The 57,671-nt window shown below is 74.1% G+C and carries 47 protein-coding genes (1 of these 47 only partly in view); 33 read left to right on the plus strand and 14 right to left on the minus strand.

What is annotated here, in order from left to right; genetic code table 11:
- Nucleotides 1–221: 221 nt before the first annotated feature.
- Together ACIA8O_RS06235 and ACIA8O_RS06240 are read left to right on the plus strand one after the other, a co-directional pair.
- The gene (locus ACIA8O_RS06235) at nt 222–815 is read left to right on the plus strand and encodes a DUF3043 domain-containing protein (protein WP_396292375.1); all 594 of its coding nucleotides are present in this window, start codon (nt 222–224) and stop codon (nt 813–815) included.
- 170 nt (nt 816–985) lie between these two features.
- Complete coding sequence (locus ACIA8O_RS06240) at nt 986–1,699, plus strand: class I SAM-dependent methyltransferase (protein ID WP_396292937.1); 714 nt, start codon at nt 986–988, stop codon at nt 1,697–1,699.
- Nucleotides 1,700–1,732: 33 nt separating this feature from the next.
- Here ACIA8O_RS06240 and ACIA8O_RS06245 read toward each other — a convergent pair whose 3' ends face one another.
- Nucleotides 1,733–1,933 (minus strand): hypothetical protein, encoded by a 201-nt coding sequence (locus ACIA8O_RS06245; RefSeq protein ID WP_396292376.1) that lies wholly within the window; start codon nt 1,931–1,933, stop codon nt 1,733–1,735.
- 88 nt (nt 1,934–2,021) lie between these two features.
- Between ACIA8O_RS06245 and cobU the strand changes: the two genes are divergently transcribed.
- Genes cobU through ACIA8O_RS06265 form a run of 4 tightly spaced genes read left to right on the plus strand, consistent with a single transcriptional unit; the run spans nt 2,022 to nt 5,468 of the window.
- On the plus strand, nt 2,022–2,585 hold the full coding sequence (gene cobU / locus ACIA8O_RS06250) for a bifunctional adenosylcobinamide kinase/adenosylcobinamide-phosphate guanylyltransferase (RefSeq protein WP_396292377.1): 564 nt from the start codon (nt 2,022–2,024) through the stop codon (nt 2,583–2,585).
- A gap of 11 nt (nt 2,586–2,596) precedes the next feature.
- Nucleotides 2,597–3,715, plus strand: coding sequence for a nicotinate-nucleotide--dimethylbenzimidazole phosphoribosyltransferase (locus ACIA8O_RS06255; protein ID WP_396292378.1), 1,119 nt, complete (start codon nt 2,597–2,599; stop codon nt 3,713–3,715).
- An 8-nt stretch (nt 3,716–3,723) separates the two neighbouring features.
- The gene (locus ACIA8O_RS06260; RefSeq protein WP_396292939.1) at nt 3,724–4,461 is read left to right on the plus strand and encodes an adenosylcobinamide-GDP ribazoletransferase; all 738 of its coding nucleotides are present in this window, start codon (nt 3,724–3,726) and stop codon (nt 4,459–4,461) included.
- 14 nt (nt 4,462–4,475) lie between these two features.
- Nucleotides 4,476–5,468: an ADP-ribosylglycohydrolase family protein gene (locus ACIA8O_RS06265; RefSeq protein ID WP_396292379.1), complete on the plus strand. Its 993-nt coding sequence runs from the start codon at nt 4,476–4,478 to the stop codon at nt 5,466–5,468.
- Nucleotides 5,469–5,475: 7 nt separating this feature from the next.
- Here ACIA8O_RS06265 and ACIA8O_RS06270 read toward each other — a convergent pair whose 3' ends face one another.
- The 4 genes from ACIA8O_RS06270 to ACIA8O_RS06285 are packed head-to-tail and all read right to left on the minus strand — an operon-like array spanning nt 5,476 to nt 11,502.
- The gene (locus ACIA8O_RS06270) at nt 5,476–8,238 is read right to left on the minus strand and encodes a hypothetical protein (protein ID WP_396292380.1); all 2,763 of its coding nucleotides are present in this window, start codon (nt 8,236–8,238) and stop codon (nt 5,476–5,478) included.
- Between the two features lie 32 nt (nt 8,239–8,270).
- The gene (locus ACIA8O_RS06275) at nt 8,271–10,529 is read right to left on the minus strand and encodes a putative T7SS-secreted protein (protein ID WP_396292381.1); all 2,259 of its coding nucleotides are present in this window, start codon (nt 10,527–10,529) and stop codon (nt 8,271–8,273) included.
- The gene (locus ACIA8O_RS06280) at nt 10,526–11,155 is read right to left on the minus strand and encodes a hypothetical protein (protein WP_396292382.1); all 630 of its coding nucleotides are present in this window, start codon (nt 11,153–11,155) and stop codon (nt 10,526–10,528) included. Before ACIA8O_RS06280 ends, ACIA8O_RS06275 begins: the two co-directional genes overlap by 4 nt.
- Entirely contained in the window at nt 11,152–11,502 is a 351-nt protein-coding gene (locus ACIA8O_RS06285) for an SseB family protein (protein ID WP_396292383.1), read from the minus strand. The genes ACIA8O_RS06280 and ACIA8O_RS06285 overlap by 4 nt, the downstream gene beginning before the upstream one ends.
- 270 nt (nt 11,503–11,772) lie before the next feature.
- Between ACIA8O_RS06285 and ACIA8O_RS06290 the strand changes: the two genes are divergently transcribed.
- From ACIA8O_RS06290 to ACIA8O_RS06305, 4 genes are all read left to right on the plus strand, one after another.
- A complete protein-coding gene (locus ACIA8O_RS06290; RefSeq protein WP_396292384.1) occupies nt 11,773–13,263 on the plus strand; it encodes a leucyl aminopeptidase in 1,491 nt (496 codons plus the stop codon).
- A 391-nt stretch (nt 13,264–13,654) separates the two neighbouring features.
- Nucleotides 13,655–15,043: a dihydrolipoyl dehydrogenase gene (gene lpdA / locus ACIA8O_RS06295; protein WP_396292385.1), complete on the plus strand. Its 1,389-nt coding sequence runs from the start codon at nt 13,655–13,657 to the stop codon at nt 15,041–15,043.
- A 63-nt stretch (nt 15,044–15,106) separates the two neighbouring features.
- A complete protein-coding gene (gene sucB, locus ACIA8O_RS06300; RefSeq protein WP_396292386.1) occupies nt 15,107–16,903 on the plus strand; it encodes a 2-oxoglutarate dehydrogenase, E2 component, dihydrolipoamide succinyltransferase in 1,797 nt (598 codons plus the stop codon).
- Between the two features lie 144 nt (nt 16,904–17,047).
- On the plus strand, nt 17,048–17,563 hold the full coding sequence (locus tag ACIA8O_RS06305; RefSeq protein WP_396292940.1) for a DUF4240 domain-containing protein: 516 nt from the start codon (nt 17,048–17,050) through the stop codon (nt 17,561–17,563).
- Here the strand turns inward: ACIA8O_RS06305 and ACIA8O_RS06310 are convergent.
- Complete coding sequence (locus ACIA8O_RS06310; protein ID WP_396292387.1) at nt 17,530–18,483, minus strand: DMT family transporter; 954 nt, start codon at nt 18,481–18,483, stop codon at nt 17,530–17,532. The genes ACIA8O_RS06305 and ACIA8O_RS06310 overlap by 34 nt on opposite strands.
- A gap of 145 nt (nt 18,484–18,628) precedes the next feature.
- Here ACIA8O_RS06310 and ACIA8O_RS06315 point away from each other — a divergent pair, with 145 nt between their 5' ends.
- Nucleotides 18,629–19,228: a phosphoribosylanthranilate isomerase gene (locus ACIA8O_RS06315; protein ID WP_396292388.1), complete on the plus strand. Its 600-nt coding sequence runs from the start codon at nt 18,629–18,631 to the stop codon at nt 19,226–19,228.
- Between the two features lie 93 nt (nt 19,229–19,321).
- On the opposite strand, the gene ACIA8O_RS06320 is transcribed toward ACIA8O_RS06315, so the two are convergent.
- From ACIA8O_RS06320 to ACIA8O_RS06330, 3 genes are all read right to left on the minus strand, one after another.
- The gene (locus tag ACIA8O_RS06320; protein WP_396292389.1) at nt 19,322–20,788 is read right to left on the minus strand and encodes a PLP-dependent aminotransferase family protein; all 1,467 of its coding nucleotides are present in this window, start codon (nt 20,786–20,788) and stop codon (nt 19,322–19,324) included.
- 316 nt (nt 20,789–21,104) lie between these two features.
- Nucleotides 21,105–22,037: a hypothetical protein gene (locus tag ACIA8O_RS06325; RefSeq protein ID WP_396292390.1), complete on the minus strand. Its 933-nt coding sequence runs from the start codon at nt 22,035–22,037 to the stop codon at nt 21,105–21,107.
- Between the two features lie 72 nt (nt 22,038–22,109).
- Nucleotides 22,110–22,616 carry a GNAT family N-acetyltransferase gene (locus ACIA8O_RS06330; protein ID WP_396292391.1) on the minus strand — a complete coding sequence of 169 codons (507 nt, stop codon included), beginning with the start codon at nt 22,614–22,616 and terminating at the stop codon, nt 22,110–22,112.
- A gap of 123 nt (nt 22,617–22,739) precedes the next feature.
- On the opposite strand from ACIA8O_RS06330, the gene ACIA8O_RS06335 reads away from it, so the two are divergent.
- From ACIA8O_RS06335 to ACIA8O_RS06350, 4 genes are all read left to right on the plus strand, one after another.
- A complete protein-coding gene (locus ACIA8O_RS06335; protein ID WP_396292392.1) occupies nt 22,740–23,648 on the plus strand; it encodes a TIGR01777 family oxidoreductase in 909 nt (302 codons plus the stop codon).
- Between the two features lie 342 nt (nt 23,649–23,990).
- Entirely contained in the window at nt 23,991–25,313 is a 1,323-nt protein-coding gene (locus ACIA8O_RS06340; protein WP_396292393.1) for an NAD(P)/FAD-dependent oxidoreductase, read from the plus strand.
- 250 nt (nt 25,314–25,563) lie between these two features.
- A complete protein-coding gene (locus ACIA8O_RS06345) occupies nt 25,564–26,787 on the plus strand; it encodes a cation:proton antiporter (protein WP_396292394.1) in 1,224 nt (407 codons plus the stop codon).
- A 74-nt stretch (nt 26,788–26,861) separates the two neighbouring features.
- Nucleotides 26,862–27,032, plus strand: a complete 171-nt coding sequence (locus tag ACIA8O_RS06350) for a hypothetical protein (RefSeq protein ID WP_396292395.1) — start codon at nt 26,862–26,864, stop codon at nt 27,030–27,032.
- Between the two features lie 298 nt (nt 27,033–27,330).
- Here ACIA8O_RS06350 and ACIA8O_RS06355 read toward each other — a convergent pair whose 3' ends face one another.
- Nucleotides 27,331–29,028 carry a regulator gene (locus ACIA8O_RS06355; protein ID WP_396292396.1) on the minus strand — a complete coding sequence of 566 codons (1,698 nt, stop codon included), beginning with the start codon at nt 29,026–29,028 and terminating at the stop codon, nt 27,331–27,333.
- Nucleotides 29,029–29,325: 297 nt separating this feature from the next.
- Here ACIA8O_RS06355 and ACIA8O_RS06360 point away from each other — a divergent pair, with 297 nt between their 5' ends.
- The 7 genes from ACIA8O_RS06360 to ACIA8O_RS06390 all read left to right on the plus strand — a co-directional run bounded on the left by ACIA8O_RS06360 (nt 29,326) and on the right by ACIA8O_RS06390 (nt 36,708).
- The gene (locus tag ACIA8O_RS06360; RefSeq protein WP_396292397.1) at nt 29,326–30,087 is read left to right on the plus strand and encodes a 3-hydroxybutyrate dehydrogenase; all 762 of its coding nucleotides are present in this window, start codon (nt 29,326–29,328) and stop codon (nt 30,085–30,087) included.
- A 59-nt stretch (nt 30,088–30,146) separates the two neighbouring features.
- The gene (locus ACIA8O_RS06365; protein ID WP_396292398.1) at nt 30,147–31,502 is read left to right on the plus strand and encodes an MFS transporter; all 1,356 of its coding nucleotides are present in this window, start codon (nt 30,147–30,149) and stop codon (nt 31,500–31,502) included.
- 79 nt (nt 31,503–31,581) lie between these two features.
- Nucleotides 31,582–33,492 (plus strand): helix-turn-helix domain-containing protein, encoded by a 1,911-nt coding sequence (locus ACIA8O_RS06370; RefSeq protein WP_396292399.1) that lies wholly within the window; start codon nt 31,582–31,584, stop codon nt 33,490–33,492.
- Nucleotides 33,493–33,719: 227 nt separating this feature from the next.
- On the plus strand, nt 33,720–34,490 hold the full coding sequence (gene lipB, locus ACIA8O_RS06375; RefSeq protein ID WP_396292943.1) for a lipoyl(octanoyl) transferase LipB: 771 nt from the start codon (nt 33,720–33,722) through the stop codon (nt 34,488–34,490).
- A 144-nt stretch (nt 34,491–34,634) separates the two neighbouring features.
- Entirely contained in the window at nt 34,635–35,588 is a 954-nt protein-coding gene (gene lipA, locus ACIA8O_RS06380) for a lipoyl synthase (protein WP_396292400.1), read from the plus strand.
- Between the two features lie 108 nt (nt 35,589–35,696).
- Nucleotides 35,697–35,888, plus strand: coding sequence for a hypothetical protein (locus tag ACIA8O_RS06385; RefSeq protein WP_396292401.1), 192 nt, complete (start codon nt 35,697–35,699; stop codon nt 35,886–35,888).
- A 130-nt stretch (nt 35,889–36,018) separates the two neighbouring features.
- Nucleotides 36,019–36,708 (plus strand): DUF4191 domain-containing protein, encoded by a 690-nt coding sequence (locus ACIA8O_RS06390; protein ID WP_396292402.1) that lies wholly within the window; start codon nt 36,019–36,021, stop codon nt 36,706–36,708.
- 74 nt (nt 36,709–36,782) lie between these two features.
- On the opposite strand, the gene ACIA8O_RS06395 is transcribed toward ACIA8O_RS06390, so the two are convergent.
- Nucleotides 36,783–37,250, minus strand: coding sequence for an RDD family protein (locus ACIA8O_RS06395; protein ID WP_396292403.1), 468 nt, complete (start codon nt 37,248–37,250; stop codon nt 36,783–36,785).
- A gap of 259 nt (nt 37,251–37,509) precedes the next feature.
- On the opposite strand from ACIA8O_RS06395, the gene glnA reads away from it, so the two are divergent.
- Nucleotides 37,510–38,922, plus strand: a complete 1,413-nt coding sequence (gene glnA / locus ACIA8O_RS06400) for a type I glutamate--ammonia ligase (RefSeq protein WP_396292404.1) — start codon at nt 37,510–37,512, stop codon at nt 38,920–38,922.
- Nucleotides 38,923–38,998: 76 nt separating this feature from the next.
- On the opposite strand, the gene ACIA8O_RS06405 is transcribed toward glnA, so the two are convergent.
- Entirely contained in the window at nt 38,999–39,949 is a 951-nt protein-coding gene (locus ACIA8O_RS06405) for a DUF6615 family protein (protein ID WP_396292405.1), read from the minus strand.
- Between the two features lie 554 nt (nt 39,950–40,503).
- Between ACIA8O_RS06405 and ACIA8O_RS06410 the strand changes: the two genes are divergently transcribed.
- A complete protein-coding gene (locus ACIA8O_RS06410) occupies nt 40,504–41,775 on the plus strand; it encodes a hypothetical protein (RefSeq protein WP_396292406.1) in 1,272 nt (423 codons plus the stop codon).
- Nucleotides 41,776–41,899: 124 nt separating this feature from the next.
- Here the strand turns inward: ACIA8O_RS06410 and ACIA8O_RS06415 are convergent, their stop codons facing one another.
- The gene (locus tag ACIA8O_RS06415) at nt 41,900–42,661 is read right to left on the minus strand and encodes a VOC family protein (protein WP_396292407.1); all 762 of its coding nucleotides are present in this window, start codon (nt 42,659–42,661) and stop codon (nt 41,900–41,902) included.
- Between the two features lie 132 nt (nt 42,662–42,793).
- Here ACIA8O_RS06415 and ACIA8O_RS06420 point away from each other — a divergent pair, with 132 nt between their 5' ends.
- The 3 genes from ACIA8O_RS06420 (at nt 42,794) to ACIA8O_RS06430 (ending at nt 44,283) form a co-directional block, all read left to right on the plus strand.
- Entirely contained in the window at nt 42,794–43,465 is a 672-nt protein-coding gene (locus tag ACIA8O_RS06420) for a TetR/AcrR family transcriptional regulator (protein ID WP_396292408.1), read from the plus strand.
- A gap of 180 nt (nt 43,466–43,645) precedes the next feature.
- Nucleotides 43,646–43,936 carry a hypothetical protein gene (locus ACIA8O_RS06425; RefSeq protein WP_396292409.1) on the plus strand — a complete coding sequence of 97 codons (291 nt, stop codon included), beginning with the start codon at nt 43,646–43,648 and terminating at the stop codon, nt 43,934–43,936.
- A 35-nt stretch (nt 43,937–43,971) separates the two neighbouring features.
- The gene (locus ACIA8O_RS06430; RefSeq protein WP_396292410.1) at nt 43,972–44,283 is read left to right on the plus strand and encodes a hypothetical protein; all 312 of its coding nucleotides are present in this window, start codon (nt 43,972–43,974) and stop codon (nt 44,281–44,283) included.
- Nucleotides 44,284–44,305: 22 nt separating this feature from the next.
- Here the strand turns inward: ACIA8O_RS06430 and ACIA8O_RS06435 are convergent, their stop codons facing one another.
- Nucleotides 44,306–45,124: an isocitrate lyase/phosphoenolpyruvate mutase family protein gene (locus tag ACIA8O_RS06435; RefSeq protein ID WP_396292411.1), complete on the minus strand. Its 819-nt coding sequence runs from the start codon at nt 45,122–45,124 to the stop codon at nt 44,306–44,308.
- 273 nt (nt 45,125–45,397) lie between these two features.
- Here ACIA8O_RS06435 and ACIA8O_RS06440 point away from each other — a divergent pair, with 273 nt between their 5' ends.
- The 6 genes from ACIA8O_RS06440 to ACIA8O_RS06465 all read left to right on the plus strand — a co-directional run.
- Nucleotides 45,398–46,078: a GNAT family N-acetyltransferase gene (locus ACIA8O_RS06440; RefSeq protein ID WP_396292412.1), complete on the plus strand. Its 681-nt coding sequence runs from the start codon at nt 45,398–45,400 to the stop codon at nt 46,076–46,078.
- Nucleotides 46,079–46,310: 232 nt separating this feature from the next.
- Nucleotides 46,311–48,497 carry a hypothetical protein gene (locus ACIA8O_RS06445; RefSeq protein ID WP_396292413.1) on the plus strand — a complete coding sequence of 729 codons (2,187 nt, stop codon included), beginning with the start codon at nt 46,311–46,313 and terminating at the stop codon, nt 48,495–48,497.
- A 90-nt stretch (nt 48,498–48,587) separates the two neighbouring features.
- The gene (locus ACIA8O_RS06450; RefSeq protein ID WP_396292414.1) at nt 48,588–49,133 is read left to right on the plus strand and encodes a WXG100 family type VII secretion target; all 546 of its coding nucleotides are present in this window, start codon (nt 48,588–48,590) and stop codon (nt 49,131–49,133) included.
- A 41-nt stretch (nt 49,134–49,174) separates the two neighbouring features.
- A complete protein-coding gene (locus ACIA8O_RS06455; RefSeq protein WP_396292415.1) occupies nt 49,175–51,499 on the plus strand; it encodes a hypothetical protein in 2,325 nt (774 codons plus the stop codon).
- 8 nt (nt 51,500–51,507) lie between these two features.
- Nucleotides 51,508–52,362: a hypothetical protein gene (locus tag ACIA8O_RS06460; RefSeq protein ID WP_396292416.1), complete on the plus strand. Its 855-nt coding sequence runs from the start codon at nt 51,508–51,510 to the stop codon at nt 52,360–52,362.
- Nucleotides 52,363–52,452: 90 nt separating this feature from the next.
- Nucleotides 52,453–57,671 carry the 5' portion of a toxin glutamine deamidase domain-containing protein gene (locus tag ACIA8O_RS06465; RefSeq protein ID WP_396292417.1) on the plus strand. The gene runs 5,173 nt beyond the window's last position, so 5,219 of the gene's 10,392 nt are visible here — the first part of the coding sequence; its start codon is at nt 52,453–52,455; the stop codon falls past the right edge of the window.

Consider the following 57,671-nt stretch of genomic DNA (forward strand, 5'->3'; position numbering starts at 1 on the left):
GAACGAGTCTATGCGCGGCGGCCGTCCGGCCGCAGTGCTCCTGCCTGCAACAAGCGTGCTACAGCCTTCCGGCTCCGGCCTCATCCCCTGGGTGGAGACGACCCCTGACCATGATCGGAGACGGGGGCCCGGAGTCCTAGGGGACACTCCGGGGGCATTCGATATCTGTTTGGGTCCGAGGGCACCACGATTTGCCGATACCCAGCACGTACGCTTGTGGTGTGTTCCGACGCCGTTCAGAAGAAGCCTCCTCCGCCACCGCGCTGGCCGAGCAGGACGACACCCAGCCCCGTGACCCGCAGGCCCCCAAGGGCCGGCCGACCCCCAAGCGCAGCGAGGCCGAGGCCAACCGCCGCACCCGGGTGACGGTCCCCAAGGACCGCAAGGAGGCCGCGCGGCAGTCGCGCGACCGCATGCGGGCCGAGCGGGAGAAGCAGCGCACCGCGCTGCTCGAGGGCGACGAGCGCTACCTCCCCGCCCGTGACAAGGGCCCGGTGCGGAAGTACGTCCGCGACTACATCGACGCCCGGTGGTCGCTGGCCGAGTTCTTCCTGCCGTACGCGGTGGTCGTGCTGGTCCTCAGCGTGGTGCCGAACAACCTGCTGAAGTTCGCCTCGACGCTGCTCTTCATGGTCTTCTTCGTGCTGGTGATCGCGGACTTCCTGCGGCTCGGCTTCGGCCTGCGCAAGGCGCTGGCCACCGAGTTCCCCGGCACCAACACCCGCGGCTCCGTCCCCTACGGGCTGATGCGCACCCTGCAGATGCGCCGCCTCCGGCTGCCCAAGCCGAAGGTCAAGCGGGGCGAGAAGCCCTGACCGCGGACCACGTGCAACAGCCGTCCTGGGCCCAGCCCTGGACGGCTGACGCGTGGTCGGCCCCGGGCGGCCTGCCCGGGCAGGGCCTGGGGGCGCACGACCGGCTGCCCACCCGCGGCGCCCTGCCCACCGCCGCCACCTGGCTGGAGCGCCAGGGCGGCCTGCGGACCCTGGTCCGCCAAGAGCTGGTGGCCCGTCAGCTGGGCGCCCAGCTGGCCGGGCTGGACGGCCTGCGGGTGCTGGACGTCGGCTGCGGCCAGGGCACCCAGGCGCTCCGGCTGGCCCGCGCCGGCCACCTGGTCACCGGCCTCGACCCGGACCCGGTCACCCTCGGCGCGGCCCAGGCCGCGCTGGCGGCCGAGCCCGAGGAGGTGCGGGTGCGGGTCCAGCTGCTCGGCGGCGACTGCTACCAGGTCGGCCGCTGGTTCGGCCCGCGCAGCTTCGACGTGGTGCTCTGCCACGGGGTGCTGCCGTACCTCTCCGACCCGGACCCGATGCTGGCCTCGCTGGCCCGGCTGCTCGCCCCCGGCGGGGTGCTCTCGCTGGTGGTCCGCAACGCCGAGGCGCTGGCCATGCGGCCCGGGCTGACCGGGGACTGGCGCACCGCGCTGGAGTCCTTCGACTCCACCCGCTTCACCAACCGCCTCGGCCTGCCGGCCCGGGCCGACCGGCTCGCCGACCTCTCCACCACGCTGCGGGACATCGCCGTGCCGGTCCGGCACTGGTACGGGGTGCGGGTCTTCACCGACACCACGCCCGACCACCAGGCCCCGGTGGACGGGCGGCAGCTGGCCCAGCTGCTGGACGCCGAGGAGCGGGCCGGGCAGCAGGACCCGTACCGCCGGGTGGCGGCGCTGCTGCACGTGGTCGGCGCGAAGCCCTGACCCGCCCCGGGTCGCCCGGGGCCTGACGGGGGCTCAGCCCTCCTGCAGGCTCATGGTGTAGATCACCGCGGCGTCGTCCAGCAGCACGACCCGGTCCACCCCCTGGTCCAGCAGGTCCTTGTACGTCTCCCCCACCCAGGACTCCGCGTCGCCCTGACTGGTGAACTCCTCCTGCTCGCCCGGCAGGGTCACCACGGTGCCGTCGGCCTTCTCGTACCGCCACGTCCAGACCACGCCCGTCTCCTTCGCTCGGTTTGCGCTGCGCGCAGGTTAGCGTGCCCGCCCGGCGGGGCCCCATGCCTGGTGCGGGAGGATGGTGACCATGTCGATGCCCCGCACCCTGATCCTCGGCGGCGCCCGTTCGGGCAAGTCCACCCGGGCCGAGCAGTTGCTCGCCGGGTACGAGGACGTCCTGTACGTGGCCACCAGCGGCACCCGGGACGGGGACGCGGACTGGGCGGACCGGGTGCGGCTGCACCGGGAGCGGCGGCCGGGGAGCTGGCGGACGGCCGAGACCTGCGACCTGCCGGCCGTGCTGGCGGACGCCGCCGACCCGGCGCCGGTGCTGATCGACTGCCTGGCGCTCTGGCTCACCGCCGTGATGGACGAGTGCGGGGCCTGGGAGGACGGCGCCTGGCGGGAGGGCGGGGCCGAGGAGGCCGTGCTGGCCCGCTGCGCGCAGCTGGCCGGGGCGTGGAAGGTGACGGAACGTCAGGTGATCGCCGTCAGCAACGAGGTCGGCATGGGCGTCGTCCCGGCCACCGCCTCGGGGCGGCGCTTCCGCGACACCCTGGGCCGCCTCAACATGGCGGTGGCCGACGCCTCGGAGCGCGTCCTGCTGGTGGTCGCCGGGCAGGTGCTGACCGTCAAACCCGCTGGCGTGTAGCCTTCCCGACGATGGACACGACCGTGGATCTCGACGTTTTCTCCTCCCTGGTGGAGCGCCCCGACGAGAGCGCCCGCCGGGCCGGCGAGGAGCGCTGGCAGCAGCTCGACCGGCCGCGCGGCGGCCTCGGGCAGCTGGAGGAGCTGGGTGCCTGGCTGGCCGGGGTGCAGGGCCGCTCGCCCGTGCGCCCGCTGACCGCCGCCAAGGTGGTGCTGTTCGCCGCCGACCACGGCGTGGCCTCGGCCGGGGTCTCGAAGCTGACCGGCGGCACCGCCCGCCGGGTGCACGCGGTGCTGGACGGCTCCGCCCCCGTCGCCGTGCTGGCCCGCCGCTACGGTGCGGCCGTGCGCGTGGTCGACGTCGGCGTGGACGCCGGGCCGGGCGAGTTCCCGGAGGAGGTCAGCCGCTTCAAGGTCCGCCGGGGCTCCGGCCGGATCGACCTGGAGGACGCCCTGACGGCCGCCCAGGCCGCCGAGGCCTTCCGGGCCGGCATGGCCGTCGCCGACGAGGAGGCCGACGCCGGGACCGACCTGGTGGTGCTGGGCGACCTCGGGGTGGGCTCCACCACCGTGGCCGCCGTCCTGGTCGGCGCGCTCTGCGGCACCGACGCCGCCGCCGTCACCGGGCGCGGCTCGGGCATCGACGACCGCACCTGGATGGTCAAGTGCGCCGCCGTCCGCGACTCGCTGCGCCGGGCCCGCCCCGTGCTCGGCGACCAGTTGGCGCTGCTCTCCACCGTCGGTGGCGCGGACTTCGCCGCGATCACCGGCTTCCTGCTCCAGGCCGCCGCGCGCAAGCTCCCGGTGGTGCTGGACGGCGTGGTCTCCGCCGCCTGCGCGCTGGTCGCCCAGCGGATCGCCTTCCGCGCCCCCGAGTGGTGGCGCGCCGGGCAGTCCACCGGCGAGCCGGCCCAGGCCAAGGCGTACGACCGGCTGACGCTGACGCCCGTCCAGACCCTCGGGGTCTCCATGGGCGAGGGCGTCGGCGCGCTGCTGGCACTGCCGCTGCTCCAGGCCGCGACCGACACCCTGGCCGACCCCGGGGACGTCCCGGCCGGTACGTCCGTGAGCTTCGAGCCGCCCGCGCCGCGGCCGCTGCCCACCGCCGCCGAACTGCTCGGCCGGGGCTGAACCCTTTGCTGGACGGACTCCGGTTCGCCTTCGGGACGCTGACGGTCCTTCCGGTCCGGGTGGAGCGGTGGGACCGTGAGAGCGGCGGGCGCGCGATGGCGCTGGCGTCGGTCGTCGGGCTGGTGCTCGGCGGCCTGGCGGCCGGCGTCGGTGCGCTGGTGTGCTGGCGCGGCGGGCCGCTGCTCGGGGCCGTCGCAGCCGTGGGTGTGCTGGCCGCGCTGACCCGGGGGCTGCACCTGGACGGGCTGGCCGACGTGGCGGACGGGCTGGGGAGCGGCAAGCCCGCCGAGGACGCGCTGCGGATCATGAAGCAGTCGGACATCGGGCCGTTCGGGGTGCTGACGCTGCTGCTGGTGATGCTGGCTCAGATCGCCGCGCTGGCGGAGGAGTTCGGGCGCTCGACGGTGGGCGGGGCGGTCGCGGTGCTGACCGCGGCGCTGGCCGGGCGGTGCATGCTGGGGTGGGCCTGTCTGCGGTCGGTGCCGGCGGCACGGCCGGGCGGGCTGGGGGCGATGGTCGCGGCCTCCGTACCGCTGCCGGCGGCGCTCGGCGGGTCGGCTCTGGCCGCTGTGGGGGTGGGGCTGTACGCGCCTCGGTACGGAGTGGCGCTGGTGGTGGGGCTGGCGTGCGGGTGGCTGCTGGTGCGGCGCTGTGTGCGACGGCTGGGCGGCACCACCGGCGACGTGCTGGGGGCGACGGTCGAGACGGCCGCGACCGGGGCGCTGGTGGCGCTCGCGCTCCACTGAGTCCGGGGGATGTCTTGACGACGTATCAGGACCGGGTGCACGGCTGTCTGCTCGGCGGGGCGCTCGGGGACGCGCTCGGCTTCCCGGTCGAGGGCGCGTCGCTGTACACGATCCGGGACCGGCACGGCCCGGCCGGGGTCACCGGGCTCGTCCCGGACCGCGAGGGGGTGGTCGGGCGGATCAGCGACGACACCCAGATGACGCTGTTCACCGCCGAGGCCCTGCTGCGGGACCCGTCCGTCCCCGGGGTGCGGCAGGCGTACCTGCGCTGGCTGGACACCCAGGAGCACCCGGCACCGCCGCCCGCCGGCTCCGCCCCGCACCGGACCGGACGGCTGCGCGAGGAGCGCTGGCTGTACGCCCGGCGCGGCCCCGGCCGGGCCTGTCTGCACGGCCTGGGGCAGGGGTACCTCCCCGACCCGCGCCGCCCGTTGGACGGCACCCCGGGCCCGGTGAACCCGGACTCCAAGGGGTGCGGCACGGTGATGCGGTCGGCGCCGTTCGGGTTCGTCCCCGACTCCTTCGAACTCGCCGCGCGCTGCGCCCTGATCACCCACGGGCATCCGACGGCCGCGTACGCCGCCGGTGCGTTCGCCGCCGTCGTCGGCGAGCTGATGACCGGTCAGCCGCTGGAGCAGGCCGTCCGGCGCACGCTGGCCCTGCTCGCCCGGTACCCCGGGCACCAGGAGACCAGCGCCGCCCTGTCGCTGGCCCTCACCCTGGCCGAGGCCGGTCCGGACCGGCTGGAGGACCTCGGTCCCGGCTGGATCGCCGAGGAAGCCCTGGCCGTCGCCGTGTACGCGGCCCTGGCCGCGCCCGGGCCGGGCGACGTCGGCCCGGCCCTGCTGCTGGCCGTCAACCACTCCGGGGACAGCGACTCCACCGGCGCGATCTGCGGCAACCTGCTCGGCGCCCGGTACGGCGCGGGTGCCCTGCCGGCGGAGTGGCCGGCCCAGGTCGAGGGCCGGACCGTGATCGCCGCCCTGGCGGGCGGCTTCGGCGGCTGACCGGCCGTCAGTCCAGGGTCAGCGCGACGATGCCTTCCGGGAGGGCGAGGAACACCCGGCCGTCCGGGTCGATGACCGCGGAGCGGGCGGGCAGGCCGAGCCGGATGTCGAGCGCGACGGGGTCGGTGCCCCAGCGGTACAGGCGGACCAGGCCGTCGGACCAGGCGGCGGCGAGCATCATGCCGTGGGGGGTGTCCTGGACGGCCACGGCGGTGACCGGGTGCTCGCGGGCGTCGATCGGCTCCGGGGCCGGGCCCCGCCCGTCCATCCAGGTCCGTACCGTGCCGTCGGTGCCGCCGCTGACCAGCAGGACGCCGCCGTCCGCCTCGGTGAGGTCGACGTCGGTGACCCTGCCCCGGTGGAGCGGCCGGTCGGTCGCCGTCTTCTCCCAGGCGGCCGTCCGGATCAGGCCGAGCCCGCCACCGCCGTCGCCGACGGCGAGCAGCGGGCCGTCGGCACCGACCAGGGTGGCCAGCGCGGTGACCCCGGAGGTGAAGTTCCAGGTGGCCCACTTGACGGCCGGGGTCGGCCGGCCGCCCTTCTTCTCGGGGTACGGGTAGGTGACGACGGTGCCGTCCTGCTGGAGGAAGAACTGCGAGCCCTCGTCACCGCAGACCATGCCTGCTTCTCCGTTGCCGAACAGCCGGCTCGGGTCGACCTCCCTGACGTCCAGTCCGGTCGTGGGGTCGAGGAAGCGGAGGATCCCGTTGACGGCCGCCAGCAGATACTGCCGGAGCGGGCCGCGCCCCGGCGCGATCCGCAGCACGAGCGCTTCGCCCCGCGGGTCGTGGGCGGGGACCCAGCCCTTGAACGGGCCCGACCAGGCAGCCCGCCACCGTTGCCCTGAGACGGCCGCGCAGTGGTCGGCGGCCGGCTGGTCGCGGCCGGCCAGCCAGGCGTGCAGGGCGGCCGCCCGGTCGGCCGGGGTGGAGCCGGCGGGGCGGACCGGACCGGCGAGCTCCCAGGCTTCGGCGAGCGCGGTGTTCAGGTACTCGGCCCCCGGGGGCGGCGGGCTCGCGGGCGGGGCCGATTCGTCGAACAGCGGGTTGAAGTAGGGCGGGGCCGGCTGGAGGTGTTCGAAGGCGGCGGTGATCGTGGCGAGGTCGGCGTGGATCAGGACGTCGGGATCGGCGAGCAGCCGCCCGCCGACGCCCGCGTGCACCGCGTGCCGCAGCAGCAGGCCCAGCCACTGCGGGTCGATGCCCGACAGCAGCGGGCGGCCGTCGGCGCCCCGGGGAAGGCCCCCTTCGATGCCCGCCTGCAGGGCCGCGTGGTCCACCGGTGGGCAGCCGGACACCACCTGACGCTCCAGCAGGTCCGGCTGGAGCCGCCGGTACGGACCGTCGGCCGGGGGCAGGTACGCGGAGGCCAGGCGGACGGCCTCGGCCCCACCGGCTCCCGGCAGCGCGGCCCACACCGCGTCGGTGACCGGACGGCCGGCGGCGGCGAGCGCGCCCACGGCCCGGCGGGGCCCCTCGGGCAGCGCCGCCCACCAAGCCTCGGCCAGCGCGGCGGCCCGCTCGACGGGCGGGGCCGCCGGGTCGAGCGGGGTGCCGGGCGGGGTGCGGGAGGCGAGCAGGGCCAGCCCGGGGCTCGGGTGGACCTGGTCGGCGGCCACCGGGTGACCGGCCAACCCGGCGCACCAGGCGGCGAAGCGGTCGGGCTCCGTCCAGCGCGGGTCGTCCAGGTCGAGTACGGCACCGGCGGGGGCGGCGGCGCTCAGTGCGGCTGCGGCGGCCGCGCCGGAGGCCTCCACCAGTACGCGCAGCCAAGGGACTTGGAGCAGCGGTGTGAGCAGCTCGGTGGCGATCTGCTCGGGCATGTCCGGCAGCAGGTCGCCGCCGGCCCGGTCCAGGTCGGTGACGACCAGGGTGCGGGGGACGCCGTCCTGGACGGCCTCCATCAGGTCATCGGGGGTACGGGCGACCACGCCGAGCCGCTCGGCCAGCAGCCAGGTCGCGCTACGGACCGTCAGTCCCTCTGCGGAGAGCACCACATGGACCCGGCGGCCGGTCCGGGGGTTGTCCGGCGGGCAGGAGGCGGCGAGCCAGGCGAGCAGGTGGGTGCGCCCGCTGCCCGAGGAGCCGGTGATCCGGCAGAAGCGGGGCGCGCGCTCGTCCTCCAGCCAGTCGAGCAGCGCCCGCCCGGCCGGCCGCCGCCCGGCCCGCAGCGGCGGCACGGGGGACGCCTCGCCCGACGGGGCAACCGCTTCCGGGACGGTGCCGTACGCCGGGTTGTGCCAGAAGGCCCGGGTGCCGCCCCAGTAGGTGAGCTTCCAGGCACCGGCGACGGCGTGCGAGGGGACCCGGCCGGCCGGGTCGTGGCCCTCGTCCACCTTGTACCGGTACACCCAACTGCCGGGAGGCAGGGAGGGTTCTGTCCAGGGCTGGTCGAACTTGGGGTCGGGGCGCCGGCCGGGCGGCTCGTACGGCTCCTTCGGCGGCTGGTACCCCTCGGCCGCGCGGGCCTCCAACTCCGCGAGACCGGAGACCGCCCTGCTCCCGGGGACGAGTCGGCCGGACCGCCGGTTGCCCGGATCGGCGATCAGCTCCTGGAGTGCCTCCGACGGGGACAGCTCCCGGGCTCTGGCGTCGAGCAGCTTGGAGAACCAGTGCATGGCGCCGTCGAAGTTGTCGGCGATGAGGTACCGCGCGATGCCGGCCGCGCCGTCCTCGTCACAGATCCACAGGTAGCCCACCAGCTCGTCCCAGTCGGTGCGCACCTCGAGGTACTCGACCGGCTTCTCGGTGGTGCCTGCGTAATGGGGCACTCCCGTGGCGCTCACTGGTTCACTCTTTTCCGTCATGGCAGGATCTCCGCGAAGATGTGGACTCTGTTGCCGTCGTCGAGCACCTCGGTGGCGCGCCACTTGAGGTCGCGGCCGAGGAGCAGCTCCCGCTCGGTGCTGGCGACCGCCCCGGGCTTCTCCATCCACATCGCGGGTGTCCCCGCGGGGACCTTGATGTGCATGACCGCTTGTTTGCCCTGCCACATCGCCGGGAGGTCGCCGAAGCCCGTGGACAGGTAGCCCCGCTCGGTGAAGGTCAGGCCCTTCAGGCTGTGCGGGTCGCCGCCTGCACCGACGAGGTGTTCGATGTCGGTTCCACGGGTGACGATGATGTCCTGCGGTACCGGCTGTCGTCGGAGCGCCTGGTCCATCAGCTCGACACTCCGCCTGACGCCGGCATCGGTCACGCCGTCGATCCGTCCGTCCGCAGTGCGGAGCGCACCGTTGACCTCGTCGTACGTCGGTCCCGTGCCCCGGTTCCCCTGACCGCGCGAGTAGCTGTCGAACGCGACCTTCTCGGGCTCGCGGAGCCCGTCGGCGGTCCGGTTCCAGGTCTGCTGGGCGTAGGACTGGGCGGCGTCGTCGTCGTAGAGCTTGGCGGTCCGGGCCTGGGCTTGGACAGCGTCCCGGATCGCCGCCTGCTCCTGTTGGGTCCTGAGCGCGCGGTCGAACTCGTTCTCGACGGGCTTTGCACTCTCCGCGGCCTGCACCTCCGGCTCGTGCACAGGAGCCTCCGGCTCGGGCGCATGTGACGGAGCCTCGGGCTCGGGGACGTGCGCGGGTGCCTCGGGCTCGGGAACGTGCGCGGATGCCTCGGGCTCCGGGACGTGCGGGGGCTCCGGGGCGGACGGTTCCGGGACGTGCGCGGGAGCCGGTTCGGGCGCGTGCTGGTACGCCGCGTCGGGGAAGCCCTCCACCCGGGCCGGGGGTGACCGGTGGTGGGCGGCTTCCGGGAAGCCGTCCGGCCGGGCGGGCGGGGAGTGCTGGTACGCCGCCTCCGGGAAACCCTCCAACCGGGTGGGCGGGGCTGCTTGGGCGGGTACGGAGACGTCGGTGTGGCGGGCGGCGTTGGTGGCGGCGCGTTCGGCGAGGTCGTCGGCTCCGCGCAGGGCGGTGCGTTCTGCGGAGTTCTTCAGGGCGTTGGCGGCGGCGCGCTTGGCCGCGATGCCCGCCGTGCTGCCGCCTCCGGTGGCCGCGCCGGAGGCGACGTCGAAGATGACCCGGCCGGTGGCCTCGAAGGGGTCGGAGCGCCAGCCGGAGCCGGCCAGGGACTTGACCAGCTCGGTGGGGTGGTTGGCGGTGCGCAGCAGGCCGAGCGAGGTGCTGAGGACGTGCTCCTGGTACTGGGCGGGGTGGGTGAGGTTGTAGGGGTCCTGCGGGTTGAGGGAGCGGACGAACTTGACCGCGTCGGCGCCGCCCTTGGCGACGCCGCCCAGCAGGTGGAGGCTGCCCACCGCCGCGCCCTGCACCAGGTCGGTCTGGGCGGCGGCGACCTGCTGGAGGAAGCTGGGCTCGCGCGGGGCGGAGCCGGTGGCGGCCGACACCGCGTCGGCGGCGGCGAGGGCGGCGGCGTCGCGTTGGCGGCGGGCCTCGCGGAGCAGGTCCTGAGCCTGTTTCAGGCCGTCCTGGCCTGGGTCGTGGAAGGTGCCCGGGTCGGTCGGGCGGGTGAGGTCGGTGCCCCCGGCCGCGGCGGCGCTGTTGTACTGCTTGACGGCGTCGTTGTACCGGTCGACCTGGTCGTTGTAGGCGTCCCGGGCCCGCTCGGACGCCTTGCGGGCCGCTTCGTACGCGTCGATCGCCTGCCGGGCCCGGCCCTGGGCCCACTCGACGGTGCGGGCGTAGGTGTCGAGGGCCTCGGCCGCGGAACCGCACGCCTCGGCGGCGAGCACCCAGAGGGCGGGCTGGGGGCTGAACCTGGCCCGGAAGGCGTCGCCGGCCGCGCCCTTCCAGTGCTCGGCGTCCAGCCTGGTCAGCCCGGAGCCGGTCTCGTCGAAGGCGGCCTGGAACTTGTGCAGGTGCCGGGCGGCCGTGGTGACGGCCCCCACGTCGCCGTGCACCAGCTCCTTCGGGTCGTCGGTCTGACCGAGGTTCAGTTCGCCGACCAGCGCGCCGAGGCTGTCGGCGACGTTGTCGCCCCACCTGTCGACGGCGTGCGCGGCGCTGTCCAGGCCGACCAGGTCGAGGCCGTCGCCGACCAGGTGGGCGCCGGCGTTGACGGTCTCGCCGAGGGCGCGCTTGCCGCCGTCGAGGGCCCGCTCGAACAGGTTGGTCATCGGCGGTCGCCGAACTGCTCGGCCTGCCGGGTGAGTTGCTCGGCCCGTTGCTTCGACTCGGCGGTCTCCTCGGCGAGTTCACCGCCGAAGCCGGCGGCGGCCGCGTGACCGCGCAGGAACGGGTTCTCCAGCAGGTCGGCCTTGGTGGCCTGCACGGCCGCCTGGCTGCGCAGCGAGGACTGCGCGAGGGACTCGGCGGAGAAGTCCGCGTCGCGGACCTGGGTGAACGGGTTGTCGGCGAGCACCTCCCGGTAGGACATCTTCTCCAGGTCCTCGCCGGTCAGGTTCGGATTGCCGAGCGCCGCGTTGGTCAGCTCCTTCGCCACCCCGGTGACGTACTCCTCCTGCTCGGCGTACAGGCCGGCCGAGAGGTTGAGCCGGCGGGCGATCTCGTTGCCGTCCTGGATCAGCGCCCGCACGCCCCAGGACCAGCGGTCGCAGAACTCCTCGAAGACGGACTGCAGCTGGGGGTGGCCGATCTCCAGCCCGGTCAGGCTGATGTCGCCGAAGCCCCGGCCGACCAGGGCGGCCTCCTCGATGCCGAGCGAGCGCAGCTCCTCGATCGCGTGGTCGATCCCGTCCGCGGCGAGCTTGAGCGCCTGCGGGTCCACCTGGTAGGAGCTCACCGGGCGCCCGCCCCGTCCAGCGCGACCGTGTCCGGCACGATCCCGCGGACCGGCGGGAAGAGCATCGGCATGCTCCCCGCCGCGTTCAGCGCCACCCCGGCGGGCACCCCGACCGCCGCCACCCCGACGTCCAGCAGGCGCGACCCACGGACCGTCAGGTAGTCCACCGCACCGCTCTGCTGACCCCTGGCCCTGGCGAAGGCGACCAGCTCGGACTCGTCGGTGAACGCGTGGATCCAGCGGATCCCGCCCTGGTCCCCCGTCCAGACCGGCCCGCCCGGACCGGTCTGCGGCACCAGCACCAGGGCGGCCCGGAATTCCGCCAGCACCAGTTGTGGATCACCCACTCCGGCGTACTGCATACGAAGTTGGTGCGTCAGTCCGGCGTTCGCCACCGGCCCCCCTCTCCCCGGCCGAGAACGATAACCCACGGATTTCCTGACGGGCCGTCGGTTTCCGTTCACCAGGACGGGGTGGCGGGCGGTACGGCGGTCCTGACCGATTCGGAGGACCGGACGGGGCAGCATTCCAGCATGCGGACTACCATGCGGTGAGCACTGCGCCGGGTGCGGCTCCCGTACCGGCCGTGAACCCGATGAAGAACAGGACTCGTTTACGTGACTGCACTGTCTGTGAGCACCTCCTCCGCCGCATCGCTGCGCGCGGACGCCCTGGTGATCGGCGTGGCCAAGGGCCCCAAGGGCCCGGTTCCCGCCGCCGGCTCGGAGGCCGTGGCCGAGGCGTTCGACGGCAAGCTGGCCGAGGTCCTCGCCACCCTGGGGGCGACGGGTGCCGAGGGCGAGGCGGTCAAGCTCGCCGCCCCGGCCGGGCTGAAGGCCGCGCTCGTGCTCGCGGTCGGCCTCGGCGAGGGCGAGGCCTTCGGGCTGGAGGCGCTGCGCAAGGCCGCCGGTGTGGCCGCCCGCACGCTGGCCGGCGCCAAGAAGGCGGCGCTGGCGCTGCCGGCCGCCTCCGCCGAGGAGATCGAGGCGGTCGCGCTGGGCGGTCTGCTCGGCTCGTACTCCTTCGGCTCGTACAAGAGCGACGCCAAGGCTCCGGTCGGCGAGCTGGTCGTGCTGACCGACCGCAAGGGCAGCAAGGACGCCAAGGCGGCCGTCGAGCGCGCCACCGCGGTCGGCGAGGAGATCAACCGCGCCCGCGACCTGATCAACACCGCCCCGAACGACCTCACCCCGAAGTCCTTCGCCGCGATCGCCCAGGCGGCCGGCAAGGAGCACGGCCTCAAGGTCGAGGTGCTGGACGAGAAGGCGCTGACCAAGGGCGGCTTCGGCGGCCTGCTGGGCGTCGGCAACGGCTCGGCCAACCCGCCCCGCCTGGTGAAGGTGGCCTACACCCACCCGAAGGCCAAGGCCACCCTCGCCTTCATCGGCAAGGGCATCACCTACGACTCGGGCGGCATCTCGCTGAAGCCGGCCGGCCACAACGAGACCATGAAGTGCGACATGTCCGGCGCCGCCGCCGTGTTCGCCACCGTGGTCGCGGCCAAGCGCCTGGGCCTGCAGGTCAACGTCACCGCCTGGCTCGCCCTGGCGGAGAACATGCCGTCCGGCACCGCCACCCGCCCGGGTGACGTGCTGCGGATGTACGGCGGCAAGACCGTCGAGGTGCTGAACACGGACGCCGAGGGCCGCCTGGTGCTGGCCGACGCGATCGTGAAGGCCGGCGAGGAGAACCCGGACGTCATCGTCGACGTGGCCACCCTGACCGGCGCCATGGTGCTGGCCCTGGGCACCCGCATGTTCGGCGTGATGGCCAACAGCGACGAGCTGCGCGACCGCCTGCACGCCACCGCCGAGGCGGCCGGCGAGCAGTCCTGGCCGATGCCGCTGCCGGTGGAGCTGCGCAAGGGCATGGTGGAGACCACCGTGGCCGACCTGGCGAACATGGGCGAGCGGATGGGCGGCGGCCTGGTGGCCGGTCTGTTCCTGAAGGAGTTCGTCGCCGAGGGCATCGACTGGGCGCACCTGGACATCGCCGGTCCGGCCTTCCACGAGGGCGCGCCGTACGGCTACACCCCGAAGGGCGGCACCGGCTCGGCCGTCCGCACCCTGCTGCGCTTCGCCGAGGACACCGCGAACGCCAAGGGCTGAACCCCGCGGTAGCGCACCACCTCACGCGCTGACGGGCCCGGCGTATTGCCAGTTACCTGCTGGTAATACGCCGGGCCCGTTTCTGACAACGTCTGTTCGCCATAGGCGAAACTTTGTTCCGTAGAGCGGAACAACCACGGCACCGGGGGTCCGCGCACCCCCTTCTCCCCCGCTGTTACCCATCTGTGAGCTGCGGAGATACCCTCACACAGGGGACATCGGGCGCCGCTCGCCGCGGTCCGCCGGTGTCACCTCGGTGGCCCCGGCCACCAGCCGCCGCGAACAAGTGCGAAGATGTTTCTCCGGAAGACGTGGGCGCCTTACGAGGGCGCACGCTCACCGGACCGCGACCGGCCCGGCGAACCGCACCCCTTTGCATGGAGGACGTGACGTGGCGAACGACGCCAGCACCGTTTTCGACGTAGTCATTCTCGGAGGCGGAAGCGGCGGCTACGCCGCGGCGCTCCGTGCCGCGCAGCTCGGTCAGAGCGTGGCGCTGATCGAGAAGGGTGAGCTGGGCGGCACCTGCCTGCACCGTGGCTGCATCCCGACCAAGGCCCTGCTGCACGCGGCCGAGATCGCGGACGAGACGAAGGAGGCCGCCGAGTTCGGCGTGCTGGCCACCTTCCAGGGCATCGACATCAACGGCGTCCACAAGTACAAGGACGACGTCATCGCCGGCCTGTACAAGGGCCTGCAGGGCCTGGTCGCCTCCCGCAAGGTCACCTTCATCCAGGGCGAGGGCAAGCTCTCCTCCCCGACCTCGGTGGACGTCAACGGCCAGCGGGTCCAGGGCAAGCACATCGTGCTGGCCACCGGCTCGGTGCCGAAGTCGATCCCCGGCCTGAACATCGACGGCGACCGCGTGATCTCCTCGGACCACGCGCTCAAGCTCGACCGCATCCCGCAGTCCGCCGTCATCCTCGGCGGTGGCGTGATCGGCGTCGAGTTCGCCTCGGTCTGGAAGTCGTTCGGCGTCGACGTCACCATCGTCGAGGCCCTGCCGCACCTGGCGCCGCTGGAGGACGAGAACTCCTCCAAGCTGCTGGAGCGGGCCTTCCGCAAGCGTGGCATCAAGTTCGAGCTCAAGGCCCGCTTCTCCGGCGTCGAGTACACCGAGACCGGTGTCCGCGTCTCCACCGAGAACGGCAAGACCATCGACGCCGACCTGCTGCTGGTCGCCATCGGCCGCGGCCCGGTCTCGGCCGGCCTCGGCTACGAGGAGCAGGGCGTCGCGATGGACCGCGGCTACGTCCTGGTCGACGAGTACATGCGCACCAACGTGCCGACCATCTCGGCCGTCGGTGACCTCGTCCCGACCCTGCAGCTCGCCCACGTCGGCTTCGCCGAGGGCATCCTGGTCGCCGAGCGCCTGGCCGGCCTGAAGGCCGTGCCGATCGACTACGACGGCGTCCCGCGCGTGACGTACTCCAACCCGGAGGTCGCCTCCGTGGGTCTGACCGAGGCCAAGGCCGTCGAGCTGTACGGCAAGGACAAGGTCGTCACCCTCAAGTACAACCTGGCCGGCAACGGCAAGAGCAAGATCCTGAAGACCGCCGGCGAGATCAAGCTCGTCCAGGTCAAGGACGGCGCCGTGGTCGGTGTGCACATGGTCGGCGCCCGCATGGGCGAGCAGGTCGGCGAAGCCCAGCTCATCTACAACTGGGAGGCGCTGCCGGCCGAGGTCGCCCAGCTCATCCACGCGCACCCGTCGCAGTCCGAGGCCCTCGGCGAGGCGCACCTGGCGCTGGCCGGCAAGCCGCTGCACGCGCACGACTGATCGCGCCCACCCCGGCAGTATCCCCATACCTGTTCGCAAGACTTGATAGGAGTCGCTGAAACCATGGCGGTCTCAGTAACACTGCCCGCGCTGGGCGAGAGCGTTTCCGAAGGCACCGTGACCCGTTGGCTGAAGGCCGAGGGCGAGCGCGTGGAGGCCGACGAGCCGCTGCTCGAGGTGTCGACCGACAAGGTCGACACCGAGATCCCGGCCCCCGTCTCCGGCATCCTGGCCTCCATCAAGGTCGCCGAGGACGAGACGGTCGAGGTCGGCGCCGAGCTGGCCATCATCGACGACGGCTCCGGCGCCCCGGTCGCCGCTGCCGCCCCCGTCGCCGAGGCCGCTCCGGCTGCCCCGGCCGCCGCTCCGGCCCCCGTGGCCGAGGCCCCCGCCGCCGCTCCGGCCCCGGTCGAGGCCGCTGCCCCGGCCGCCGCCGCTCCGGCCGGCGACGCCACCCCAGTGCTGCTGCCGGCGCTCGGCGAGTCGGTCGCCGAGGGCACCGTCACCCGCTGGCTCAAGGCCGAGGGCGACACCGTCGAGGTCGACGAGCCGCTGCTCGAGGTCTCGACCGACAAGGTCGACACCGAGATCCCGTCGCCGGTCGCCGGCGTCCTGGTCAAGATCCTGGTCGGCGAGGACGAGACCGCCGAGGTCGGCGCCCAGCTCGCGCTGATCGGCGCGGCGGGTGCGGCTCCGGCCGCCGCCGCTCCGGCCGCTGCCCCGGCCCCCGTGGCCGCCCCGGCTGCTCCGGTTGCTCCGGTTGCCGCTCCGGCTCCGGTCGCTCCGGCCGCCCCGGTCGCCGCTCCGGCTCCGGTCGCCGCCGCTCCGGCCCCCGTTGCCGCCCCGGCCCCGGTCGCCCCGGCTGCGCCCGTTGCCGCCCCCGCTGCCCCGGTCGCCGCTCCGGTTGCCGCTCCGGTCGCCGACAGCTCGGACGCGTACGTGACCCCGCTGGTCCGCAAGCTCGCGGCCGAGCAGGGCGTCGCGCTCTCCGCCGTCACCGGCACCGGTGTCGGCGGTCGCATCCGCAAGCAGGACGTCCTGGCCGCCGCCGAGGCCGCCAAGGCCGCTGCCGCCGCTCCGGCGCCGGTCGCCGCCGCTGCCCCGGCCGCCGCGCCGAAGGCCGCCGCCGCCCCGTCCCCGCTGCGCGGCCAGACGGTCAAGATGACCCGCATGCGCAAGGTCATCGGCGACAACATGCTGAAGGCCCTGCACGAGCAGGCCCAGCTGACCACCGTGGTCGAGGTGGACGTCACCAAGATCATGAGCCTGCGCGGCAAGGCCAAGGAGTCCTTCCTGGCCCGCGAGGGCGTCAAGCTCTCCCCGATGCCGTTCTTCGTGAAGGCCGCGGCCCAGGCGCTGAAGACCAACCCGGTCATCAACGCCCGCATCAACGAGGCCGAGGGCACCATCACCTACTTCGACACCGAGAACATCGGTATCGCGGTGGACTCGGAGAAGGGTCTGATGACCCCGGTCATCAAGGACGCGGGCGACCTCAACATCGCCGGCATCTCCAAGAAGACCGCCGAGCTGGCCGGCAAGGTCCGCGGCAACAAGATCAGCCCGGACGAGCTCTCCGGTGCGACCTTCACCATCAGCAACACCGGCTCGCGCGGTGCGCTGTTCGACACCGTGGTCGTGCCGCCGAACCAGGCCGCCATCCTCGGCATCGGCGCCACCGTCAAGCGCCCGGTCGTCATCGAGTCCGACGGCTCCGCGGCCATCGGCATCCGTGACATGACCTACCTCTCGCTCTCCTACGACCACCGCCTGGTGGACGGCGCCGACGCCGCCCGCTACCTGGTCGCGGTCAAGGAGATCCTCGAGGCGGGCGAGTTCGAGGTCGAGCTCGGCCTGTAAGGGCGTCAGCTCCGGCTGCTGTGAACGGCGGTGCCCCACCGGTCCTCGGACCGGTGGGGCACCGCCGTTTCCTTTCGTTCCCCGTCCACCGGTCGGACGGCCGCGTTAGCGTGCGGGGCGGGGAGCGACGATGCTGGAGCGGTGATGTACGAGACGGACTTCTGGCAGTTGATCGACGAGAGCCGGGACACGGCCGAGGGTGATCCGGACGAGCAGGCGGAGGCGCTGGTCGAACGGCTGGCGCAGCTGACGCCGGATGACGTGGTGGACTTCGCCCGGCTGTTCGAGGCGCGGTTCCAGCGGGCGTACCGGTACGACCTGTGGGGGGCGGCGTACCTGTTGCTGGACGGGGCGTCGGAGGACAGCTTCGACTACTTCCGCTGCTGGCTGATCGCGCAGGGGCGGGAGGTGTTCGAGGGGGCGCTGCACGAGCCGGACGCGTTGGCGGAGCTGGTGCCGGACTTCGACGAGGAGGAGGACGGTGAGGCGGAGGACGTCGGCTACGCGGCGGACGAGGCGCACGAGCAGCTGACGGGGCTTCCGCTGCCGGACCTGGGGGTGCAGCAGCCGCGGCGGCCGGAGGGTGACTCCTTCGACTTCGAGGACGCGACGGAGATGGCGAAGCGCTACCCCCTGTTGTGGGCGCGGTTCGGGGACTGACGGCTGCTCAGGAGGGCGCGGCGGGCCCAGCTGGTGTCGTCGGGGCGGCGCCGCGGTGGGGTCGTGACGCCGTACCCGACCGCCGCGCCGACCAGGGCGGCGCCGAGGAGGACGGGCGGGGTGAGGGGGGCGGTGCCGAGCAGGGCGCCGAGCAGGGCGGCGGCGATCGGGATCAGGCCGGCGAACAGGCCTGCCCGGTCGACGCCCAGGCGCGCGACGCCCGCGTACCAGAGGAAGAAGGCGAGGGCAGTGACGACCAGGGTGAGGTAGGAGAGGGCGAGGGCCTCGGTGGGGGTCGGGAGGCGGAGGGCGCGGGGGCCTTCGAGGAGGGCGGAGGTCGCGGCGAGGAGGGGGACGGCCGTCAGGCAGGCGAGGGCGGAGAGGCGGCGCGGGCCGAGGACGGGGAGGAGCGGGACCGCGATCAGGGAGAAGCAGCACTCGCAGGCGAGGGCCCCGGCCGCGTGGAGGAGTCCGGTGGGGGTGGCGGAGCCGTGGCTCTGGATCAGCAGGACGCCGAGCACGGTGAGCAGGGCGCCGAACGCGACCCGGGCGGAGGGGCGGCGGCCGTCGAGGAGCGGCCCGGCGACGGCGAGGACGACCGGGGTGGCGCCGACCACGGCTCCGACGGTGGCGGCGTCGGCGTGGGCGACGGCGTTGAGCAGGAAGACGTTGAAGCCGGCCATGCCGGTGGCCGCGAGGACCAGGACGCGGACCCGCTGACGGATGGTCAGGCGGGGTGGGGGCGGGAGGCGGCGGCCGGGGAGGAGGAGGATCAGCCCGGCGGCGAGGTAGCGCCAACTCTGGCCGGCGAACAGCGGGTAGGCGGTGAGCAGCGGGCTGACGGCCGCGGAGCTGCCGACGGCGGTCATGGCGGTGGCGGCGGCGAGGCTGCCGCGCAGGGTGGTGGAGTGGGTGGGCACGGGGAGCAGCCTGCGGGGAGAGTGGTCCGGTGCGCCCGACCACTTCGGGGTGGCGGCAGCGGACCACTCGGGGTGGCAGCGCCCGGTTGGCGGGCGGGGCAAGCACTAGGCTGGCAAGGCCGTCGAGCAGGGAGTGAGCGGGTACGTGTTCGTCAAGATCTGTGGTCTGAGCACCGCGCCGGATGTCGCGGCGGCCGTCGCTGCCGGGGCCGACGCGGTCGGGTTCGTGCTGACCGAGAGCCCGCGGCGGGTGACGCCGGAGCTGGTGCGGGAGTTGGTGGCCGGGGTACCCGAGAGGGTGCTGACGGTGGCGGTGTTCCGGGAGGAGCCGGCCGCGTACGTGCGGGAGATGGTGCGGGCTTCCGGGGTCGGGGCCGCGCAGCTGCACGGGAACCATCCGCCCGCCGCCTTCGCGGAGTTGGCCGATCTGGGGGTGCCGCTGATCCGGGCGACCTCGGCGGCGGCTGCGGCGGGGGCCTCCTGCGGGGACTTCGGCGAGGACCTGCTGCTGCTCGACTCGCCGGTGCCGGGGTCCGGAGAGGCTTGGGACTGGGCCGAGTTGGGGGCGAAGCCGCCGGGCGGGAGGTGGCTGCTGGCGGGCGGGCTGACGCCGGGCAACGTACGGGACGCGATCGCGGCGGCCCGTCCGTGGGGGGTGGACGTGTCGAGCGGGGTGGAGGTGCGGCGCGGGGTGAAGGACCCGGCGCTGATCACCGGGTTCGTCCGGGCGGCGAAGGCGGGCTGACGGGCTGACGCTCGGCAGGGCGGCGACCCCGGGGGCGCGAGGAACTGCGCGTTGGGGAACGGCAGCACGTGCAACTGGCTCACCTGCCCCGATCTAACACTGGTCCGCCTTCCGCACTCGCGCAGTTCCTCGCGCCCCCGGAGTGGCCACCAGATGCTGTTCGGCGAGGGCGTCGCGGATCGCGGCCAGCGAGTCGGTGATCCCGGCGAGCGGGAGGTGGGCGTAGCCGATCACCAGGGCGGGGGGACGGCGGCCCGGGAGGACCTGGTGGTGGGCGCCGCCGTGGACCAGGACGGAGCGGGCGAGGGCTGCCGTGACGAGGGCCGACTCGTCGGTGGTGGGCGGGAGTTGGAGGTAGCCGTGCAGTCCGGCGGAGACGCCGAGCAGGGTGGCCTCGGGGAGGTGTTCGGCGGCGGCCCGGGTGAAGGCCTCGCGGCGGCGGCGGTAGCGGGCCCGGACCCGGCGGAGGTGGCGGTCGAGCAGGCCGCTGGTGATCAGTTCGGCGAAGGCGCACTGGGTGAGGCCGTCGGTGCCGAGGTCGCGCCGGGCGCGGACCCGGTCGAGCGCGGCGGCCAGCGGCGGCGGGGCGGCGAGCCAGCCGAGCCGGAGCCCCGGCACCAGGGCCTTGCTGGCGGTGCCCGCGTAGACCACGTGCCCGGGCGCGAGTTCCTGGAGGGCGGCCGGGCGGGCCTCGCGGTCGAACCAGAACTCGCCGTCGTAGTCGTCCTCGACCACCAGGCCGTCGTTCTCCCGGGCCCAGCGGGCCAGGGCCCGGCGCCGGGCGGGTGAGAGCACCACGCCGGTCGGGTACTGGTGGGCGGGCGTGACGAGCACGGCGCGGGCCCCGCCGGCGGCCAACTCCCGTACGTCGATGCCCTCGTGGTCCACCCGGACCGGGACCACCCGCATCCCGCACTCCTCGATGAACCGCCGCTGGCTCCGGTGCCCCGGGTCCTCCACCGCGAGGGTGCGGATGCCGAGCCGGGGCAACGCCTCGCAGAGCAGCGACAGCCCCTGGGCGAAGCCGGCCGTCACCATGACCGACCCGGCCTCGGTGCGGACGCCGCGGACCCGGCCGAGGTAGTCCGCGAGGGCACGGCGCAGCAGCGGGTGCCCGGCCACCGGCGGGTAGTCCAGCTCCTCCCGTCCGGCGGTGGCGAGTACGGCGCGGTAACTGGCGAGCCACTCCTGGCGGGGGAAGGTACCGGAGTCGGCGCGGCCGGTGCGCAGGTCCCAGCGGACCGGGGCGGCCGGTTCCGGCTCGCGGAGGGCGACGGCGGGCGGCGGGGCGGGGGTGTGGGCACCGGCGGCCCGGTCGGCGACGCGGGTGCCGGAGCCGTGACGGCAGGTCAACCACCCCTCGGCGGCCAGCTGTTCGTACGCCTCGACGGCGACGCTGCGGGAGACGCCCAGGTCCTCGGCGAGCCGGCGGGTGGAGGGCAGGCGGGTGCCGGGGCGCAGGACGCCGTCGGCGATCCGGTGGCGCAGGGCGTCCTGGAGCTGCCCGGCCAGTGACGTGGCCGAGGTGCGGTCGACCTCGACGGACAGGTGCCAGGCCATGGCCGACACCCCCTTTTTTTTGCGCTCCCCCGGCGGACTGGCGGTCAGTCTGTCACAGGGGCGACGGGCAGACGCGGTGCGCGCGGCGTGGGCGGTGGTGGACAGGACGGCTCCGGGTGGCGCGAGGCCGACGGTGGCGGGCCGGACCTGCAGACACAACGGGTGCAGCCGCGTGCCCGGTGTGGGCGATGGCGGGCACGACAGGCGCTCCGGGAGCACCCGGCGGATGGCAGCGACCGAGTCGGCGACGGCAGGTCGGACGGAGCCCCGCAGGAACGAGGGGCGGACGTCGCGCGCAGCGGCGGGCGGAGGCGGGTCAGGCGCTGCCGATGCCTGCGCCTGTGCCTGCTCCGGACAACGGGCGGATGGCGGCGACCAGTTGGTCGAGGAGCTCGGCGGGTGGGGCGTCCGGGTGTTCGTCGACCGAGCCGACCAGGACGGCGTACCCGCCGCCCACGGAGGGGACCGCGACGACCAGGGCCTGGCCGTTGACCCCGGTGACCGGGTCGACCTGCCAGCGTTCGGCGTAGCCGGGGACGCCGGCCACGGTGACCGGGCCGGAGGCGAGGCGGCGGTGGGCGGTGAGCTTGCCGTACATCACCGGGGCGTACTCCTCCATCCGCTCCTCGGCCACGGCCTGGGCGCTGTGCCCGCTGAACGCGTCGGCGATCACCTCGAAGATGCCGCGCGCACAGGAGCCGTCGCCGATCGAGCAGTCGTAGGGGCGGGTGGTGAAGTTGAGCAGTACGGCGTCGCCGTTGGGCGTGTTGCTCTTCCAGCCGGCCGGGAGCGGCACCCGCCAGCCGTGGGTGGTGTCCGGCAGGGAGCCGAAGGACTGCAGTGGCGTGCTGCTAGGCAGCGCCGGGGAGGGGCTGGGGGTGGGGGTCGGCGACGGGCTGGGGGTCGGCGACGGTGACGGCGAGGGGGTCGGCGACGGCGTGGTGGAGGGGCTCACCGTGGTGGCCGGGGGCGGGAGTTGGGCCTGGGTGTTGTCGTCGTCCCGGCCGAGCCAGAAGGCGGTGCCCGCCGCCAGGGCCAGCACCACCAGCGCGGCCACCAGCACGGTACGGGTGCGCCGGGGCCGCGCCGGGTGCGGCGGGAGCGCGTCCTGCGGGCCGGGGGCGGCGCCCTGGTCGGGGAGGCGGTACTCGTCCGTCCAGGCCGTGCCGTCCCACCGGCGCTCGCGGGGCAGGCCGTCCGGCCCCGGTTCGAGCACGGGGTACCAGCCGGGCGGCGTCGAGTAGCTCATCCCGGTACGGTAGCGCTCTGCTGTTCGAACTGTCAGGGCAGTTGACGAAGCGTCAGGACGGGCGTGGCGGGCTCAGGAGGTGAGCGGGCGGCCCATCCAGATGTCGTCCACGTAGCGGCCGTCGATCAGGAACTCCTCGGGCAGCACGCCGTCCACCACGAAGCCGCAGCGCTCGTACAGGCGGCGGGCCGGGGCGTTGTGGCCCAGCACCCGGAGGGTCATCTTGCGGATGCCGTCGGCCCGGGCCACCGCGCAGGCCGCCTCGACCAGGGCCTGGCCGACGCCGCGGCCCCGGGCGTCCGGCGAGACCGCGAGGCCCTGGATCTGCCGCACGTGGCGGTTGCTGACCAGTGGGGTGGCCGGGGCCTGACGGATGTGGCCGACCACCTCGCCGTCGAGCTCGGCGACCAGGAACTGCTCGGGCAGCCGGCGGTCGTCGAAGATCTCGGCGTTCTCCTCCGGCCGCGGGACGACGTCGCTGATCCAGGACCAGGCGTCGCGGTCGATCCGGGCGATCACCTCCTCGTCCTCGTCCCTGGCGGTGCGTATCACAAGGTCGTCGGCTCCCATGGTCGTCATCGTAACGACGGGGGTCCGGTTCCGGCCGGGAATTCCCGCGGCCCGCCCGGGAACGGGGTACGGGCGGGGCGGCCACGGCCGTGCCGGTGCGGAGCGTCCGGGGCGACCTGCCAGGATGGGGCCATGCGTATCGCGGTGACTGGTTCCACGGGACTGATCGGTTCGGCGCTCGTCCGCTCGCTTCTGACGGACGGCCACGAGGTGGTGCGGCTGGTGCGGCAGCGGTCCCGGACCGGCGTGCAGCCGGACGGGACGGTGGGCGTCGGCTGGAACCCGGCCCGGCTGGAGATCGACCGGGCCGGGCTGGCCGGGGTCGAGGCGGTGGTGCACCTGGCCGGCGCGGGGGTCGGCGACCGGCGGTGGACCGAGGCGTACAAGCGGGAGATCCGGGACAGCCGGGTGCTCGGCACCGAGACCCTGGCCGCCGCGCTGACCGACTTGAAGGAACCGCCCCGGGTACTGGTCAGCGGCTCGGCGGTCGGCTACTACGGGCAGACCGGCGACCAGGTGATCGACGAACGGGCCCCGGCCGGGGACGACTTCCTGGCCCGGATCTGCGTCGAGTGGGAGGCGGCCACCGCTCCGGCCGAGCGGGCCGGGATCCGGGTCGCGCACGCCCGGACCGGGCTGGTGCTGGCGCCGGGCGGCGGCGCGGGCGGACGGCTGCTGCCGCTGTTCAGGCTCGGCCTCGGCGGGCGGCTGGGCGACGGGCACCAGTACTGGAGCCTGATCTCGCTGGAGGACGAGGTGGCGGCGCTGCGGTACCTGGTCGACACGCCCGGGCTCTCCGGCGCCTTCAACCTGGCCGGCCCGGAGCCGGTGACCAACGGGGCGATGACGGAGCTGCTCGGCGCGGCGCTGGGGCGGCCGACGCCCTTCCCGGTACCGCAGTTCGCGCTCAAGGCCGCGCTGGGCGAGATGGCGGTGGAGGTGACGGGCAGTCACCGGGTCGTCCCCGAACGGCTCCTGGAGGCCGGCTTCCGGTTCCGGCAGCCGACCGCGGAGGCGGTGGTCCGGGCGGCGGTCGCCTAGTACCCCGTGGGGGGCTTGCGCTTGCGGCGGGCGGGGCTCCGGTCGTGGTGGTTCCGGGTGGCACGGGGAGGTCGCGGGAGGGTGGTCGCAGGGGGCGCATGGCAGCACCGGTGCAGCGCATTGCGCGCCCCCGGTGACGGAACGCGCCCGCGAACCCGTCCGATGCGCCCTTCCGGCGCACGCTCCGTGACCGTGCCCCGCACACTGTCCCCACTCCCCCGGATTCGAACCGAAGTCGCGGCCTGATCCGTCGACTGACGGGGCATCACCTCCCCGGACCGTGTCCCGGCACCCTGCGGCCTGCCCGGCCGCAGCCCCGGGACCAGGGGAGGGAGCACACCCGTGCCCGCACACGACTTCAACCGCCGCACCCGCCGCCGGACCGACCCGGACGTGATCGTGGTCGGCGCCGGACTCGCCGGACTGGCCACCGCCCGGACGCTGACCGGCCACGGCCTCACCGTCCAGGTCCTGGAGGCCACCGAACGGCTCGGCGGCCGGCTGGCCGCCCACGAGCTGGACGGCTTCCGGCTCGACCACGGCGGCCAACTGCTCAACACCGACTTCCCGGAGCCCGGACGGCGGCTCGACCTGGACCGGCTGGAGCTGCGACCGCTCGCGCCCGGCGTCCTGGTGCACAGCGCCGGCCGACGGCACCGGTTCGGGGACCCGCAGGGCGCCGCCAGGACGGCGAGCGTGCGCGGCCCGTTCGGCAGTCCGCTGGACCGGGCCCGGCTCTCCTCCGCCCTCGGGCGCCTCGCCGCCACCCCGGCCGGCCGCCTGCTGGCCCGCCCGGAGACCACCGCCGCCCGCGCCCTGGCCGACCGCGGCCACTCCCCGCGGACCGTGGACGGCCTGCTGCGGCCGCTGCTCGGCGCCCTGCTCAGCGACCCGGAGCTGGGCACCAGCAGCCGGGTCGCCGACCTCGTGCTGCGCTCCTACGCACGCGGCCGCCTCTGTCTCCCGGCGGCCGGGCTGGCCGCCGTCCCCGAGCAGCTCGCCGAGTCCCTCCCCGCCGGGACCCTCCGGCTCGGCGTCCGGGTCACCTCGGTCTCCGCCGACGGCGTCGAGACCGCCGCCCACGGCCGGATCGCCGCCCGCGCGGTGGTACTCGCCACCGACGCCCGCTCCGCCGCCGACCTCCTCCCGGGCCTGCGGCTGCCCGTCTTCCACCCCGTCACCACCTACTACCACGTGGCCGACCGCTCCCCGCTCGGCGAACCGGTCCTGCTCCTCGACGGGGACCGGCCGGGCGGGCGGGCCGTGCTCTCGCACTCGCTGGTGCTCAGCGACGTCTCCGAGGGGTACGCCCCGGCCGGGCGCGCGCTGATCGCCACCACCGTGCTCGGCGCCCGGCACTTCGACCACGGCGGGGCGGGCGGCTACGAGCCGGTGGTGCGGCGGCGGCTCGCCGAGCTGTACGGTGCGGAGGCCTCGGGGTGGGAGTTCCTGACGGTGCGGCACCTTCCGGACGCGGTACCGGCGATGCCGCCGCCGCACAACCTCCGACGGCCGGTCCGGGTCCTCGCCGGCCTCTACGTCTGCGGCGACCACCGCGACACCAGCACCGTCCAGGGCGCCCTCGTCTCCGCCCGGCGGGCCACCCACGCCGTCCTCCGTGACCTCGGCATCCCGGCCACCGCCCGGGCGGCGGAGGCGGCGTAGCGCAGGGGAACGGCACCACGTGGCCGGCGAAAGTGGTCACCCCGGGGGCGCGGGGAACTGCGCGCTGTGGAAAGGCAGCACGTGCAACTGGCTGACGGTGCCTGAGTTGCAGGTGAGCCGCCTTCCGACTCGCGCAGTTCCTCGCGCCCCCACAGGCGTGACCACGTACGCTCCTCAGGCCTGGGATCACCGGTTTTCGTCAGGGGTCGTGCCAGGATGACGATATGACGCAGAGTCGGGCATATCGCTCATGACGGCCGAGGACGCCGACGCCGTCGCACTGGTGCTGATCCCGGCCTGTGCCGTCGCCGCGCCGCTGCTCGCGGACCGCCTGCAACGGTGGCTCGCCGTCCCGACCGTGGTGTTCGAGATCGTGCTCGGCGTGCTGATCGGCCCCGACGTGCTGGACTGGGCGCAGGTCGGGGACCTGGTGGACGCGCTGTCGCAGTTCGGCCTGGCGATGCTGATGTTCCTCGCCGGGTACGAGATCGACTTCGGCCGGCTGCGCGGCGGCCCGCTCAAGCGGGCGGTCGCCGCCTGGCTGGTCACCGTCGTGCTGGCGCTCGGCTGCGGGGCGCTGGTCAATCCGAACCCGCTGAACGGCGCCTTCGCCGGCCTCGCGTTGACCACCACCGCGCTCGGCACGATCCTGCCGATCCTCCGTGACTCGGGGGCGCTGCCGACGCCGTTCGGGTCGATGACGATGGCCACCGGCGCGGTCGGCGAGTTCGGGCCGATCGTGGCGATCGCGGTGCTGCTGAGCGGGAACACGCCGGCCAAATCGGCGGTGATCCTGGGTGCGTTCGCGCTGATCACGGTGGTGTCGGTGCTGTACGCGCGCCGGCCCCGCCCGGACTGGGCGACCAGGCTGATCCGGCGGACCATGCGGACTTCGGGGCAGTTCGCGATCCGGCTGGTGATGCTGGTGCTGGCCGCGATGGTGGGGGCGGCGATCTGGTTGAGCCTGGACATGCTGCTGGGCGCGTTCACGGCCGGGATCGTCTCCAAGTTGCTGCTGTCCGAAGTGCCGGAGGCCGAGGAGGAGTTGATCGAGGCCAAGTTGGAGAGCATCGGCTTCGGGTTCCTGGTGCCGGTGTTCTTCGTGGTGAGCGGTATGAACTTCGACCTGCGGGCGCTGCTGGACGACCCGGGGACGCTGCTGCTGGTGCCGGTCTTCCTGCTCCTGCTGCTGGCCCTGCGCGGGGTGCCGGCCGCCCTGCTCGCCCCACCCGGGCTGGAACGGCGGGAGCGCGCCGCGCTCGGCCTGTTCGGCGCCACCGCGCTGCCGCTGGTCGTGGTGATCACCACCATCGAGGTGGACGCCGAGCGGCTGCCCTCCTCCACCGCGGCGGCCCTGGTGGGGGCCGGGATGCTCTCGGTGCTGCTCTTCCCGCTGCTCGCGCAGCGGCTGCGGGGGCAGGGCGCGCCGCCCCGGCCGGCGGAAGGTCCGCGGGTGCGGGCCGAGAGTTGGTGAGGTGCGCGAACGGAGTTGACAGAGTGCCGGACACTACCGGGCGGCGCCCCGGCGCGCGGGCCTACCGTCGGTGCATGGCAACCGACGGCCTGGCGACCCTCGCCACCCCCAGCACCGAGGCGGTGTCTCCCGCCGTCGCACACGTCCCCGCTCCGCCCGCGCACCCGATACCCGTGGTTCCGCTCTGGCACGCGGCACCGGACCGGCTCCCCCGTGAGTCCGGCCTCCCGCGCGACCCGGCCTGACGTCCAGCGCCACCCGGCCCCACCGCACGGAAGCACTGCCGCACAGACCCCGCCGCACGCCAGCCCGTCCGCACGGCAGCCCACCCGCACGCCGACCCGTCCGCACGGCAGCGCGCGGTACGGCAGCACACCGCACCGGCCCGTCCGCACGGGCGCACCTCCCCCTTCCCCCGGCCCCACCGTCCACGGCGAGACCACCAGGACTCCCCCACACCGGTCAGGCTCGCCCTTCCCAACACCGCAGGCCCCGACCCTCCCCCCGGTCGGGGCCTGCGGCATGCGGCGGCGTGACGCCCGGTCAGATCACCCCCGCCTGGCGGGCGGCCTCGTCGAAGGCGCGGGCGGCCTGGCCGGCCCGGTACGGGGTGAGGCGGCGGTGGAAGTCGCGGAGGTACTCGACGGTGCGGGCGGAGCGCATCTCGCCGGCCGCGCGCAGGGCCTCGGTGGCCAGGCCGCAGGCCTCGTCCACCTCGCCGAGGCCCAGCCGGGAGCTCGCCAGCACCAGGCGGCAGAGGATGCGGCTGCGGGCGAAGGCGGGGGTGCGCAGCCGCAGGGACTTCTCGGCGTGCTGGGCCGCGGGCCGCCACTGCTGGAGGTCGCGGTAGCAGTGGGCGAACTCGTCGGCCAGCTGGGCCTCGTCGAAGTACCGTGCCCAGGAGGGGAGTTCGTCGCTGGGGCGGGCGATGCCCAGGGCCCGTTCGCAGCGCACCAGGGCGGTGGTGCAGGCCCGGACGTCGCCGAGCAGGGCGTGGCCGCGGGCCTCGGCGGCGTGCATCAGGGCCTGCACGGTGGGCGCGGCGGCGGTGCCGACGCCCTGCTGGGCGACCCGGGCCAGCTGGATCGCCTCCCGGCCGTGGCCGAGGTGGACGGCCTGCTGGCTCATGGTGGTGAGCACGTAGCCGCCGAGCACGCGGTCCCCCGCCGCCTGGGAGAGCCGCAGCGACTGGACGAAGTAGCGCTGGGCCAGGCCGTGGGCGGCGATGTCGAAGGAGGTCCAGCCGGCCAGCCTGGTCAGGTCGGCGACGGCGCCGAACAGGGCGCGGCCGATCTGCTCGCCGTAGCGGCCGCGCAGCATCGGCTCGGCCTCGCTCTCCAGGTAGCGCACCAGGGCCTGCCGGGCGTGGCCGCCGCCGTAGGCGTGGTCCAGGGCGCGGAAGAGGTCGCCGACGGCGCGGATGGCGGCGATGTCGCCCCGGCCGACCCGCAGCGGCGGGCGCTGCTCGCGGGCCTCCTGCTCGGTGAGGGGCGGCAGCCCGCCGCGGCTCTGGGCGGGCACCCGGCCGGGCACCCGGGGGACGGCCGCGCCCCGGGCGGGCGGGACCACGCCGCGCGCCCCGGCCACCGGGGCACCGCCCGCGGGCGGGCGGGCCGCTGACGGTGCGTCGGGCAGGCCGGGCACCGAACCGTCACGGGCCACCCGCTCGTCGGTGCGGCCGATCAGCCAGTCCCGGCTGGGCACCACCAGGCCGGCCGGGGTGAAGGCGATCCGGCGCAGCTCGGACTGGAGGCCGGTGTCCTTGCGCCACATGGAGGCGACGATGTCCACCGCCTCCTGCGGCGACTCGGCGAACTCCAGCCCGGCGTAGACCGGGGCGCAGGCGTCCAGGCCGATGTCCTGGGCGGTGAGCCGACGGCCCAGGCGGCGGGTGAAGACCTCGGCGATCAGCGCGGGGGTGGCGCCGCGCGGCTGCTGGCCGCGCAGCCAGCGGGTGACCGAGGTCTTGTCGTAACGGAGGTCGAGGCCGTGCTCCAGGCCGAGTTGGTCGACCCGGCGGGCCAGACCGGCGTGCGAGAAGCCGGCCTCCTCGATCAGTGCGGCGAGACGTGGGTTCTGGGTCCGGTCCCCTGAGGCGGTGTCAGCGGCGCGGGCCCGGTCCCCGGGCAGCGCCTCGTCCCCGGCGGCCCGCTCGTGCGGATCGTCGTGGTGCGGGTCGTGCGGATCGTGCGGGTCCAGCTGTCCGTACGCCGGGCTGTCGGTTGCAGGCCGTTGGGGCATATCTGTCACACCTCTCGAGCGCCCCACCAGCCCCCACCTGTCTGGAGGTGCGCCCCCTGTCGGGAATCGGCGCGAATGTAGCGAGCATTTCGCCGCTATGGGTGGATCTGGGCGGGCAATCCTCCGAACGGGTGATGCAATGGCGCCCGTTGTAGGGAAGGTGCACCGGTCGGTGTTTGGCTTGGACCGAGCCTGTCGCCGCGTGGACCACATGGTTTCGCCCACCATCCGACCCCACTGTCCTGTGTGACCCCGGCACATAGGAGCGAGGGCCGCCACTTCCTACCGTTCTCGGCCATGGACACCACTTCAGCCCGGCCGCTGGACGGCCGCACGGCACTGGTCACCGGCGCCGCCTCGGGCATCGGCCGGGCCTGCGCCGAGGCCTTCGCGGCGGCCGGCGCCCGGGTCTACGTCGTCGACCTGGCCGCCGCCCCGGCCGAGGAGCTCGCCGCGCGGATCGGCGGCGTCCCGGTGGTCGCCGACCTGGGCGACCCGGCGGCGGCGGACACGCTGCCGGACGACGCCGACATCGTCGTCAACAACGCGGGCCTGCAGCACGTCGCGCCGGTGCACGAGTTCCCGCCGGACCGCTTCGCCCTGATCCAGCGGGTGATGGTGGAGGCGCCGTTCCGCATCCTGCGCCGCACCCTGCCGCACATGTACGAGCGGGAGTGGGGACGGGTCGTCAACATCTCCTCGGTGCACGGCCTGCGGGCCAGCCCCTTCAAGTCCGCCTACGTGACGGCCAAGCACGGCCTGGAGGGCCTGAGCAAGACCGTCGCTCTGGAGGGCGCCCCGTACGGCGTCACCAGCAACTGCATCAACCCCGCCTACGTCCGCACCGCCCTGGTGGAGAAGCAGATCGCCGCCCAAGCGCTGGCCCACGGCATCCACGAGGACGAGGTGGTGGAGCGGATCATGCTCGAACGCACCGCCGTCAAGCGCCTGATCGAGCCCGACGAGGTGGCCCAGCTCGCCGTCTGGCTCTGCTCCCCGACCGCCTCCTACATCACCGGGGCCTCCCTCCCGGTGGACGGTGGCTGGACCGCACACTGATCCCCCGTCAGCACCCGCCCCTCTTCACTTCCCTCCCCCTCCCCCGGACAAGGTGACGCATGCCCAGTTCTCCCGACGCCGCGAGAACGACCGGCGCCTCGCTCAAGAAGGTCGTCGGCGCCAGCCTGATAGGCACCACCATCGAGTGGTACGACTACTTCTTGTACGGAACGGCCGCCGCGCTGGTCTTCAACAAGGTCTTCTTCCCGAACAGCGACCCGCTGACCGGCACCCTGCTCTCCTTCCTCACCTACGCCATCGGCTTCGCCGCCCGCCCGCTCGGCGCGCTGGTCTTCGGCCACTACGGCGACCGGATCGGCCGCAAGAAGCTGCTGGTGCTGAGCCTGCTGCTGATGGGCGGCTCCACCACCCTGATCGGCGTGCTGCCGACGTACCACCAGATCGGCGTGGCCGCACCGCTGCTGCTCACCGCGCTGCGCCTGGTGCAGGGCTTCGCGCTCGGTGGCGAGTGGGGCGGCGCGGTGCTGCTGGTCTCCGAGCACGGGGACGCGCAACGCCGCGGTTTCTGGGCCTCCTGGCCGCAGGGCGGCGCCCCGGCGGGGAACCTGCTGGCGGCCGGCGTGCTCTCGCTGATGACCGCCGTGCTCCCGGACGAGGCCTTCGTCTCCTGGGGCTGGCGGGTGCCGTTCCTGCTCTCCGCGCTGCTGGTGATGGTCGGCCTGTGGATCCGGCTGGCGGTGGACGAGTCCCCGCTGTTCCAGCAGGCGCTGGCCGCCGCCGAGGCCCGCAAGGCGCAGGCCCCCGAGCAGCCGCCGCTGGTCGCGGTGCTGCGCCACCACTGGCGCGAGGTGCTCACCGCGGTGGGCGCGCGGATGGCGGAGAACATCTCCTACTACGTGATGACCACCTTCGTGCTGGCCTACGCCGTCGGCCACGTGCACCTGCCCAAGCAGACCGCGCTCAACGCGGTGCTGATCGCCTCGGCGATCCAGTTCGCGCTGATCCCGCTCTTCGGGGCGCTCTCCGACCGGGTCGGGCGCAAGCCGGTCTACCTGGTCGGCGCGGTCGGGGTCGGCGTCTGGGCCTTCGTCTTCTTCGGCCTGGTGGACACCAAGAGCTTCGGCTCGCTGCTGCTGGCGGTCACCATCGGGCTGGTCTTCCACTCGGCGATGTACGCCCCGCAGGCGGCCTTCTTCTCCGAGCTGTTCGCCACCCGGATGCGGTACTCCGGCGCCTCCATCGGCGCCCAGTTCGCCTCGGTGGCGGCCGGCGCCCCGGCCCCGCTGATCGCCACCGCCCTGCTCAAGGACCACGGCAGCTCCACCCCGATCTCGGTCTACGTGGCGATCGCCGCGGTGATCACCGTGATCGCGGTGCTCTGCGCCAAGGAGACCCGCGGCCGCGACCTGGCCGAGGTCGGCACCGCCGAGACCCCGACGCTCGCGAAGGTCTGATCCGCCCTCAGGACGGCCGGTACCGCTTCGGTACCGGCCGTTCCGCACCCGGCAGAGAACTGGCACGATGGCCCGCACCATGGACGACCCGCCCCTCCCCACCAGCGCCGCCGCCCTCCGGCGGCTGCTCGACCTGCTCGCCTCCGGCGCCGCCACCGAGGACTTCGGCGAGGTGCTCGCCGAGGCCCGCCGCCGCGGTGCCCCGGCGGCGGTGCTGGCCGAGATCGACGACGCCACCTGGCTGGCCCTGCGGGTGCACCGGACGCTCCGTCAGCACCGGCGCCGGGAGGCCGAACTGACGGCCCTCTTCGACACCGCGGGCGACCTGGCCGCCTCCCGCGACCTGGACTCCGTGCTGCAGGCGATCGTCCGCCGGGCCCGGATGCTGCTCGGCACCGACACCGCCTACCTGACCCTGCCGGACCCGGCCGCCGGGGACACCTACATGCGGGTCACCGACGGCTCCGTCTCCGCGCTCTTCCAGAACCTGCGCCTCAGCCTCGGCGACGGCCTCGGCGGCCTGGTCGCGCAGACCGCCCGCCCGTACGCCACCCCGGACTACCGGACCGACGAGCGCTTCCACCACACCGGCACCATCGACGCGGGCGTGCTGGACGAGGGCCTGGTCGCCATCATCGGCGTGCCGCTGCTGCTCGGCGGCCAGGTGATCGGCGTGCTGTTCGCCGCCGACCGCTCGGCCCGGGCCTTCTCCCCCGACGAGGTGGCCCTGCTCTGCACCCTGGCCGCGCACGCCGCCATCGCCCTGGACACCGCCAACTCCCTGGCCGAGACCCGGGCCGCACTGGCCGAGCTGAACGCCGCCAACGCCGTCATCCAGGCCCACTCCGAGGCCGTCCAGCGCGCCGAACGGGCCCACGACCGGCTCACCGACCTGGTGCTGCGCGGCGCCGAGGTCCCGGACGTGGCGGCCGCCGTGGCCACCCTGCTCGGCGGCGAGGTCGGCGTGTACGACGCCGAGGGGCTCGTCCTGGCGGGGCGTGCGCCGGGACCTGACGGACTGTCGGAGCTCGCCGCCGCCTCGCGCGCCGAGGGACGCGCCGTCCGGCACGGCGACGCCTGGATCTGCGCCGTGCTGGCCGGCCAGGAGCCGCTCGGCGCCATCGTGCTGCTCGGCCGCCCCGGCCTGGACGACGCCGACCGCCGCCTGTTCGAACGGGCCGGGGTGGTCACCGCCCTGCTGCTGCTCCTGCGCCGCTCCGTCGCCGAGGCCGAGAACCGGGTGCGCGGCGAACTGGTCGCCGACCTGCTCACCGCCCCCGGCCGCGACCCGGCCGGCCTGGTCGCCCGCGGCCGCCGCCTCGGCGTCGACCTGGCCCGTCCGCACCTGGTCCTGGTCGCCGCCGTCCCGCCCGCCTCCCCGCCCGCCGACCGGGCCCGGCTGGCCGGGGCCGCCTCCCGCTACCTGTTCGGCGCGCGCGGCCTCAGCGCGGAGCACGGCGAGGCCGTGGTGCTGCTGCTCCCCGACGAGGGCTCACCGAGCGCCGGCGAGGCCGCCGCCCAGGCCGCCGAACGCCTGGCCCGGCTCACCGGCACCCCCGTCACGGTCGGCGCCGGCCGGGTCGCCGCCGGTCCGGTCGAACTGGCCGCCGCGTACGGGGAGGGGCTGCGCTGCGTCCGCGCCCTGCGGGTGCTCGGCCGCGAGGGGGACGGCGCCTCCGCGGCCGACCTCGGCTTCCTGGGCGTCCTGCTCGGCGACGGGCACGACGTGGCCGCCTTCGTCCGGGCCACGCTCGGGCCGCTGCTCGACTACGACGCCCGGCGCGGCACGGAGCTGGTCCGCACCCTGCGCTCCTACTTCGACTGCGGCGGCAGCCTCACCCGCGCCAAGGACGAACTCCACGTCCACGTCAACACCGTCGTCCAACGCCTCGACCGCGTCGAGGTCCTCCTCGGCCCGGACTGGAACCACCCCGAACGCAGCCTGGAGCTCCAACTCGCGCTCCGCCTGCAACTCTTGGCACGGGATTAGCCGCTCAGGGGCGCGAGGAACTGCGCTCGGGGGAACGGCACCACCTGCAACTGGCTCTCGTGCCCCGATCTCACGCTGGTCCGCCTTCCGCTTCGCGCAGTTCCTCGCGCCCCTGGGTCGCTGCCCTGCCGGGCGCCGGTCACCAGCCACCACCGGCGTACAGTGGCGTGGTCGGTTTTGACGCCTGGCAAGGAGCAGCGGTGAGCGAGCACGTACGGTTCGTGCACATGGGCATAGGCGAGCGCTCGGTCCCCTACGAGGAAGCCTGGGCCGAGCAGCAGCGGCTGCACGAGCTCCGGGTGGCCGACGAGATCCCCGACACCGTGCTGCTGCTGGAGCACCAGCCGGTGTACACCGCGGGCAAGCGCACCAACCCCGAGGACTACCCCCTCGACGGCACCCCCGTGGTGCAGGTCAACCGGGGCGGCGAGATCACCTGGCACGGCCCCGGCCAGCTGGTCGGCTACCCGATCGTGAAGCTGCCGGACCCGATCGACGTGGTCGCGTACGTGCGCCGGCTGGAGGAGGCGCTGATCCGCGCCTGCGGCGAGGTCGGCATCGCCACCACCCGGGTCGAGGGCCGCAGCGGCGTCTGGAAGCTCGGCGAGGAGATCCCGGGCGCGGTCGTGGACCCGTCCGAGGTGGTCGAGATCGGCAAGCTGACCCTGCGGATGGGCCTGCCGCTCGGCATCGACCCGCGCCTGGCCGGCCCCGAGTACGCGCCCTCCAACGCGGGCCAGCGCGGCGACGACCGCAAGCTGGCGGCGATCGGCGTCCGGGTCGCCCGGGGCGTCACGATGCACGGCTTCGCGCTCAACTGCGACCCCGACATGACATGGTTCGACCGGATCGTGCCCTGCGGGATCCGGGACGCCGGGGTCGGATCGATCAGTTCCGAACTGGGCCGCGACTTCGGCGTCGCCGCAGCCCTGCCGGTGGTGGAGCGGCACCTGCGCGAGGTGCTGGCCGAGCTCCCCGAGCCCGCGCTGGCCCGCTGAGGCCGTCGCCACCCCCTCCCGCGCGGGAATGCCACCCGGCCGTCACGCGCTGTCGTCCCTGCGAATACAGGGCCCGAGCCCGGTGAAAGCCGCACAAGCACAGGCGTACCCTAGGGGTACCCCGTCTAGTTCTAGGAGTCGCACGTGTCCGCTGTCGCGCCCGACGGCAGGAAGCTCCTCCGCCTGGAGGTCCGCAACAGCGAGACCCCCATCGAGCGGAAGCCCGAGTGGATCAAGACCCGAGCGAAGATGGGGCCGGAGTACAACGCCCTCCACTCGCTGGTGAAGAAGGAGGGGCTGCACACGGTCTGCCAGGAGGCCGGCTGCCCCAACATCTTCGAGTGCTGGGAGGACCGCGAGGCCACCTTCCTCATCGGCGGCGACCAGTGCACCCGCCGCTGCGACTTCTGCCAGATCGACACCGGCAAGCCCGCCGACTTCGACCGCGACGAGCCGCGCCGGGTCGCCGAGTCCATCGTCACGATGGACCTCAACTACGCCACCATCACCGGTGTCGCCCGTGACGACCTGGAGGACGGCGGCGCCTGGCTGTACGCCGAGACCGTCCGCCAGGTGCACGCGATGACCGCCGGCCGCGAGGCCGGCCGTACCGGCGTCGAGCTGCTGATCCCGGACTTCAACGCCGTGCCCGAGCAGCTGGCCGAGGTCTTCTCCTCCCGCCCCGAGGTGCTCGCGCACAACGTCGAGACCGTGCCCCGGATCTTCAAGCGGATCCGCCCGGCCTTCCGCTACGAGCGTTCGCTGGACGTCATCACCCAGGCCCGCGCGGCCGGGCTGGTCACCAAGTCCAACCTGATCCTGGGCATGGGCGAGACCCGCGAGGAGGTCAGCCAGGCGCTGGCCGACCTGGTCGGGGCCGGCTGCGAGCTGATCACCATCACCCAGTACCTGCGCCCCTCGGTGCGGCACCACCCCGTCGAGCGCTGGGTCAAGCCGCAGGAGTTCGTCGAGCTCCAGGAGGAGGCCGAGGAGCTGGGCTTCGCCGGCGTCATGTCGGGCCCGCTGGTCCGCTCCTCGTACCGCGCCGGGCGGCTGTACCGGCAGGCGCTGGAGCACCGCGAGCGCGCGGCGGTCTGATCGGACGGACGGCGGGAGGCCGGGGCGAGCGCCCCGGCCTCCGGCCTTTTCATCGGGCTTTGACCGTTCGGTCACCGCCCGGCAACACAGGAGGGGGAGGCTGGGAGCATGCAGAAGAAGACCGGAGTCCTGGTTTACGCACTGCGTCGCACCGAGCGGGTGCTGCTGGCCGGCGGCCAGCTGAGGGCCCGCCGCAACGCCTGGTCGGCCGTCGTGGAGAACCGGCAGCACGCCGCGGACCGCGCCGAGGTGGCCGGGCTCTTCCCCGCCGAGGCCGACGGGCAGCGCCGCCACGCCTGACCTGGGCGGTCGTGGGGCACCTCCCGAGCGCGCGCCGAGCACACCCCGAGCACCCGCGGGGGGCGCGTCCGGGTTGCAGTTTGGGGGCGCCCTTGGATATCCCGAGCTCCCGCCACGTACCATGAGCGGTATGGCGAGGCAAACATCCGAAACCCCTGGGCGGCTCAAGCAGATCCGCCAGGCGTACATCATGACCAAGAAGGTCGACACCAAGATCGGCCTGATCATCGCGGCCGTCGGTCTGCTCACCTTCGGCGTGTTCCTCGCCATCGGCTTTGCGATCGACCACCCGATCTACCTGGGCATCCTCGGCTTCATCGTGGCCTTCCTGGCCATGGCGATCGTCTTCGGGCGTCGCGCCGAGCGGGCGGCCTTCGGCCAGATGGAGGGTCAGCCGGGCGCCGTCGCGGCCGTGCTGAACAACATCCGCCGCGGCTGGAACGCCAACCCCACCCCGGTCGCGGTCACCCGCAACCAGGACGCGGTCTACCGGGCGATCGGCCGCCCCGGCATCGCGCTGATCGGCGAGGGCAACCCGAACCGGGTGCGCGCCCTGCTGGCGGCGGAGAAGAAGAAGATGTCCCGCGTGGTCGGCGACATCCCGGTGCACGACATCGTGGTGGGCACCGGCGAGGGCGAGATCCCGCTGAAGAAGCTCCAGGTGCACCTGATGCGCCTGCCGCGCGCCATCACCCCGAGCCAGGTCACCGAGACCAACGACCGCCTGCGCGCGCTGGGCGACCTGCTCTCCAAGGCGCCGATCCCCAAGGGCCCGATGCCCAAGGGCGCACGGATGCCCAAGGGCGGCCAGGTCCGCTGACCGCTCCCCCCGTCAACGCCACGGCCCCGCCGCGAGACTCTCGCGGCGGGGCCGTTCTCTTGGCGCCGTGGGGCTCAGATCCGGACCTCGACGGTGCGCACGGCCTTGTCGTGCAGCCCGCGGGTGTCGCGGTCCCAGACCGCCGCCGGGATCACCAGGAAGAGCAGCACGGTGCGCAGCAGCACCTGCGGAATGGTCACCCGCCCACCGTCCAGCCGGACGATCCGCAGGCCGAACAGCCGCTTGCCGACCGTCGTCCCGGTGGTGCTCAGGAAGAGCACGGTGACGACGAAGAGCAGCGGCGTCGTCCACATGTTGGCCGATCCCGCGTCGCCCTTGGCGATCAGCCCGAACGCGACCAGGCTGCACAGCCCGCTGTCCACGAACAGCGCGCCGAGTCGCCGACCGGGGCCGGCCAGCGAGCCGGGGCCCTCCTGAGGCAGCCCGAGGCGCTCACCCCGGTACCCGAAGTCGGCGCCCATCTTCTCGGCGGCGGCCTTCGGTCCGTCGATCCACGATCCCAACGCTTCTCTGGTGTCCACGAATCCACACTATCCGGGCAGTCCCGGCGATCTTCGGGCCCCTCCCCCCGAGCGGGTGAATCGCCGTCGGCGGCCTTCCGTGAGTGGTCTGGACCACTTGTCGGGCAGGCGCCGTTCGCCGGTGGCGTTTTGCCCGGAACCGTACGCCTTTGACTCCCACTTGAGCAGGCCGGTTAACATTCAGGAAACGAAAGGGTCACCAACCGGAAACGCCCGATTCCTACGGTTGACTCCAAAACGCGCTCGCTGAGGAGGATGGATGTTCAACAACGCCGCCGAGGTCAAGCAGTACATCGCGGACAACGACATCAAGTTCGTCGACGTGAGGTTCTGCGACCTGCCGGGCGTCATGCAGCACTTCTCCGTGCCAGCGGCGACCTTCGACCCGTCCGAGACCCTGATGTTCGACGGCTCGTCGATCCGCGGCTTCCAGGCCATCCACGAGTCCGACATGGCGCTCGTCCCCGACCTGGCCACCGCCCGGCTGGACCCGTTCCGCAAGGACAAGCACCTCAACATCAACTTCTTCATCCAGGACCCGATCACCGGCGAGGCCTACAGCCGCGACCCGCGCAACGTCGCCCGCAAGGCCGAGGCCTACCTGGCCTCCTCCGGCATCGCCGACACCGCCTACTTCGGGCCCGAGGCCGAGTTCTACGTCTTCGACTCGGTCCGCTTCGAGACCAGCGCGAACGCCTCGTACTACCACATCGACTCCGAGGCCGGCGCCTGGAACTCCGGCTCCGAGACCGGTGACGTGCGCGGCTACAAGGTCAAGTACAAGGGCGGCTACTTCCCCACCCCGCCGGTCGACCACTTCGCCGACCTGCGCGCCGAGATGTCGCTCGAACTCGCCGCCGCCGGGCTGGAGGTGGAGCGCCAGCACCACGAGGTGGGCACCGCCGGCCAGGCCGAGATCAACTACAAGTTCAACACCCTGCTGCACTCCGCCGACGACCTGATGCTGTTCAAGTACATCATCAAGAACGTGGCCTGGCGGAACGGCAAGACCGCCACCTTCATGCCCAAGCCGATCTTCGGCGACAACGGCTCCGGCATGCACGTCCACCAGTCCCTGTGGAGCGACGGCTCCCCGCTCTTCTACGACGAGCAGGGCTACGCGGGCCTCTCCGACACCGCCCGCTACTACATCGGCGGCATCCTCAAACACGCCGCCTCGCTGCTCGCCTTCACCAACCCCTCGGTGAACTCCTACCACCGCCTGGTCCCCGGCTTCGAGGCCCCGGTCAACCTGGTCTACTCCCAGCGCAACCGCTCCGCCGCGATCCGCATCCCGATCACCGGCTCCAACGCCAAGGCCAAGCGCATCGAGTTCCGCGCGCCCGACCCGGCCTCCAACCCCTACCTGGCCTTCTCCGCCATGCTGATGGCCGGCCTCGACGGCATCAAGAACAAGATCGAGCCCCTCGAGCCCGTCGACAAGGACCTCTACGAGCTGGCCCCCGACGAGCACGCCTCCGTCCCCCAGGTCCCCAACTCCCTCGGCGCCGTCCTCGACGCCCTGGAGGCCGACCACGAGTACCTCCTGGCCGGCGGCGTCTTCACCCCCGACCTGATCGAGACCTGGATCGACTACAAGCGCACCCACGAGATCGCCCCGATCGCGCTGCGCCCGCACCCGCACGAGTTCGAGCTCTACTACGACCTGTAGGACGATGGCGATCGACGCCACGCGGGAAACGAGGGTGCCGCCCGGAAGGGCGGCACCCTCGTCAGCGCGAGCGGGCTCAGCGCTGCTTTCCCTTACGTTCCAGGATCACGGTGCGGGGAGCGGCGGGAACCTCCTCCTCGGCCTCGGGCTCAAAGAGCCCCGGGACGGTTCCGCGCATCGTCCGCACGTAGTCCGGCAGGTCGAAGATCCGCGTGCTGCGGTCGGCTCCCGGGATTTCCTTCAAGTGCCCCGTGATGTCGCGTGCGACGCTCGCTCCGCCCCGTTCGGTGAGGACCACCAGCGTGCCGTGGATCCGGTCGAGCCAAGTGCCCCCGGGTGGGCGACGCTCGATCCCGGCCTGCCAGCGCTCCTCGCTGCCGGGCTTGCCCTGCGGGAAGCCGAATGCGTACGACCAAGGGACGGCCTTGGACAGGTGCTCCACGATCGAATACCTGGATCTTCCTCCGGCATCGCTGATCTGTTTGACTTCACCGCTCGGGGCGATGGCGCAGCCGTAGTGCCTGGGCTCGACATGACCACACTCGTCGTACTCCTTCCGATTGGGGCAGGCGTTCCAATGCGCCGGCACCGCCCAGTGGGTTCCCTCGTGGAAGGTTCCTTCCGGCCAGCCGTTGTAGAACACGTGGAACGGGAACCTGCCCTCAGCCGGATCACAGCCGCGGATCAGCTTGTCGTACTGCCTGTTTCCAGCATCGCCGTGCCGTAGTTGGTCGTACGTGTCGTCGGCGTAGGCGCGCTTGGCCTGCATCCGGACGCAGAGCCATCCCACCTCGTCGTCGCCGATCCACCACTCCCAGTCGGCACCGGTCTTCGCCTCCTCCGAGACCGAGCTCTGCCAGATCAGCAGACCGGGCACCCTGTCCCGCAACGCGGCCAGGTTGTTGTCCGAGGCGCTCGTCTCGTCGTAGCGGTGCCCTGGAAGCCGACCGGATTCGAACCTGCCCCACGTGTCCAACGCGATGTCGTCCATCGCGGCGCACAGCGCCTTCAAGGTCCCTACCGCCATGGCCACCGCCTCCTTCCCGCCGCAACCAGCATGCGTCAGAGCTTCGTTCAGCGGGAAGGCAAGTCGGGCGACGGCAGACTTGGGGGTGGCAGGTCTCGGGCTCACCACCGACCGCCCCGCTCCGAAGCCCTCCCTGCACCGCCCGGCTCTGCGGTGGATCGTCCGTCAGCTGCCGACGATCACGTCCCGGTGAAAGGTCGAACCGCACTTCGAACACTTCAGGCGCGAGGCTACGCCCACCAGGCCCCGGGCAGCTGCGTTTCGGCCCAACCATTACGAAACAGCCGTGATGTCCTTCGTGAGTGGGTTCCCGCAGGCCAGCGACCTGATCGTCATTGCCTGGCGGAGTCAGTCGGCTTGGCGTCAACTCGTCTGCGCTCATGGGGTGCTCGCTGACCTGCGCGGATGAGCTGCCGAGCAGATTCACCATTAATCAACCTGACCTGAAAGCGCCACTCCACAGAAATCTCCTGCATGCCATGACCACGGCTCGCGAGACCCCCAGCGCCATCCGGGACCTTACTGCTGTCGGTGCCGGTGGCTACCGTGCCGACGTGACTGAACTCAAGGTTGTGGCACGGTCGTTGGTCGAGGGCGGGTGCTCGGTGGAGCGGCTGGTGTGTCATCCGCGGCTGCCATTGGTGGCCTGTTGGGACTCGGAGCGCCCGGCGGTACGCCTCTGGGACTGCGGCGGGCAACAGTTGCGGGAAATCGGGGTCGTGGGGGCCGAGGCGGAGGGGTACGGCGAGGCCGTCGGGTGGGACCGGATGGAGCTGACGCCGGCTGCGGCGTGGCATCCGGAGCAGGCGCTGCTGGTCGTGGCTACGGCGGAGGGGTTGTGGAGGTGGACTCCTGACGGGGCGTCTGCCGTGGGCGACGGCGCCTCCTACCGCTGCCTGGCATTCAGTCCCGACGGCCGCGCTCTGTGGGCCTCACCGTCGTGGCGCGAAGGGAGCGAGGACTGGGAGAGCTCGGACGTGATCGACCTCGGCTCCGGGGCCGTCAGCACGGGGCCGGGATGGGACACCGGAGTTGCGGCGCATCCCGGAGGCGGGCTCGTGGCCACCCTGGTCAGCGACCAGGGAGCCACCTACTGCCTCTTCGCCCGCGTCGGCAACGGCGACGGCGTCGCTCCTACCGCGATGCGGCGGCTGCGGCACGCGTTGATCCTGGACTGCGACGGCTACGAGACTCCCGTCTTCAGTCCGGACGGGCGCCATTTCGCGATCCGGGGCAACGCGTACGGCAACTATGTGGAGGTCTTCGAGTTCCCCTCGCTCCGGCGTGTTCTGTCCGCGGCCCTGGGCGACCCGAACCCCGGCTACCCCTATCCGCAGGAGTGGCTCGATCAGATGGCGTCCTGGTCGAGGCACAATCTCGCCTTCGCCACGCGCCCGGGCAGGCTCTGGATCGCGGCGCCCGGCGGCGCCCTTCTCGAAGTGGACGTCGAAACCGGTGACACGACCGACCACAGCGGCCCGCCCGGGTCCTGCCTGACCACGCTCACGGTGACTCCGCCCGGTGAACTCCTCGGCGCCACCGACGACGGCCGGTTGCTGCTCCTCTCCGTGCTCGCCGACCCCACCGCGACGACCGGCGACGCCCCGGACAACCACGAGCTCGCCGGGGCGGCAGTAGCCGCGTTCCTGGCCGCCACCTCCGAGCTGTCCGCCGACGCCGACCTGGAGTCCGGCCTCGTCGTCACCGACGGAACCCGCAGCTGGGAAGCCGATGACCTCGAAGCGGTGACCGAAGCCGACTCGACGGACCCCACCTGGCTGCAGCTCCGCGCCGCCGTCAACAAGGCCTTCGCCGAGGACACGTGATCGGCTCCCACCTGCCCGGGTGTCGGCCAGGACCCGGCCGACCGGGCTGACGTGCACCGCTCGCACGGAGGCGGCCCGCACGTTGCGTACGGAGGACTTGCTCAGGAAGGGTGCTGACGGTGGGTCACTGGGCCCACGGCAGGACTCGGGTGCCCTCGGTGCCGGGGACGGTGGCGACGCCGTCCGCGCGCATGGCGACGTGGGCCCGGGCGTCCTGCGGGGCGTGGACCCGGCGGAGGAGGCCGGGCGGTAGGACGAGGGTGTGGCCGGTCGGGAGGGTCTCGGTGCGGTCGGAGTGGGTGATCTCCAGTGCGCCGGCGGTGACCGTCCAGACCTGCTCGCGGCTGACGGTGTGCTCGGGGCTGGTCTGACCGGCCGTCATGGTGACGGTCCAGGTGCTGAGTTCGGCGCTGCCGCGGCTGGGGGCGGCGAGGCCGGCCATCCGGGCGTTCGGTGTTTCGGTGACGTGCTCGGCGGCGGGGGCGATCACGTGGGCCGTGGGCCGGGCCGGCTCGGCGGCGTCCGCCGTGGGGGTGACCCACTCGACCAGCTGGACGACGACGCCGTTGGGGTCGGTGAGCTGGAAGAGCCGTTCGCCCCAGGGCTCTTCGTGCAGCGGGAGGGTGATCGGGGCGCCGGCCTCGCGCAGTCGCCGTTCCTCCTCGTCGAGGCCGGTGACGGTGAGCGCGAGGATCAGCCCGGTGGCCCGCCGGTGGCGCTGCTCGGGTGGGAGCACCTCGGTGCCGGTGCGCAGCAGGACGACGTCGGCGGCGGCGTCCTCACGGTTGAGCGAGACGAAGCCCTCGGCGGCGACGGCGACCCGGTACCCGAGGTGGGTGCAGAGGAAGTCGCGGGAGGCGTCCACGTCGTCGACGGTGAGGGACACGGTGGTGGTGGTGACGTTCAGGGGTGCTCCTGATCTAGGTCTACTCGGGCTAACTTTGCGACGGGCGTAACTTTAGAACGGGCGCACGGAGTAGGGCAAGCATAATTTTGCGCCGGGGGTAAGATTTGCTCCGTGACGACCGAGACGGGACTCCGCGAGTCCAAGAAGCGGGAGACCAGGCAGCTGATCTCCGACTGCGCGACCAGGCTCTTCATCGAGCAGGGCTTCGAGCGGACCACCATCGCCGAGATCGCCGCCGCCGCCCGGGTGGCCAAGAAGACGGTCACCAACTACTTCGCCCGCAAGGAGGACCTGGCCCTCGACCGCTACGAGGAGTTCACCCAGGGCCTGGCCCGCGCGGTCGCCGGGCGCGGACCGGCGGAGGTGCCGCTCGACGCCGTCAGCCGGGCCTTCCGGGCCGCCCTGATGGCGCACGACCCCGCGGTCGGCTTCACCGGGCCCGCGTTCGCCCGGATGATCGCCGACAGCCCGACCCTCACCGCCCGGATCCGTGAACTGCACGACCTGCGCGAGGAGGCCCTCGCCGGTGCCCTCGCCGACGCCGTTCCGCAGGGCACTCCGCCGATCGTTCCACGGGCCGCCGCGGCGCTGATCGCGGCGGCGGACCGGCTGGTGTTCCACCGCATCCAGGAGCTCACCCTGGCCGGGCGCGCCGACGAGGAGATCGTGGCCATGCTCCTCCCGGAGACCGACCACCTGCGCGCCCTGCTCGTCGCCGCCGACGCGGTCGGCGACGGGGTTGGCGGCGGGGTCGGCGACGGCCCGGCCGACACCTTCCGGTGAGCCCGCCGCGGGGACAGGCGCACGCCCCCCGCGCTCCGTACCCGCCCCGCCCCGGCCTCCACGCCCCGGCCCGTCCGGCCTACATCGCTGGGTGGAACGGAGCCCCGGACCCGTGACCCCGGTCGGCGGGCGGTAGTTGGACCCGGCGTGACAGAGCCTGCGCATACCGGCCCCCTGCCCGTGGCCCCCCTCCCGTGGACGGCGGTCCAGCCCCTGCTCGCCGCGTTGACGGCGGCCGGGGTCCCGCTGCGGACCGGCGACCTGGAACAGCTGAGACGCGCGGCGGTGATCGGCCCCGAGTTCGCCCGGGTCCTCGCCCGGTGGATCCGGGACGCCCACGCGGGGGCGGCGACGGGGGCCGCCCCCGCGCCGCTGCCGTCCGCCCCGGTACTGCGGAGCATCGCCCCCCGCGCCGAGCGGCCCGCGCTCGGCGCGGCGCCCCCCGTCGTCCGCGACCTGCAGGCCTCCTGACCGACCGCACCCCCACCTCGACCGACGGACCGGACATGCCCCTGATCAACGAACCTCGCCGCCCCCGGGGCGAGTTGGCGCACCCCTCGGCGCACTCCTCGGCGCACTCCTCGACCCACCCCGCCCACCGGCCCGGTGAGCCCTCGGAGCACTCCGAGGCCTCCCTGACGACCGGTCACCGGGCCGCGGCCCAGCTGCTCGGGCTGCGCGAGGTGGCCCTGCCGGCCGCCGTGGTCGCCGCCGCCGACCTGCTGTTGGACGACGCGCTGCGGAGCGAGGACCCCGTCACCCGGGAGGCCGCCGCCGTCACCCGGGGGAGGCTGCGGGCCGCGCTCGGTCAGCCCTGACTCCCCTGGCGGCGGGGGCGGTTCAGGCGGCGGGCTGCTCGCCGAGCAGGACCGCGTTCAGGGCGGCCCAGTCGAGTTGGCCGTCCAGTTCGCCGACCGTGCCCGCGTCCAGCAGTTCGCGGGCGGCGCGCTCGGCGAGGGAGTACGCCGCTTCGGCGATCGAGGAGCCGGCGCTGACCCGGGCCGCCCCGGCGGCGGCGTACTCGGGGACGGTGAGCGTGCCGGGGCCGATCAGCACGTTCACGGGGACGTCCGACGCGGCGACCAGGGAGCGGAGTTCGGCCGCGTCGAGGGCGCTCAGGACGAAGACGCCGTCGGCACCGGCGGCGGCGTAGGCGTGCGCGCGCCGGACGGTCTCGTCGAGGCGGTCGCCGCCGGGCGGCAGGCGGTGGGTGTCGATGCGGGCGTTGAGGTAGAGCGGGATCCCGGCCGCGTCGGCGGCCGCGCGGGCGGCGGCGATCCGCTCGGCCTGTTCGGCGACGGGACGCAGGCCGTCCTCCAGGTTGACCCCGACGGCGCCGGCCTCCAGGACGCCGGTGACGGTGCGGTGGACCCCTTCGGGTTCCTCCGCGAAGCCGCGTTCGATGTCGGCGGTCACCGGCAGGTCGACGGCGGAGGCGATCCGGGCGACGGCGGCCAACCCCCGTTCGCGGTCCAGCCGTCCGCCGTCGGCGGCACCCAGGGACCAGGCCACGCCCGCGCTGGTGGTGGCGACGGCCCGCGCTCCGGCGCGCGCGACCAGGAGCGCGGAGGCGACGTCCCAGGCGTTCGGCAGGACCAGCGGACGGCCGGGCACGTGCAGGGAGCGGAAGGCCCGGGCCTTCTCGAGGAGTGTCGGCATGCGGGCATTCCATCACGCGGCCCGGGAGTGACCACCGTCACCGCCGCGGGGGCCCGCCGGCAGACCCGACCGAAACCTCCACATCGGCGCCCGAGAGCGTTTCCACGCCGGTCGGAGCCGTGCGCGCCGGGGATGCGGGCCGTTCCGTGTGCTGACGAGCGGTCAGGCGATGTCGACAAATCGGTTCACCGGGCACCGAGTTGACCTTACCCACGAGTAAGGGCGGGTCGGCCCGGGTTGATTGACCGGCTTCAAGGTGATTCGATACGGCCCATGGGGAGGAATCGAGGCGCCATCTGCTCGCTGAGCACGGTGAAAGCGCTCTCAGATGCGCGCGACGGCCAGGTGCTGATCCGCAGACCGCAGGAGCGGGACGCCGACACACTGCTGGCCGGATCGCGTGACCCGCTGGTGCGCGAGTTCATGCAGGGCATCCTGACCCACACCGACCGCGAGTCCGCCGTCCGCTGGATCACCGAGGTGGCGCCCCGGCTCTGGGACGCCGACCGGGCCGCGTACTTCGCGGTGACCCTGGTGGCCGAGGGCGGCCCGGAGGACGGGGGCGACGACGGTGACGCCCCGGAGGACGCGGACGGCCCGGCGGACGTGGACGGCCCGACCCAGGAGGGCGGGCCCGCGGTCGGGTTCGCCGAACTGGTGGACCTGAGACCCGAGGAGGGCGCGGCCGAGGTCTCGATCTGGCTGCTCCCCGAGCACCGGCGGATGCGCACCGCGGCCTCCGCGATGCGGCTGGTCTGCCGCTTCGGCTTCGAGGAGCTGGGGCTGCGGCGGATCGACGCCTACGCCGCCGCCGAGAACATGGGGGTCCAGGTCGTCGGGGCCTCCATCGGCTTCCGGCGGACCGGTTTCCGCCCCGCGCTGTTCCGCAGCTCCCGCACCCAGGAACTGCACGACGCCGTCTACGCGACCCTGGTGCCCGAAGACCTCTGCTGAGCAGAGCAGCAGGTCTCCGGCACGGGCCGCTCGCACCGCGAGGTGCACCGGTCAAAGCACACCGACCCGGGCACCGGGAAGCGCAACGAGAAGTGCACCGATAAGTGCGCGGTCCGTTCGGCGCACGTTCGCTCCACGCACGTTTGGTCCACGCACACTTGCTCTACGCACACTTGATCTACGCGCATCGCGCGGCTGGTTTGTCCATGTACCAGGGCTGGGGGTTCGGAAGATGTCGGCACCGGTGGAGTTCTCGGTCGGCGGGGAGCAACTGCCGGGAGGCAGGCTCGAACTGACCCTCGATCAGGCGGGCGCGCTGCGGGTGCGCCACCACAACGGCGGCACCGAGGTGGTGCGCACCGCGACGGTGGACCCGGCGGTGCCCGCCCGGGTGCTGAACGCGCTGCGCGGCACCGCGCCCGGGGCCGGCGGCGGTGCCGCCGAGGCCCGGCGGCTGGTGGTCGGCGAGCTGGCCTGGGCGGACGGGACCGACACCCCGGTGCCCGGCATCGCCCGGCTGCTGGAGGCCCTGGCCGGCCAGCTGATCCGCCCGGAGGCCCCGGCCCAACTGCCGGGCAATCTCGTTCAGTTGGCTGCCGTCGACCCGGCCGAGGCTCCCCCGACGGCCGCCATCGGCACCGTCGCGGGCCGCCCGGCCTTCGCGCTGGCCGTGGCCGGCCGGGGCTTCGGACTGGCCGAACTGGCCGACGGCGGCGGCTCCCTGGGCGACTCGGACGAGGAGGCCGGGCTGCTGCCCACCGCCGTCGCACTGGGCCGGGTCGACGAGCGCGACCTCTTCGCGGTCGGTGCGCAGGACGGTGCCGTCCAGGTCTGGGACGCGACCACCGGCGCACTGCTGCACGGGACTTCGGGCGGCGAGGGCGCCCAGGTGGTGGCCGCCGCGGTGGTCGAGGGCGTGCCGCTGGCCTTCTCCGGCGGCCGGGAGGGCGAGGTCCGGGCCTGGCGGGCCGGGGACGGCAAGGGCCTCGGCCTGCTCGCGGTGAACGGCCGGGGCGCCACCGCCCTGGTGCACGCGCACTGCGCCGGGCTCGACCTGGTGGCCGCCGCCGGTGGCGACGGCACCATCCGGGTCTGGGACGCGGCGGCCGGCGCCCGGCTGCACCTGCTGGTGGGCCACACCGAGCGGGTCACCTCGCTCGCCGTGCTCTCGCTGGGCGACCAGGCGGTGCTGGCCTCCGGCGGCGTGGACCGGGAGATCCGTCTCTGGGACCTGGCCACCGGCGAGCCGCTGGCCGTGCTGGTCGGCCACTCGGCCACCGTCACCGGCCTGGCCTTCACCGAGCTGGCGGGTGAACCCGTGCTCGCCTCCTGCGCGTTGGACGGCACCGTGCGCACCTGGGACGTCTACCGCGGCACCGGCCTGAACGGCTGGGCGACCGGCGGCGTCTGGCTGACCGCGCTCGCGGTGGTCCGCGGGAGCGGGGGCCGCGGCGGGAGCGACGACGGGGGCAGCGCCGGCGCGGCCCTCGCGGTGGGCGACGAGCGCGGCCGGATCCGGCTCTTCGACCCGGCGGACGGCACCGCACTGGCGACCTGGGAGCCGACCGGCCCCGCCACCGGCCCCCGCCCGCTGAACACCCTGGCCGCCGCAGCGCTCGCGGACGGCAGCCAGGTGCTGGCCGCCGGGTACGGCGACGGCACCGTACGGCTCTGGGACGGCGGCGTCGAGCGGCTCCAACTCGCCGAGGACGGCGGCTCGGTGAGCTCCGTCGCGGTGACCGAGGGCCTGCTGGTCTGCGGCACCGTCACCGGGGCGGTGCGCTGCCACCGGCTGTCCGACGGCGCTCCGCTCTCGGTGCCCACCCCGCACACCGGCCCGGTGACCTGCCTGGCGATCGGGGAGACCACCCTGGTCTCCGGCGGCGCGGACGGCGTGGTCCGGGTGCGCGGTGCGCTGGACGGCGCGCCGCTGCTGCGGCTGGCGGCCCATCAGCAGGGCGTCACCGCGCTGGCGATCGGCCGGCAGCCCCGGCCGCTGCTCGCCACCGCGGGCGGCGACCGCACCGTACGGATCTGGGACGCCGCCACCGGCGCACCGGGCCCGGTGGTGGGCGGGCTGGCCGCACCGGTCGCGGCGCTGGCCTTCGCCACCCACGCCGGGCGTCCGGTGGTGCTGGCCGGGACCGCCGACGGCGCCGTCCGGGCCTTCGACGCGGAGAGCGGGCAGGCCGTCACGGAGCTGACCGGGGGTGCGGCGCGGGTGCGCACGCTGGTCTGCCAGGAGATGGACGGCGAGGCGCTGGTCGCCGCCGGGGACGAGCGGGACACCGTACGGCTCTGGCACCTGGGCAGCGGCACGCTGCTGAACGAGGCGCCGCTGGACCGCGCGCCGCTGGCGATCTCGTTCACCGAGACCGGCCTGTACGTGGTCGGGCCGGGCGGCGCTGTCACGCTCTGACGCCTGGTCAGACGCAGTGGTGCAGTGGGAAGTTGATGGCCGGCGGACTGGGCCGCCGGCCATCGGTGGGGCAACGAGCGAGGGGTGGAGATGGCAGAGGGGAAGAAATTCCGGGTCGACCTGGAACAGGTCGAAGCGGCGGCGAAGATGATCCAGACGATGCTGGACGACCTGGAGGGGCCGACCGCCCAGCTGAAGGCGGCGGTCGACCAGATCAAGCCGACGGTCTACGGGACCGACCGGCTCGCCAAGTCGCTGACCGGGGCCACGGGTTCGGTCGGTGGTCTGGCCGACCACCAGAAGCAGGTGCTGGACGGCATCCAGAAGTTCCTCGCCAACAGCGCCCAGGTGGCGGCCAACCTGCGCACCGTGGTCGCCAACTACCGCAGCACGGACGAGTCCAACGCGCTCTCGCTGCGGGCCATCGAGGGCGCGGACGCGCCCATCGCCCCGGTCAAGCCGGATCCCCGGGACAAGCCGGTCACGGTGGTGGTCGCGGGCGAGACCGGCGGCCCGGTCACGGCCGACTCCAGCTTCGACTCGGCCGCCGCGCCCACGCTCGACTACAACTCCTGGGAGGACCCGGAGCCCCCGCCGCCGCACCCCTCCGGTGGTAGCGGCCCCAAGGTCGCCTGACCCCTGCCCGAGTCGACCCTCGCTGAAGGACGGACAACACCGTGATCCAGCTGCCCCCCGACCTGGCAGAAGTGCTCAAGGTCATCCAGAGCAACGAAGACGGGAAGGCCATCGTCTTCCCGGACGCCAACGAGGACCTGATCGGCGACCTGGCCCTCGCCTGGGAGAAGTGGAACACCTTCGCCGAGACCCGGGTCGGCGCCATCGTGGCCAACGCCAAGCTGGCGATGGAGGCCATGGAGGGCGAGGCCGCCGAGAGCTTCGCGGGCTACCTGCGCAAGTTCTGCGAAGGTGACGGCTCGCACGTCTCCACCACCGTCACGGCCGCGAACGCCATCGCGCAGTCGCTGCGCGGCGCGATCGAGGCGGTCACCCAGACCAAGAACGAGATGATCCGCGAGCTCCAGTACACGAAGGAGTACATCGAGGACAACCCGGCCGGCAAGAACGACGACATCGCCAAGTCCGAGGGCATCAAGGAGGCCGTGGCCACGTACAACACGTACGTCGGCCAGGTCGGCACCAACGTGGACTCGATGCTCCGTCAGGGCTCGGGCCACTTCCAGGCGATGACGGCGGCCGCCGAGGTCGCCTCGCTCACCGGTGGTTCGGGCGGCGGCGGTGGCCAGGGCGGGCCGTCCGGGCCGCCGCGGACCGGGCTGGACGGCGTCACCGGCGTCAACGCGCCCAACACCCTGCAGACCGGCATCACCATGCCCGGTGCGCAGGCGCCCGCGCCGGTGGACATCCAGGGCTTCAACCCGGGTGGCACGGTACCCGGCGGACTGCCCGGGGGCGGTGTTCCCGGCATGCCCGGCGGCTCGGCGGGCGGACCGGGCGGTGGCCCCGGTGGCGCGCCCGCGCTCCAGCCGTTCAAGATGCCGACCGCGCAGGCGCCGACGCCGTTCAGCAGCACCCTCGGTGCCGGTGGCCGTGGGCTCAACACCGGTGGCCCGGGCGGCGGTTTCGGCGGTGGTGGCACCGGCGGGTCCTCGCTCGGCCCGGACGGCAAGCCCTCGTTCAAGCTGCCGTCGGTCGGCGCGCCCGGCGGTCTCACCCTGGCCGGGCACCAGCCGCCGAACACCGACGGCACCCCCACCGGGCAGCTGCGGCCGATGACGTCGCTGCGCCCGTTCACCCCGGGCGGTTCCGAGCCGGGCGGCATCGGCGGCATCGGCGGCTTCCCGCTCGGGAGCCGCGGCGGCACCGGCAGCACCCCGCTCAGCCCGCTGACCGGCCGCCCCGGCGGCCTGCCCGGCGGCACCCTGCCGGGCCGTGGCACCACCTCGCCGTTCAGCCCCGGCGGGCGGGCGCCCGGCTCGATCACCGGTTCCGGCGGCCCCGGCGGCAGCCGCGGCGGATCGGGTCTCGGCGGTTCCGGTCTCGGCGGCGGCGCCCGGGTGGGCGGCGCCGGCGGCGGTGCTTCCGCGCTCGGCGGCTACAACCCCGGCGGCGGACGGTCCGCAGGCGGCCTCGGCGGGGCGGGCGGCGCCCACCCGCTCGGCACGCCGACCACCGCCGGTGGTGTCGGCGGACGCGGCGTCGGCGGGGCGGGCGGCAGCGGTCACGGTGCGGGCGGAGGCGTCGGCGCCTCCGGCGCGGGCGCGGCGTCCGCGCGCGGTGCGGCCGCCGGCGGCATGCCCGGGATGCCCGGCATGGGTGCCGGCGCGGGGGCCGGGGCGGCCAAGTCCGGCTCGCGGTTCGTCCGGCCCACCCGCTTCGGCGTGGAGGAGGACGAGGAGGAGACGGTGGCGCTGCGCGACGCCGGCATCCTCGGCCAGGCCGTCCACCACGATCCGCAGGACCGGCACTGGCAGCGGATGCGGCAGCGCTGGGTCGAGGAGTCGGGCATGGCCCCGGCCGCCGAGCCCGTGCACACCGCCGTGGCCGGCGTCGGACAGGAGGCCCCGGCGGGCGGCGGCGATCTGATGAGCCAGTTCGCGGCGGCCGTGCTGGGCCCGGAGGGCGCGAGTGCGCTCAACGCGCCCGCAGCGTCGGGTGATTCGGGGTCGGGCGGCGACGCCACGGCCACGGCCGCTGCGGCCGGGACCACTTCCGGCGGCTCGGGGTCGTCCTCCACCTCCGAGGACGCCTACCTGGAACGTGCCCGCTCGGTGGCCGAGCGGCGCGGCCGCACGGACGAGGACGCGCCCACCCTCGAACCCGCCACGGCAACGACCGCGCCCGCCACGCCGGTTGACGGTCCGCCGCCGCTCCGTGAGGAGGAGGGCTTCCAGGTGCCTTCGCCGTTCATGCGGGCGGCGCTGGCGCGGCTGGCCACCTCGGGGGGCTTCCCCGAGGGCAGCGGTGAGGCCCCCGCCGCCGGGACCGGTACGCCGGGTGCGGCTGCCGGCCAGGGACGCTGAGGAGAGCGATGGAAGAGCAACAGGAGCTGAGGCGGGCCGAGTCGGTGCCGGTCCAGGCCGACGAGCCCACGGCCCGCCTCCAGCCCGTGCAGACGACCGAGCGGCTGGCCCCGTTGGAGCCGATGCAGGTCACCGACCGGATGGCCCCGCTGGAACCCATGCAGGTCACCGACCGGATGGCCCCGCTGGAACCCATGCAGGTCACCGACCGGATGGCCCCGACGGAGCCCTTGCACGCCACCGACCGGATGGCACCGTTGGAACCCATGCAGGTCCGCGACCGGATGGCACCCCTGGAGCCGATGCAGGTCGACGCACCCACGGCCGCGCGGGTGGCGGCCGATGCGGTGGAGCCGACCGCGCCGCTGCGGGCGCGGGTGGCCGCCCGGCCGGTGGAGAGCACCGAGCGGGCCGTGCGGCCCTCCGCTCCCGCCGGGGGGCCGGACTCCGGTCCGGGCTTCACCGCCGATCCGGAGAGGTACCGTGCGGCGGCCGGTCCGGTCCTCGCGGCCTCGGATCAACTCGCCGATATGGCCCGTGGGTTGCAGGCCTACATGTCGGGGATGAGCGGCCGTGCCCCGTGGGGCAACGACGACTCCGGCGAGAAGTTCGCCAACGGTGAGAAGGGCTATCTCACCTACAGCGGCAAGGTGTTGGAGGGCATCGGCAACCTGCCCACCGCCCTCAAGTACATCGCGGACGGCCTGAAGGTCATGGCCCAGAGCTACGACAACACCGAGGAGGGCCTCTCCACCGGCCTCACCTCCATGGAGGCCGAGCTGCCCGAGACCGCCCTCTTCCACCCTGACCTCGCCATGCGGGACATCGCCAAGGGACGTCCCCACCACACCGGAAGGCCCTGATCGAACATGGCGGTTGAGCTGCCCGAACCCCTTCAGTGGGTCCTTCTCCTGCTGGCCGGCACCCGCTGGCCGGAAGGCGAGGAGGACTTGATGCGCGAGATGGCCGACCGCTGGCGGGAGGCCGGGCAGACCCTGGCCGACGTCGGCACGTCGGTCGACTCGACCATCAAGCGGGCGCTCGATGGCCAGCAGGGCAAGGCGGCCGAGGGCCTGTCCACGCACTGGGCCAAGTTCTCGGTGGGCAAGGGCACGGAGGAGGACCCCGGGTTCTTCCCCAGCATGGTCAAGTCCTGCGAGGGCATGGCCGAGATGCTCGACAACATGGCCAACTCGACCGAGAGCGCCAAGATCCAGATCGTGGCGCAGCTCGGCATCCTGGCGTTCGAGATCGCGACGGCCGAGGCCTCCGCCCCGTTCACCGCCGGGGCCTCACTGGCCACCATCCCGGCGGCGGTCGCGGTCAGCCGCGTCGTGGTGCAGCAGATCCTCAAGAAGCTGCTCAAGGAGGCGCTGGAGTTCGCGGCCAAGGAGGCCGCCCAGGAAGTCGCCATCAACCTGCTCGCGCAGACCATCCAGATCGCCGAGGGCAACCGCAAGGGCCTGGACACCAAGGAGCTCGGCCAGAGCGCCATCGGCGGCGCGGTCGGTGGTGCCGCCGGCGGCATGATCGGCAAGGGCATCGGCGCGGGCGCCGGCAAGGCCGGGTTCGGCAACGCGGCGAACAGCGTCGGCGGCAAGATGGCGAGCGGCGCGGTCTCCGGCATCGGCGGGGACGTCGCGGCCCAGCTGGCCACCACCGGCACGGTGGACGGCGGAAGCCTGCTCGGCTCCGGTCTGAGCGGCGGCTCCAACGTCGGTCTCCAGCACGGCGCTTCGGCGCTGAAGGGCAAGTTCGGCGGCGGCGACATCCCGAACGTCCCGACCGGCGGCACCCTGCCCGGCGCCGACGCCCCGCCGACCTTCGGCGGACGGCCCGGCGGCGGCTCCTCCGGCTCGTCCGGCTCCTCGGGGACGCACGGCGCGGACGGCACCGGCTCGACCGGCGGCGCCGAGGCGTACCGGGGCCCGAGCGGTGGCACCACGGACAGCGGCAGCACCACGAACCCGTCCACGGGCGGCGGCCGCACCCTCTCGCCGTTCGGTTCGGACCGGACCGGCTCCGGCAGTCACGACACCAACACCACCAGCAGCAACGGCAGTTCGAGCATCGGCGGATCGGCCGGAGGCTCGCGCGGCGGCGACTCCACTCCGTCCAGCGGTACGCCGTCCAGCACGGCCGCCCACACCCCGGCCCCCGACAGCGGCAGCGCCGCGCGCCCGCAGCCCGCCACCGCCCACACCGAGACCCCGTCCCGGTCGGACGCCCCGTCGGCCACCGCCCACCCGGACGCGACGCCCCGTCAGACCGACCCGGCCCCGCGTGCCGCCGACCCCGCGCCGCACACCGCCGCGCCCACCCCCGACCGCACCCCGCAGGGCGACACCTCGCCGACCCCGCGTCAGGCCGACGCGCCCGCACCGACGGTGCGCCCCGAGCCCGAGGCCACCTCCGCCCGCCCGGAGCCGACCGTCCGTCCGCAGGCCGACACCCAGCCCGCCGCCGACCCGGTCCGCCCCCAGCAGGAGACCCCTGCGGCGGCCCGCCCGGAGAGCCCCCTCCCGCACCAGGCCCCGCCCGCCGACCACACCCAGGACACTCCGGTCGCTCAGCCCCGGCCGACCGAGACCCCGGCTGAGACCCCGGCCGCCTTCCGGACCGAGCCGACCGTCCCGCACCAGCAGGCCGACCCGACCGACCCGGTCCGTCAGCAGCCCGCTCCCCACGAGGCGCCGCCGGCCCGTCCCGAGGCCGAGCCCCGCCCGGCCCCCGCCCGGGCCGACACCGAGCCGAACGCCGTCCCGCAGCCGCGCCCGGAGTCCGACCCGACGCCGCGTCAGCAGCAGCCCCAGGCGCAGCCCGACGCGCATCCACAGCCGCACCCCGCGGCTGCGGAGCAGGCACCCCGGCCGGAGGCCCAGCCGCACGCCACCGAGGCCCCGCAGACCCGCAACGACCAGCAGCCGCAGCCCGACCGTCAGCCGCAGCCCCAACCGCACGCCACCGAGGCCCCCGAGCCGACGCCGCGTCAGCAGCAGGCCCAGCCCCAGCCGGAGACCCAGCCGACGCCGCAGCCCCAGCCCCAGTCCCGCCCGGAACCGGTCGCGACCCCCGCGCCCGTCGCTCCCGCCCGCGCCGACTCGGCCCCCGACCGCACGGACCCGCACACCCCCGCGCCCGAGGGCACCCGCATCGCGGGCGGCCCGATCACCGCCCCGCGCCCGTCGGCGACCCCGACCTCGGACCACCGCTCGGACTCGCCCCTCCCGCCTGCCCCGGACCAGACCCCCGCCCAGGCGCCGCCCACCCAGGCCCCGCCGGTCTCCCACGTCTCCCCGCCGCCCCCGGCAGCCGCCCCGACCCGCACCCCGGCCGCCGACCGGAGCGGCAACGGCCTCGGGCCGGTGCGTCCGCCCGCCGCCCAGCCCCACAATCCCGCCCCCGCCCTGCGGTTCACCCCGCGCCCCACCACCGACACCGGCCCCACCCCCACTCCCGAGCCGCGCGGGACCAAGCGCGGCCGCGAGGACGACACCCTCCCCCAGGGCCGTCCCGAGGGCCCGAAGCGGCAGCGCACGCCCGCGTACGAGAACACCGCCGGCCCGCTCCGCGACCGCGGCTACGAACCGGCCACCCGCGAGCAGTACCAGGCCCTCGCGGACCACCTGGCCCAGCACGGCTCCACCCCGCACCCGGAGCTGACGCCCGAGCTGCTCGGGCACGTCAACCCGCACACCGCCACCATGGACGGCGGCGACCTCTACAGCTGCCTGGAGGCGGTCGAGGCGCTGCGCGACACCCACTACGGCAACCCGCGCCCCTCCGGCCTGCCGCACGCCTCCGTCCCGGAGAACAACTCCGCCTGGACGCTGACCAAGCGTCACGGCACCCCCGTGCCGCTCGGCACCGGGCAGCACGGGGTGGACGCGGTGATCGACCAGGTCCGCGACGCCGGGCCCGGCAGCTTCTCCACCGTCCTGTTCTCCGACGGCCCCGGCACCACCGGCCACGTGGTGGCCCTGGTGCACGGCCCGGACGGCACCCTGCACTGGGCCGACCCGAGCACCGGTGAGGTCCGCGAGGCCCGGCCGGGCTCCCTGCCCGGCGACTGGGCGGACGGCGACAAGAACGTCTGGGCCGCCACCTCGGACACCGACGGCGACTCGGTCACCCCGCGCGCCGACCCCTCGGTCTTCGACGGCGACGCGCCGAGCTTCGGCGTGCTCGCCGTCACCGTCGACGGCAGCAAGCTCGACGCCGCCGACCGCGACGTGGTGCGCCGGTTGGCCCAGGACATCGACGACCAGGTGGAGCAGGCGGCCAAGCTCGCCCTGGCCAACCCGGAGTCGGTGCCCGACCTCAACGGCTACACCAAGCAGTGGACCAAGAGCTACACCGAGTGGGCCGACCCGCAGACCCCGCCGGACCGGCGGGCGGAGATCCAGAAGAAGCTGCCCCGTCAGTTCGGCTACGTGGTCGAGTCGATGGCGAACCAGATGATCCGCGACAACGTCGCCCCGCCGCCGGGCTACGACATCGACACCCAGGTGACCAACGGCTCCACCCGCCCCGACCTGGTGATCACCAAGACCGACTCCGAGGGCAAGACCTCCGACCTCGGCTGGCTGGACATCACCGCCGACAAGTCCGAGGGCCACATCGGCGACAAGCAGAGCTCGCTCTGGAAGACGCGTCCGTACGTGGCCGAGACGCTGTACCCGTCCCTGGCGCTGGGCGAGCTGGGCAAGGGCGGATCGCCCCGGCAGCAGGCGCTGGTCCAGGCGTTGGTCGAGAGCCAGGCGGCCGAGGCGCAGCGGATCCAGCAGGTGGTGAAGGACTTCGGGGACGAGGTCCCCGCGCCGATCGACAGCAACAACAAGGCGGACCGGCGCAAGGCGATCGAGGAGAGCCTCGGCGAGCTGCTCAACGGCGGCGAGAAGCTGAAGCCCACCGACGCCCGCAACGTGCTGAAGGCGCTGCAGGAGGCCGGCGTCACGACGTCCACCCTGACCGACTACGGCTACACCTCGGGGAAGACCTCCGGCAAGGACGGCGTGCAGTTCATCGACTCCCGCCTCCGGGAGGACGACCCGCAGACCGACACCCCCGCCGCCGACCGGCCGTCCGACGACGAGACGTCCGACGGCCCGGAGAGCCAGGCCTCCGACGACCGGATGCGGACCACGCCGGAGCCCCCCGCCACCCAGAAGTCCGACGCCAGCATGCCGGACGCCTCCCCGCCGCCGCCGGCCGCCACCGACCGCTCGGTCGACTCCCCCGCCCCGGAGGGCCCGCGCTCCGTCCCGCCCCGGGACGACTACGCCGTCACCCGCCCCGCCGACGTCGCCGGCCTGACCCGTGACCTGCCCCAACTCCCGCCCCGCGACCGGGAGGCGGCGATCGCCGCGCTCCCCGCCTCGGACCGGCGCGGCCTCGCCCGGGACCCGGCCTTCGTCTCCGCCCTGCGCGACACCCTGCCGCCCGGCGACTTCGCCCGGACCGCCGCCCAGCTGATGGTGGACGTCGACGGCGGTGCCGACCGCCCGGCCTCCGCCCGTGCCGAGGTGACCGACCAGCTGGCCCGGATGCTCCAGGACCCGGACACCGCCGCCCGGTTGCTCACCGAGGGCAGCCGTGTCGTCGTGGTGCCCAAGGACGTGCCGATGACCGACCTGGCCCCGTTCGCCCACCTCGGCGGCCGCACCGCCGACAGCGAGGCGGGCGGCGGCCGCGGCTGGGACGACGTGCGCGGCGCCGGCGGCAAGTGGGCCGCCGTCACCGAGGAGAACCTGCTCGGTGAGCGCACCAGCGTCGGGCCGGACCGGCACTACGCCGACGGCTACTCCACCACCACCCACGAACTCGCGCACACCATCCACAAGTTCGGGCTGACCGACGCCGACCGGCAGCTGATCCGCGACACCTTCGGCGAGAAGCTGGACAACGAGGCGATCCCCCGCCTGTTCGGCGAGGACGGCCCCTCCGCGTGGTCCGACGGCGCGCGCCGCCACGTCGACGGCAGCGAGGCGGAGAACTACGCCGCCCGGGACGAGTACGAGTACTTCGCCCAGGTCAGCAACGCCTACCTCGGCACCAACCACGGCATCGACCCCTACACCGGCCAGCCGCGCAACAACGGCGCGGACTGGGTGCGGGCCAACGAGCCCGAACTCCTGCCGCTGCTGGAGCGGTTGTACGGCGCCGACCCGTC

It is taken from the genome of Kitasatospora sp. NPDC051853, from assembly GCF_044452665.1.
GTDB lineage: Bacteria > Actinomycetota > Actinomycetes > Streptomycetales > Streptomycetaceae > Kitasatospora.

Coding starts and splice junctions, on each gene's coding strand:
- ACIA8O_RS06335 (WP_396292392.1), top strand. CDS start 22,740: ATGCGTATCGCGGTGACTGGTTCCACGGGACTGATCGGTTCGGCGCTC.
- ACIA8O_RS06350 (WP_396292395.1), top strand. CDS start 26,862: ATGGCAACCGACGGCCTGGCGACCCTCGCCACCCCCAGCACCGAGGCG.
- ACIA8O_RS06405 (WP_396292405.1), bottom strand. CDS start 39,949: ATGGCGGTAGGGACCTTGAAGGCGCTGTGCGCCGCGATGGACGACATC.
- cobU (WP_396292377.1), top strand. CDS start 2,022: ATGTCGATGCCCCGCACCCTGATCCTCGGCGGCGCCCGTTCGGGCAAG.
- ACIA8O_RS06445 (WP_396292413.1), top strand. CDS start 46,311: ATGTCGGCACCGGTGGAGTTCTCGGTCGGCGGGGAGCAACTGCCGGGA.
- ACIA8O_RS06330 (WP_396292391.1), bottom strand. CDS start 22,616: ATGACGACCATGGGAGCCGACGACCTTGTGATACGCACCGCCAGGGAC.
- ACIA8O_RS06440 (WP_396292412.1), top strand. CDS start 45,398: ATGGGGAGGAATCGAGGCGCCATCTGCTCGCTGAGCACGGTGAAAGCG.
- ACIA8O_RS06360 (WP_396292397.1), top strand. CDS start 29,326: ATGGACACCACTTCAGCCCGGCCGCTGGACGGCCGCACGGCACTGGTC.
- ACIA8O_RS06390 (WP_396292402.1), top strand. CDS start 36,019: ATGGCGAGGCAAACATCCGAAACCCCTGGGCGGCTCAAGCAGATCCGC.
- lipB (WP_396292943.1), top strand. CDS start 33,720: ATGGGCATAGGCGAGCGCTCGGTCCCCTACGAGGAAGCCTGGGCCGAG.
- ACIA8O_RS06370 (WP_396292399.1), top strand. CDS start 31,582: ATGGACGACCCGCCCCTCCCCACCAGCGCCGCCGCCCTCCGGCGGCTG.
- ACIA8O_RS06450 (WP_396292414.1), top strand. CDS start 48,588: ATGGCAGAGGGGAAGAAATTCCGGGTCGACCTGGAACAGGTCGAAGCG.
- ACIA8O_RS06345 (WP_396292394.1), top strand. CDS start 25,564: ATGACGGCCGAGGACGCCGACGCCGTCGCACTGGTGCTGATCCCGGCC.
- ACIA8O_RS06325 (WP_396292390.1), bottom strand. CDS start 22,037: ATGAGCTACTCGACGCCGCCCGGCTGGTACCCCGTGCTCGAACCGGGG.
- ACIA8O_RS06355 (WP_396292396.1), bottom strand. CDS start 29,028: ATGCCCCAACGGCCTGCAACCGACAGCCCGGCGTACGGACAGCTGGAC.
- ACIA8O_RS06255 (WP_396292378.1), top strand. CDS start 2,597: ATGGACACGACCGTGGATCTCGACGTTTTCTCCTCCCTGGTGGAGCGC.
- ACIA8O_RS06430 (WP_396292410.1), top strand. CDS start 43,972: ATGCCCCTGATCAACGAACCTCGCCGCCCCCGGGGCGAGTTGGCGCAC.
- ACIA8O_RS06365 (WP_396292398.1), top strand. CDS start 30,147: ATGCCCAGTTCTCCCGACGCCGCGAGAACGACCGGCGCCTCGCTCAAG.
- ACIA8O_RS06320 (WP_396292389.1), bottom strand. CDS start 20,788: ATGGCCTGGCACCTGTCCGTCGAGGTCGACCGCACCTCGGCCACGTCA.
- sucB (WP_396292386.1), top strand. CDS start 15,107: ATGGCGGTCTCAGTAACACTGCCCGCGCTGGGCGAGAGCGTTTCCGAA.
- ACIA8O_RS06275 (WP_396292381.1), bottom strand. CDS start 10,529: ATGACCAACCTGTTCGAGCGGGCCCTCGACGGCGGCAAGCGCGCCCTC.
- ACIA8O_RS06385 (WP_396292401.1), top strand. CDS start 35,697: ATGCAGAAGAAGACCGGAGTCCTGGTTTACGCACTGCGTCGCACCGAG.
- ACIA8O_RS06460 (WP_396292416.1), top strand. CDS start 51,508: ATGGAAGAGCAACAGGAGCTGAGGCGGGCCGAGTCGGTGCCGGTCCAG.
- ACIA8O_RS06305 (WP_396292940.1), top strand. CDS start 17,048: ATGTACGAGACGGACTTCTGGCAGTTGATCGACGAGAGCCGGGACACG.
- ACIA8O_RS06435 (WP_396292411.1), bottom strand. CDS start 45,124: ATGCCGACACTCCTCGAGAAGGCCCGGGCCTTCCGCTCCCTGCACGTG.
- glnA (WP_396292404.1), top strand. CDS start 37,510: ATGTTCAACAACGCCGCCGAGGTCAAGCAGTACATCGCGGACAACGAC.